This is a genomic window from Streptomyces sp. cg40, assembly GCF_050320165.1.
In the GTDB taxonomy this organism is placed as follows: Bacteria; Actinomycetota; Actinomycetes; order Streptomycetales; family Streptomycetaceae; genus Streptomyces; species Streptomyces hokutonensis.
In genome coordinates, this window is the sequence record NZ_CP190128.1 from 4,575,901 (window position 1) to 4,631,808 (window position 55,908).

Sequence of the window (55,908 nt, forward strand, 5' to 3'; positions counted from 1 at the left end):
ACGCCTCGCGGAGCAGGTCGCGGTACTCCGTCACGAACGCGTCCCGTGCCTCCGGATCGTCGGCGAGGGCGGTGAGGGCGGGACGCAGGCCGGTGCCCTTGACCCAGTCGAGGACGGGGTCGGGGCCGGGCAGGATGTGCTGGTACGTCGTCTGCCAGACGTCCGCCGCGCAGCCGAGGCGGGCCAGGCGGTCGAGGTAGACGTCGGGCGTGTGGACCGAGTCCTCGCGCCGGAGGACCTCCCCGAGCCGGCTCTTCCAGCGGGCGGTGGCGGCGAGTTCGCGCATCAGGGCGTGCAGGGGTGCGTCGATGTTGTCCGGGACCTGGAAAGCGAAGGTGCCACCGGGCACGAGCGCGGCAACCCAGTCACCGAAGCGGTCCAGATGCCCCGGCACCCACTGCAGCGCCGCGTTCGACACGATCAGGTCGTACGGCTCTGCCGGCGCCCAGGTCGTCGCGTCCCCGTGGGCGAAGTCGAGCCGGCCGCCACCCGCCGTGGGGCCGGCGTGGGCTGCGGCCTTCTCCAGCATCTCGGGCGAGTTGTCGTAGCCGGTGATGTGCGCGGTGGGCCAGCGGTCGGCGAGGACGGCGGTCACGTTGCCGGGGCCGCAGCCGAGGTCGGCGATGCGGGGTGGGGTGCCGGGGACGTCGGTGACGCGGGCGAGGAGGTCGGCGAACGGGCGGGCGCGGTGGCCGGCGTGCCGCAGGTACTGGGCAGGGTCCCAAGTCGTCGTCATAGCACCCACCTTCCCCCTTTAATTATCTCGATGTCAAGAGACTTTGAGACGAGTTAGTTGATGTCAAGAGACTTCATGTCGACACAACCACTACACTGATCGTCATGGAGGACGAGGTCGATCGGCTTGTCGCAGCGTGGCGCCGGGAGCGCCCGGACCTCGACGTGGAGCCGCTTGAGGTACTGAGCCGGGTGAGCAGGCTGGCCCGACACCTGGACCGGGCCCGCAGGCTGGCGTTCGCCGAGCACAGCCTGGAGCCCTGGGAGTTCGACGTGCTGACGGCGCTCAGGCGCGCGGGCAGCCCCTACCAGCTCTCCCCCGGCCAGCTGCTGACGCAGACCCTGGTCACGTCGGGCACGATGACGAACCGTATCGACCGGCTGGCGAAGAAGGGCCTGGTCGAACGGCTCCCCGACCCCAGCGACCGCCGGGGCGTGCTGGTCCGGCTCACCGAGGAGGGCCAGGACCGCGCGGACCAGGCCCTGGCCGGACTGCTGGCGCAGGAGCGCGCGATCCTCGCGGAACTCTCCCGCGCCCAGCGGGGCGAACTGGCGGGACTGCTACGCCAGTTGACCGCCCCGTTCGACAACATCCCCGGCTAGGTCGACGGGCCCGACCCCGGCGCGCCGGGCAAGAGCCACGGCCGCGAGAGTCGAGTGCACCCCCAACTTGCCGAGCACGTTTTGCATATGCGTCCGGACTGTGTGCGGGGAAAGGAACAGCCGCTCGGCGACGGCCTTCCGCCCCAGCCCCGCCACCATGCAGCGCAGCACCTCGCGCTCCCGCGGAGTCAGCGACTCCACCAGGCGCTCGCTCTCGGTGCGGTGCTTGCGCGCGGCCGTCAACTCGCGCAGGACCCCGGTCAGCAGGGCCGGCGGCAGATGCGTCTCGTCGCGCAGGACACCTCGGATGACGGTTAAAAGCCTGGACAGCGAACAGTCCTTGGCGACCCAGCCGGAGGCCCCGGCCTGAAGCGCCAGCGCGGCCCGGCGCGGGTCGTCCTTCTCCGCCAGGACGACCATCCGTACGCTCGGCTGGGCGGAACGGACCCCGGCGACCAGGGAGATCCCGTCCACCAGCCCGTCCTCGTTGCCCGCCTGCACGGGCACGGCGGGCCGGATGCCCTGCACATTGCCGCCCAGGTCTGCGTCGACCAGCAGGACGTCGAATCTGCGGCCCTCGGCGTTGGCGCGCTCCATGCTGCGCAGCGCGGCGGGACCACTGCCGGCCGCGGACACGTCGACATCGGGCTCGGCCGCCAGTGCCGCGGCGAGCGACTCGGCGAAGATGCGATGGTCGTCGACGACCAGGACTCGGATGCGAACCACGAAACCCCCTTCCCCAGGCTCCTGGTGGAGCAGGGGATACCTCATCGTCGGGAGACGAAGCGTTGGTTGCGGGTACGACGCCCGGGAGCGGCCGAAGCCGCACGGCCGCCGCCGTGCAGAAACTGCTACCCCCACATCGGGCGTCGTACCCGACTTGTCTCGCCCCCTGATCAGCACCGGCCCCCACCGGTGCTGTTCACAGGGTACGGCTGGGGCGCAGCAGCGGAAGCTAATTTGCAGAACTGACTGTCCGGCCCGTTTATGGTGAGCCGCATGTTTCGTATTGAGACGGAAGTCGACAGAGAGCGACGCGATCTGCTCCGCGCCCGCCTGCTCGAAACCAACACGGCCGCGTCCCCGGCCCTACGGGCCCTGCGCGGAACCCCTCGCGAACGTGAAGTTCCCCTTCAGGTCTGGGCGTTGGACGACACGGGCGACCTGGCGGGCGGAGCGGTCTGCCACACGTGGGCGGACTGGCTCCACGTGACCTATCTGTGGGTGGACGCCCGACACCGGGGGACGGGGCTCGGCTCCCGTCTGCTCGCGCGGGCGGAGCGCATCGCCCGCGAGGAGCGCGGCTGTGTGGCGGCCCGCCTGGAGACGTGGGACTTCCAGGCACCGGACTTCTACAAGAAGCAGGGGTACGAGGTGGTGTGCGTGATCCCGGACTATCCGCCGGGGGTTACGGAGTACACGTTGACGAAGCGGTTGGGGTGAGCGAACGGCTGCCGTGCCGTGTGGCCGTCCTCGGCCTGCTCGGTGACTCGCCTCAACCCGTACGCTCCGTCACCAGGTGCCTGTTGTCGTGCTCTTGGGAAGAATCCGGTGCAGGATGCATACCGATGGCCCCCACGCCACGCGTCTCCCCGCCCGCATCCGAGAAGACCAAGCGGAATGCCTTCAGGCTGCGGGACAGACTTCCACGGGACGGGTGTGGTTGGGGATATCGTTCCCCGGTCTGTCCCAGTCCTTCAGAGCCCGCTGTCTGCCACCGGTGCAGAACGTCGCGCACCTTGGCCCGGCTGGGAAGATCCCGCAGGCCAAGAGGCTGCGCGCCGGCTTGGAGTGCGTGCCACACCGCCGCCTCAGCCTTGTACAGGAGGCCGTCCCACAAACGTTTCCGCTGCGAGCCCTGCCGCAGTGATCGCGCGGCTCTTATGACATCGGGAAAGACCGACTGGGCCCGTTCGAAGGCAAGGTAGTACGGCAGATCCTTTTCCATACCCTTGACCGCGGCCGGCGCGGTCGACTCCATGGCTTCGGCCCATGAGTCGATCACGTCTTTGTGCTGCTTTTCCGGGTAACGCATGCGGACCAGGTGCGTTGCCAGGTCGTAGAGAGGGTCGCCGTACGTGGCAAGCTCCCAGTCGACAGCGATTACACGGGAGTCGGTCGTGAGGACAATGTTGTCGCGATGCAAGTCCCCGTGAAGCAAGCCGCAGGGACGGGGGGCCATGACCGGTACCTTCTGGGCCATTTGGGCCAGCACGTCCTCCGGAACTCCCAGCTGGCTGAACAGGCCGCCGTACACCGACCAGCTGGGTCGGCGGATCTGACGGTCGGCCAACTGCGTAAGAGCGGCCAGGTAACCCCGACTGTCCGAACCGTAACGAGGCCAGTCGTCAGGCAGCGCCGGTAGCTCTTTCCGGCCTAGCGCAGCTGTCTGGGCGAGGATTTCGACCATGGCCGAGATCCACGACTGCTTCACGCGCTTCCCGTCCGGGCACACAGCGGACAGTGGCTCGCCCTCCACGTAGCTGAGCACAGTCGCCGTGGCTGTACTGGCCAGGCATTGTGGAACGTTGGGCAGCACGCCTCTGAGCGAGCGCAGCAGCTGCGCTTCGGACCACGTTCTGATCACTACCGGGACGGCCTCCGGCCTCGGAACGCGCACGAGCACGTGAGTGCCGGGTTCGCCCCCACAGAGTCGGGCCATGGCTTCGGTGAGGGGCAGCACATAGTTGCGATTGTGGTGGCCGCGGCTCTCGGTGCCAATGTTCTGGGCCAGTTGCACGAACTCGTCGCTGGCATCGACTTCGATGGACACTTCACTCCTGGGAGACACCTGAAGCCGGGGTGCTCCCGCAGGCTGCTCGAGGGTTGGAAAACCTCTGGAGCATAGTGTGAAGCAGGCGTTCGTGAGTGCATTTCAGCCACTCGCGATGCCCATGGGTGTCACGTGGCGAGGTACTCCCACAGCGAATCGAACCAGTCCTGCTGGTTCTTCACCCAGGCAGCCTGCGCGTCGTCCACTTCGTCGCCTTTGTCGAAGTAGGTACCGGTGGCGCCGACGCTGAGGATGTCGATCGCGTCCACCTCTTCCATCCCGCCCAGCAGGATGCGCCGCCGGGCCAGCTTGTACATGGCTTGGAAGGACTCCGTCTCGTTGAGCAGGAACAACTTGAACATGGGTGCCACGGGAACGCGCCTGACCTCGAAGTCGATCTCCTGGACCGGGCCATACGCCCGGAGATTCTGCAGGGTGTCCTCCAGAGACGACAGACAGCGGTCGGAGATTCCCAACAGACGCTCCACCACCCTCTTGTCATCTGGTGCAGCGATGTTGCGCGGGACGGGCAGCGACATGTCCCTGGCCGGAAGCATCATCCGCAATCTGATCTTTTCCGGCGCGGCGACCGAACCATCCCGAACACGTTCCGTCTGGAGGCGGAGATAAAGGTCGAGCGATTCGGACGTCAAGCAGTAGACGTCGAGCCGCACCTCTTCCTGAGCAAAGACCCGCTCAACGAACCAGCCCATCTCCGCCTTCCGCATCCGGGCGGCGCCGTCCGCTGCGAAAGGGGTCTGCGAGGCCTTGATGACGCGCGAACCGCTGCCCTGACGGGACTTGATCCATCCCTCCGCACTCAGCTCCCGCAGGGCGCGCTGCACGGTGTCCCGGGAGACACCGAACGAGGTGGCCAGTTCTCGCTGTGACGGCAGCATGCCGCCCTCCGGGTACTCCTGGGCCAGGATGCGGCGACGCAGCTCCATAAGCACTCTCTCGACCGCTCCGCCGACCTCGTCGCGTCCGTCGTCACTCACACAACGACCGTACCTCGCAAGGGCGGTGGAGAAAACCAGTTTCAGTCAGGTTGGCAGACCAGTTGGACTGATGGTTACGGGATCAAGCAGCCCGGGGATACCAATCGTGAGCCAGTTTGGTCCAATTGGCCGACTTCACTGAATCGGACGGGGGTCCTGCATGGTCGCCAGGAATGTTGCGTGGTTCATAGTCCGGCTCGTTGTCGAGCAACAGCTCCGGACACCGTATGGAGTCCTAGGTGCAGCATTCCTGGGCCTGGTCTCCCTTCTCGTGATCGCCTCGCCCGAGGCAACGAAGAAGGAGGAGCCTCCCAAAGAGGCGAAGGGCAAGGGGCTTCCCAGGGGCTGGTGGGTGCTTGTGCTGCTCTGCCTGCTGCTGGCTCATGCTCAGCTCACTTGAGCACGTCCCAAACCTCCTCCAGGGAACGCACGATCCGCGACGGTTCCACCCCCGCTCGCAGGAATGCCCGAACCCTGGGGAGGTTGTGCGCGTATCCCAGAAAGGGGACGTCGGCGGCCTGTGCCGCGTCGTAGTCCGTTGTCGCGTCACCGAGCATCAGCGCCTCCGACGGGTCGGCACCCATCGCCCGGAGCGCCAGCATCAGGGAGTAGGGGTGCGGCTTCATCAAATGGAGGTCACGCGTACGCCCGTAAACGTGCGGGAAGAAGCCGTCGAGCCCCTCGGCAGCAAGATAAGCGGCGGCCGCCCGGGCCGAGTTGTTGGTGCTGATGGCCAACCGGACACCTGAGTCGGCCCACGCCTGGATCACGTCCCCGGCATGGGGGGTCGCAACGGCGGAGTCGACGGCTTTCAGTTCCTCTCGGGTCAGCCACTCCTCCAGTTTCACTATCTGGTCGGAGTCCGGATGCCGCTGACTGATGGCGACCAGCATGCCGTGCGGGTCCTTGCTTAAACGTTCCTCCGTGGGCAGCACCTTGAACTGCTCGTGCGGTCCGAGTGAGTCGACCAACTCCTTGGCTATTTTGGCTGCGGAGTGCCCTGCGAACAGCTGGCAGATGGGACCGTCGAGGTCCCATAAGACGTATCGAACCGAGGACATCAGCTTCCGGAGATCTTCAGCCGAGGCTGTGTCCGGCTCAGTCGTGGGTGCATCAGGGGTCATCAGGAGAGTGTCAGGTTCGCGGCGACGCTTTCCCAGAGGGCAGGGACCGGGGTCTACCCGAGTTCCCCCGCCCTCCACCGAACGAGGAGACGACGAACCCCGGATCAGCCCACCCGCCGAGCCCCCGCCGAAGGCACCGCCAAAAACACCCGAGGCGCCGTATAACCGGCCCCCGCGAACGCCTCCTCCACCGCCTTCGTGACCGTCTCCGCGTCCGCGGCCTCCACCAGCACAACCGCCGAGCCGCCGAAGCCGCCGCCCGTCATGCGGGCGCCGAGGGCGCCGGCGCCGACCGCCGTGTCGACCACGAGGTCCAACTCGGGGCAGGAGATGCGGAGATCGTCGCGGAGGGAGGCGTGGCCCTCGGTGAGGACCGGGCCGATCGCCCGTACGTCTCCCGCGTCCAGCAGGGTGATGACCTGGTCGACCCGGTGGTCGTCGGAGACGACGTGGCGGACGTAGCGGCGAATCCGTTCGTCCGACAGGCGGGCCAGGGACGACTCCAGGTCTTCGTACGCCACGTCCCGCAGGAAGGGGACGCCGAGTTGGCGGGCGCCCTCCTCGCAGCCCTCTCGGCGTTCCGCGTACGCGCCGTCGCCGAGGGCGTGCTTGACCCTGGAGTCCACGACCAACAAGGACAGGCCCTCCGACGCCAGGTCGAACGGGATCTGACGGATCGACAGGTCCCGGCAGTCGAGGTGGAGCGCGTGGCCCTCCTCGGCGCAGGCCGAGGCCGTCTGGTCCATGATGCCGCAGGGGACGCCGACGAAGTCGTTCTCCGCGCGCTGCGAGATGCGGGCCAACTCCGGTCCGGAGAGGCCGAGTTCGAAGAGGTCGTTCAGGGCCAGGGCCGTGACCACCTCCAGCGCCGCCGAGGACGACAGGCCCGCGCCCGTCGGGACCGTGGACGACAAGTGGATGTCCGCGCCCGTGACTTGGTGGCCCGCCTCGCGCAACACCCAGACCACGCCCGCCGGATACGCGGCCCAGCTCGTGTTCGTGCGCGGGGCGAGGTCCGCCACGTGCAGTTCCACCACCGGGCCCTCGATGTCCGCCGAGTGGAGGCGCAGGACCCCGTCCGTGCGGCGCGACACCGCCGCCACCGCCGTGTGCGGCAGGGCGAGCGGCATCACGAAGCCCTCGTTGAAGTCGGTGTACTCGCCGATCAGGTTGACCCGGCCCGGCGCGGCCCAGACGCCCTCGGGAGCGGTGCCGTACAGCTCCTCGAAGCCCTCAAGTACACCCACGTGTTCTCTCCTAACCCTTCGATACGTTCTGCGCGAACGCCCACGCGTCCGCGACGATGCCCGCGAGGTCCGCGCGGGTCGGGTTCCAGCCGAGGCGCTCCTTGGCGCGGGTCGCCGAGGCGACCAGGGAGGCCGGGTCGCCGCCGCGGCGCGGGGCGACGACCTCGGGGATCGGGTGCCCGGTGACCTGGCGGACGGTCTCGATGACCTGGCGGACGGAGAAGCCCTCGCCGTTGCCGAGGTTGCAGATCAGGTGCTCGCCCGGTGTGGCCGCCTTCAGCGCCAGCAGGTGCGCGTCGGCCAGGTCCGCCACGTGGATGTAGTCACGGACGCAGGTGCCGTCCGGCGTCGGGTAGTCGTCGCCGTAGACGGAGATCGCGTCCCGCTTGCCCTGCGCTACCTGGAGGACCAGGGGGATGAGGTGCGACTCCGGGTCGTGGCGCTCGCCGCAACTGCCGTACGCGCCCGCCACGTTGAAGTAGCGCAGGGAGACCGCGCCCAGCCCGTGGGCCGCCGCCTCGCTCGTGATCATGAAGTCGACCGACAGCTTCGAGGCGCCGTAGGGGTTGGTCGGGGAGGTGCGGGCGGTCTCGACGATCGGGACCTCCTCCGGCTCGCCGTACGTGGCCGCCGTAGAGGAGAAGACGAGCTTGCGGACTCCCGCCTCGCGCATCGCGGCCAGCAGGGCCATCGAGCCGCCGACGTTGTTCTCCCAGTACTTCTCAGGCTTGACGACGGACTCGCCGACCTGGGAGAACGCGGCGAAGTGGAGGACGGCGTCGTAGGAGGAGTCGAGCCACTTGGCCGCGTCGCGGATGTCGCCCTCGATGAAGGTGGCACCCGCCGGGACGCCCTCCCTGAAACCCGTGGAGAGGTTGTCCAGGACGGTGACCTCGTGGCCCGCCTCCAGCAGGTGCTGGGCGACCACGCTGCCGACGTAACCCGCCCCGCCCGTGACCAGGTACTTACCGCTCATCAACTCGCTACCTCTCGCAGTCGCTGTGCCGCGAACTCCGGCGGCACGTCGTTGATGAACACGCTCATGCCGGACTCGGAACCCGCGAGGAACTTCAGCTTGCCGGACGTACGGCGAATGGTGAAAAGCTCGAGGTGGAGCGCGAAGTCGTCCCTGCTCACACCCTCGAACTCCTCCAGGGTGCCGAACGGCGCCTGGTGCCAGGCGGCGATGTACGGCGTCGGAGGCTCGCCCTCACCGAAGATCCGGTCGAAGCGCCTCAAGAGTTCCAGATAGACCTTGGGGAACTCTGTGCGCGCCGCCTCGTCAAGACCGAGCAGATCGGGCACGCGGCGCTTCGGGTACAGGTGGACCTCGTAGGGCCAGTGCGCCGCGTACGGCACGAAGGCCGCCCAGTGTTCACCCTCAAGGACGACCCGCTCACCGGCGAGTTCACGCTCCAGAACGGCGTCGAAGAGGTTCTCCCCGCCGGTCGCCTCCTTGTGCGCCGCGAGTGAACGCAGCATCAGGGCGGTGCGGGGCGTGGTGAAGGGGTACGCGTAGATCTGGCCGTGGGGATGACCGAGGGTCACCCCGATCTCCTCGCCGCGGTTCTCGAAACAGAAGACCTGCTCGACGGAGGGAAGATGCGACAACTCGGAGGTCCGGTCGGTCCACGCCTCCAGGACGAGGGCCGCCTGCTCCTCCGTCAGCGAGGCGAAGGACGCGTCGTGGTCGGAGGTGAAGCAGACCACCTCGCAGCGCCCGGAGTCCCCGGCCAGCGAGGGGAAACGGTTCTCGAACACGACGACGTCGTACGAGGAGTCCGGGATCTCGCTGAGCCGGTCGCCCGTCGTCGGGCAGAGCGGGCACTGGTCGGCCGGCGGGTGGTAGGTGCGGCCCTGGCGGTGCGAGGCGATCGCCACCGAGTCGCCGAGCAGCACGTCCCGCCGTACCTCCGAAGTGGTGACCGTGCGCTCCAGCGGGCGGCGGTCCACCGCGTCGCGCACGGTGTCGTCCCGCAGGTCGTAGTAGATGAGCTCACGACCGTCGGCCAACCGGGTCGAGGTCTTCTTCACGCCGGGCTCTCCATCCGTACGTACATCCACGCCACCATCCACGCCACCATCGACGCCACATCCGGGCTTCACACAGAACTAAACACATCAAACCACCGATCCCCCCAGTCGTCACCATCAAAATCAAACAAAGAACACCAAACGCAGAACACACACAAGGTGAGCGCTTGATGCAGAATCTGCAGCCCCCCACCTCCCTCGCCGCCGAGCTCCGGCTCCCCACCGACGGGCTCGACTACACGATCCTGGCGATCTACTTCGTCGTCGTCCTCGGCATCGGTCTGGCCGCCCGCAGATCGGTGAAGACGAGCCTCGACTTCTTCCTCTCCGGACGCTCCCTGCCCGCGTGGATCACGGGACTCGCCTTCATCTCGGCCAACCTGGCCGCCACCGAGATCCTGGGCATGGCCGCGAACAGCGCGCAGTACGGCGCGTACACCGTGCACTGGTACTGGATCGGCGCCATCCCGGCCATGGTCTTCCTGGGCCTGGTGATGATGCCCTTCTACTACGGCTCGAAGGTGCGCTCGGTCCCGGAGTTCCTCCTCCTGCGCTTCGACAAGTGGGCACACCTGCTGAGTTCGATCCTGTTCGCCTTCGCAGCGATCCTGATCGCCGGTGTGAACCTGTACGCCCTGGCGATCGTCGTCGAGGCGCTGCTGGGCTGGCCGCAGTGGGTGGCGATCGTCGTCGCCGGTGCCTTCGTGCTCGCGTACATCACCCTCGGCGGACTGTCGTCGGCGATCTACAACGAGGTCCTCCAGTTCTTCGTGATCCTCGCGGCCCTCATCCCCATCTCCTACCTCGGCCTGAAGAAGGTCGGCGGCTGGGACGGCCTGACCGACAAGCTGGACGCGACCCACGGCCACAACTTCACCACCGCGTGGGGCGGCACCGGCATCGGCAGCGTCAACCCGCTGGGTGCGAACTGGCTGACCATCGTGCTGGGCCTGGGCTTCGTGCTGTCGTTCGGCTACTGGACGACGAACTTCGCCGAGGTGCAGCGGGCCCTCTCCGCGAAGAACCTCTCCGCCGCCCAGCGCACCCCGCTGATCGCCGCGTACCCGAAGGTCTTCATCGTGTTCCTGGTGATGATCCCGGGCCTGGTGGCGGCGGCGCTGGTCCCGAAGATCGGCACGAGCGGCTCGGACCTCCAGTACAACGACGCGATCCCGTACCTGATGGAACAACTGCTGCCCAACGGCGTCCTCGGCATCGCGGTGACGGGGCTGCTGGCGGCGTTCATGGCCGGCATGGCGGCCAACGTCTCGTCCTTCAACACGGTCTTCACGAACGACATCTGGGCGAAGTACGTCGTGAGGGACCGCGAGGACGAGTACTACGTCCGCTTCGGCCGCCTGATCACGGTGATCGGTGTGGCGGCGTCGGTGGGCACGGCGTTCCTCGCTTCGTCCTTCTCGAACATCATGAGCTACCTCCAGACCCTGTTCTCCTTCTTCAACGTGCCGATGTTCGTGGTCTTCATCGTCGGCATGTTCTGGAAGCGCGCCACCCCGAAGTCCGGCTTCTGGGGCCTGCTCGCGGGCACGGTGACGGCGATGGTCAACTACTTCGTGATGTACAAGAAGGACATCATCAGCATCCCCTCCGACCAGGGCGCCAACTTCGTCTCCGCGATCGCCGGGTTCGTCGCGGGTGCGGTGGTCATGTTCGCGGTCTCCCTGTTCACGCAACCGAAGCCGGCTGCGGAACTCCAGGGCCTGGTCTACGGCACGACGTCCCCCGGCATGACCGAGGCACCCGCCGCGGGCGACGACGCGTGGTACCGCCGGCCGGCCCTGCTCGGCTGGGGCGCGGTGGTCCTGGCCGCCCTCTGCTACATCCCGTTCTCGTTCTAGCCGCGGAGGATTGAGAGACCATGTCCGAACACTCCGAACACGATCTCCAGCGTGAAGTCAGCGAGTTGGAGGGTAAGTCGACGACCGCGTCCCGGCTGTTCGATCTACGGCTGATCATCGGCGGGTTGTTCGTCGTCTACGGCGTGATCGTCACGATCGCGGGGATCAACCCGTCGGATTCGTCGCTGGACAAGTCCGAGGGCGTCAACATCAACCTGTGGACCGGGATCGCGATGTTGTCGCTCGGGATCTTCTTCCTGGGGTGGCTGAAACTGCGGCCCACACCTCCGGTGGAAGTGACGGACGTCGCGGAGGAGGAAGAGAGGGCTTAGGACGACGGCTGCCGGGTGCGGGTGGGCTGTGGCTGGTCGCGCTATTCCCCCACGAAGAGTTCCGACGGGTCGGTGACGTGGTTCGCGCGGTCCAGCCAGGCGTTGAGTTCGTCCAGGTCCGTGGAGGCGAGGATGCGGTCGCGGACGGCCTCGGGGACGTCGATCCGGCGCCAACCGAAAACACGGAGAAGCATCTCCGCCGTCGCCTGTACGCGCCCCTCTTCGCGCCCTTCCTCCCGCACCTGCTCCGCCAGCGGGTGTCGCCAGAAGTACTGGATCGCCGTCATCAGGTCCCTCCACATCTGCTGCGCCTGGCGGTCCGCCAGGCATGAGTCGACGAACTGCACGAAGACCGCGGCGCTGTCCGGGTCGATGGTCCGCAGGGCGGTTGCCAGGTTTTCCAGTATGGCGGCGGCCTGCGGACCCTTGCCATGTGTCATCGCCGAAAGCACCGCGAGGGGTACGTCCCGTTCGGCCTCCCGCTCGTCCGCGATCACCGGCACGTTGTCCGGACCGAGGACGAAGGGTCGTACCGTCAGCGAGGGGCATCCGCGCACCCCGAGATGAATGGGCTCCGCCGCCCAGCGGGCCGTGGCGCTGCTCTGGGTGATGACGATGAGCACGGGCTCGCAGCGGTACTTCTCGTGCAGGTAGCTGAGGTAGTACGGCCAACTGCCGCGTTTCCTCTTGTCGATGTCGCTCTGCGACTCGACAACCAGGAGATAGACGCCCTCCTCGGTCTCCGCCCGCAGCAACGTGTCCACGCGTCTCTCGACCGGCTCGATCTCCGTGAGATCCACGTTCATGGCCGCGAACTCACGCGGCTCCGGCAGGGGAACACCCAACACGTCCTGAAGAGCACGGGTGAGCAGCGCGGGATCCTTCTGGAAGATCCGGTGCAGCGCCTCGTGCGACGAGCCGACCATCAGTTCTCCTTTCGGTACGACATGATCAACGAGCTAGGCCGCGGCGAGGTCACACCACACGTACTTGCCGCGCCGGCCGTTTCTCGACAGCGGCTGCCAGCCCCAGACATCGGCGCAGGCCTGGACGAGGGCGAGGCCGCGTCCCTCCTCGGCGTCGAGCAGATTCGCCAACTGGCCCGGCGACTCCGGTGGTTCGGGGTCCGCGTCCCATGCCCCGACCCGCAGCACCCCCGCCGACCACCGCACCCCGAGCATCGCCGGCCCCTTGGTGTGCAGTACCGCGTTGGCCACCAGCTCCGCCGCGAGGAGTTCGGCGGTGTCCGCGACGCCGATGAGTCCGTGCACGGTGAGGACCAGGCGGAGGGTGCGGCGACAGACGGTGACGGCACGGCGGTCGTTCGGGACGGAGAGGGAGTACTCCCAGGGTTCGGACTCGGTTTCGGGCATACGTGAACTCCGTTGATGGTGTGGGGAGTTGATGCGGTTCACGGGCGGTGGCCTGTCACGCCGTCATGGCAGGACGGGGTGGTGCGCTTCCGGGGTCCCGGGTTTCGCAGCGTGTGCGTCGCGTCACCGACGGTACGGGTAAAATTTGGAACAGTGCAAGTCGTTGTCGTAATCTGCCCCCCGAACGAGTCACCGCCCCACGGCAGTTGGGCCGAGAGAGGAAGCCATGCCACGCAGACGGCAAGTCACCGCGCGCCAGGAACGCCTGGGCATTGAACTGCGGAAGCTGCGTGAGACAGCAGGCCTCAAAGCACGGGAAGCCGCCACGCTGGTCGGGTCCGACTCCGCCCAGATGAGTCAGATGGAGTCCGGAATCGCTGGAGTGGGCGAGGAACGCGTACGCAGCCTCGCCGCCAATTACTCCTGCGAGGACGAGGAGTTGATCGATGCGCTGATCGCCATGGCCACGGATCGGACACGCGGTTGGTGGGAGGAGTACCGGGGGCTGCTGCCCACGTCGTTCCTGGACCTGTCCGAGCTGGAGCACCACGCCACCTACCGCTGGGACGTGGATTTCCTCCATGTCCCCGGCCTGCTCCAGACGAAGGACTACGCTCGCGCGGTCTTCTCGCACAGAGTGCCAGCACTTCCCCCGAGAGACCTCGAACTGCGGGCGGAACACCGGATGAAGCGACACCGCATCATCGAGGGTGCCCAACCGACTCCGTACGAAGCCGTAGTGCACGAGGGGGCCCTGCGCATCCGGGTCGGCGACCGTCCCGCGTCACGAGCTCAGCTCACCCGCATCCTGGAACTCTCGGAAGCGGACCACGTCACCGTACGTGTCATCCCGTTCGACCTGGATGGATTCATCGACGCCGGAAGCGCCATGGTGTACGCGGGTGGCACTGTGCCCAAGCTGGACACGGTCGTGCGGGACGCACCCCACGGTTCCTCCTTCGTCGACTCCGAGGCTCAACTCAGCAGCTTTCGAACGCTTTTCCGTAGAGTGAAGGGTGTGTCACTCGACCCCGAACGCTCGCGTGACTTCATCCACAGGCTGACGAAGGAACTGTGAGGCGCACCATGACACCCCCGGCCAACTGGCAGAAGTCGTCCTTCTCCGGCGGCGGCGACGGCAACGCCTGCCTCGAACTCGCCACCACCCCCACCACCCTCCACCTCCGCGAAAGCGACACCCCCGCCACCTTCCTCACCACCACCCCCACGGCCCTCGCCGCTCTCCTCCACGGCATACGCGCCGGTCGTCACGACTGACCCGTGTCCACGCCCGTCGACTCCAGGAACGGCAGATACGCCGCCTCGACCCTCCGGGCGTCGCGGCGGACGTACGTGCGGGCGTCGTTCGGCGCGGTGCCGTCGTAGATGTCCGTAAGGAAAGCAGTGGGCCTGACAGCCAGGAAGGCGTCCCGCCAGGGGTAGCGCCTGCGGGCACCGGGCGGGCCGATGACGGCCCAGGCCCAGTGCAGCGCCAGCAGTGCGGTGGCAGGGTCCTTCGTCGCCTCGCCCTTGCGGACGGCAGCCGCGTGTTCGCTCCTGCTCATGGCCTCCCACGCGACGCGGGACTCCTCCCGCACCCACCTCTGATCCATTACGCGTCCGGCCCCGCCGAATTGTTCAGGGGGCCTGCACGGTCCAGCAGTCCCGTCCTCGCTGCCAGTGCCGCCGCCTCCAGGCGCGACCCCACGCCCAGCTTCATCAGCACCCGCTGCACATGCGTACGCGCCGTCGACGGGGCTATGCCCATGCCCGCCGCGATCAGGCGGGTGTCCTCGCCGTCTGCCACCCGGACCAGGACTTCCACCTCCCTCGGCGTCAGCATCTGCAAGAGCCGTTGGCCCTCGTCGTCGGGCTGGGCCGCCGGGTTGAGCAACTCGCTGAAGGCTCCCTGGAGCAACTGCGGTGCTACGGCCGCCTCGCCCGCCCTGGCCTTCATGATGGCGCGCTCCACGCCCTCTATGCGCTCGTCGTGGCGGACGTAGCCCGAGGCGCCGGCCGCGAAGGCCGCGGCGATGCCTCGGGGGCTCGGGACCGGGCCGAGGACCAGGACCGCGACCTGCGGGCGTTCGCGTTTGATCTTCACCACCGGGTCGAAGATGCCCGGCTCGGCCGGTGTCGCCGTGCCCAGCAGGCACACCTCGGGTGCGCGGGTGATCACCAGTTCCGCCGCGCCCGCCGCGGGCGCCGCCGCGGCCAGCACCCGGTGTCCCCGCAGCTTCAGTGCCGAGGCCAGTGCCTCGGCGAGCAATCGGTGGTCGTCGACCACCATCAGCCGCACTCCCATCGAGCAACCCCCCAGTCCCCCCAATGGATGCCCACTATGGATGCCCACTGGTCCTCAAGAACAGAGGGCCCCCAGCACCCCCGTCCTTCATGCCCCCGGAAGCTACACGCTTGTTCGACGTTGCGCTGCCCCTACTGGAGAGAAGTGCCCCGGATCGACTGACTTTTTCGCATTCCGGGGCATTCACGGGTGATGAGGGTGGTGAGAGAGAGGTGTGAAGGGAGGGGTGGTTCAGCTCGCCGTGCCGAAGGCGATCGCCAGGTCCTTGTCGTCGGTGGAGGACGACGAGGGCTTGTCCGCGTAGACACCCGACATGTACAGGTGACCCTGGGAGTAGAGGATCTCCGAGTAGTCCGGCAGGAAGCTGGTCTCCGTGTCCCGTACCGTCTCGGTGCTCGGGTTCTCCAGGAGCGTCGTCTCCTTGAAGGAGTTGCCGTCGATGCTGACGACCTGGCCGCCCTTGTCGTAGGGCGGGGACTTGTAGGCGAGCAGGTTGCTGCCGTCCATGCGCAACGGGGTGATGGTGTAGCCGTCGCCCGCATCGGCGCGCTGGCCGGTCTGCTTGCCGGTGGCGAGGTCGAAGGCGACGATCTCGTTGGTACGGCTGTAGGAGTCGCCGGAGCCGTCGTGCTCCTCGGTGGGGACGTACAACCGGTCGTTCCCTACGGCGAGTTCGGTGCAGTACTCGACGCGGGTGATGCCGTCGCAGCGGCCCGCGTACTGCTTGCCCGGTGCCGGGATGTGGGCGCGCAGCGCGCCGGTCTTGTTGTCGATGGAGAAGAAGTCGGAGATGCCGCTGCCGTCGCCCGCGCTGTCGCCGACGTCGGCCGCGACGACCAGCGGGTCGGTCGACACGACGCTCGCGTACTCGATGCCCTGGGCCATCTTGTAGTCCGAGAGCACCTTCCCGGAGGTCGGGTCGATGGTCTGGATGTGGAGCTGGGGCGAGTCGTACGTGCCGCACCTGCGCACCGCGACCAGTTTGGCGCCGCCGCCGTAGCCGGCGTCGTAGCAGTCGGCGACCTTGGGGCTCCACAGGACCTTGCCGGTGGCGATGTCGAAGGCGGCGCCGCCGTCGGTGGAGCCGACGGCGACCGTGTTGGCGCTGACGGTGACGTTCTCGAAACTGATCGGCTGGTCACCGGAGTCGGCGGTCTTCGTCCACAGCTTGGTGCCCGCGTTCAGGTCGATCGCGGCGATCTGGCTGCACCCGTTGGAGGGCTTGGCCTTGGTCGGCATGGCGGGCTCGTAGATGATCGCCGTTCTGCCGTCGGTCGTGGTGTTCTTGGTGGCCTGGCAGACCGGGCCGGGGAGCTTGATCGTCCACAGCTTGGCGCCGGAGTCGCGGTCGTAGCCGTCGACCTCGGCGGCCCCGCTCTTGGCGTACACCTTGTCGGTGAGCCAGGAGCCGGAGGTCACCATCGTGTCGCTGACCTTGGGCATCGGGACCTGGAAGAGGACCTTGGACGCGGTGTCGGCGGGCACCTTCTCCTTGCCGCCCGACGTGGTGCCACCCGTACCGCCCTTGCTGTCGGAGGGAGTTGAGTCGGCACTCGTCTTCTTGTCGTCGGCCTTGTCGTCCTTCCCGGACGAGGACGAGTACCAGATCCCGCCGCCGACGATCAGCGCGATCACCACGACCGCCGCGGTGATGATCACCGCGGACGCCCCGAACTTCCGTCCGCCGCCGCCCGGCCCGCCCGGCTGCGGGTGCAACGGCATGGTCGGCTGACCCGGCTGGCCAGGCCCCGGGTAGCCGTAACCGGGCTGCTGGCCATAGGGGTTGGGCTGCTGCCCGTACGGCTGCTGCGGGGGCTGCGCGTACGGGTTGGGCTGCTGGCCGGGGTAGCCGTAGCCCGGCTGCTGGGGCGGAGGGGGCGGGGGCGGTGCCTGCGGGTAGCCGTAGCCCGGCGGGGGCGGGGGCTGCTGCGGGGGCTGGTCCTGGGGCGGGCCGAAGCCGCCCGGCTGCGGGGGCTGGTTCGGCGGGGGCGGGGGCGGCTGGGTCATGACGGGTACCTCGGGGACGGTCGACGGAAGCGGAACGGAAGCGAACAGGACGGCGGGAGGCGTCACTTGCCGTACGCGAGCATCAGCTTCTCCTTCGTGTCGTCATTGCCGTTCAGCCGGGTCGAGGAGATGTAGAAGCGCCCGTCGACGTAGTCGACGTCCCGGGAGAAGAAGCTCGACTCGATCTTCGCGGTACCGGCAGGCAGCTGGAGCAGCTTCGTCGTGGTGTGCGAGGAGCCGGCCGTCGGGACGGACACGACCTGGCCGCCCGCGTCGTAGGCGGCCTCCACGTAGGCGATGAGCTTGCCGCCCTCGACCTTGACCGGCAGCATCGACTCGTCCGCCGGGGACCTGACGCGCCACTTCTCCTTGCCGGTGGCCAGGTCGATCGCGACGATCTGGTTGGGGCCGGTCGTCGAGTCGGTCGGCAGGTAGAGGGTGTTCGCGTCGGCCGCGACGGCCTCGCAGCCCTGGAGATCGTCGTTGAAGGTGCCGCAGCCGGGTGCGAAGGACGCCTTGGAGTCGACCTGCGAGCGCACGGAACCGTCGCTCTTCAGCGTCGAGATGTTCCAGTGCTTGTCGTCCGCGTCGGTCATGTAGAGGACGACCGGGTTCACCGAGTACACGTGGGAGACCGTCCAGCCCTTGGGGATCGCCTTCGTCCACTTGACGCCGCCGGTCGCCGGGTCCAGTTCCTGCACCTCGTCGTGCTCAGTGTCGGAGCCCGCCCCGCAGGACGAGACCACGAGCAGCTTGTCGCCGCCCGCGAACCCGGACGGGAAGCAGGCCGCGCCGTACTTCTTCTTCTCGTAGAGCTGCTTGCCAGTGGCGAGGTCGTAGGCCACGCCCGACTGCGAGCGGCCCACCATGAGGGTCTTGCCGGTGATGGTCAGCCCGATGCTGAGCGCGCTGTCGAACAGGTCGCCGTCCGCGACGGTCGCGGTCCAGCCCTTCGCCCCGGTGTTCAGGTCGAGCTGCTGGAGGTGGTTGCACTTGGCGTTGTCGCTGACACCGCTCATGTAGGCCACCACGACCTTGTCGTCGGCGGACTTCTCCGGGGTCACGGCGCAGATCTTCTGCGGGAAGGTGATCGTGGCCCAAGCCGGGTTGCCGTTGCCCACGTTGTAGGCGACGACCTCCTTGTACGCGGCCTTCACCGCCGTCCTGCCGGTGATCCACATTCCGGGGGCGTCGGCGCCGGAACCGGGCGCGTCCGGCGCCTCCTTGTACCAGAGCACCTTGGCCTCGCCGGACTTGCGGCCCTCGTTGAGGTTCTCGGGGTCCTTGCCCCCGTCGCCGCTGCCGTCACCGGGGTTGGCCGGGTCGTCGGTGGTGCCGGACGCGCTGGGGCTGCCGCTCTTCTGCGCGACCGGCTTCTTGTCCCCGCCGCCGGTGACCGCCCACACCGTGCCGCCGACGACCAGCAGACCGGCGACCGCCGCCGCGATCAGGAGCGCGGGCCTGCCCTTGAAGGGGCCGCGGCCGGAGGGGGGTTGGGGCGGGGCGAACTGCGGTGGCGGGGGCGGGGGGTAGCCGTAGCCGCCGTAGGGGCCGGGCTGTTGGGGCTGCTGACCGTAGGAGCCGGGCTGCTGCGGCTGCTGGGCGTACGGACCGGGCTGCTGCGGCTGGCCGTAGGGACCGGAGTTGTACGGACCCGGCTGCTGCGGGTAGCCGTAGCCGGGCGCCGGAGGAACCGGAGCGCCGAAGCCGCCGGACGGTGGCTGTGGCGGTTGGTTCGGCGGCGCTCCGTAACCGCCGGACGGCGGCTGTTCGGGCGGCTGAGTCATCAGCGGCTCCCCCTCGTTCACTGATTTTTAGCCACGCCCCGAGATTCGCGAGGACCCGGAGGCGCGTTCAAGCAGGTCTCAGACGGCCCTTTCTATCACTCGGCTGTCCATGGACAACGGGCCGGTTCACCCCTGTACCCAAGGGAGAACCGGCCCGTGACAGCCCCGTTATGCGCCTTCACGCACCTTTCACGCGTCCTCGGCGAGTTCCAGCCACCTCAGCTCCAGCTCCTCGCGCTCGCCGCCCAAGTCCCGGAGCTGCGCGTCCAGTTCGGCCACCTTGGCGAAGTCCGTGGCGTTGTCGGCGATCTGCGCGTGCAGCTTGGCCTCCTTCTCGGAGACCTTGTCCAACTGCCGCTCGATCTTCTGGAGTTCCTTCTTCGCGGCCCGCTGGTCGGCGGCGCTCACGGCGGGCGCGGCCTTCTCCACGACGGGGGCGGCAGCGGCGGCGGCCTCCTCCATACGGTGGCGCCGCTCCAGGTACTCGTCGATGCCGCGCGGCAGCATCCGCAGGGTCGCGTCGCCGAGGAGGGCGTACACCTTGTCGGTGGTGCGCTCGACGAAGAACCGGTCGTGGGAGATCACGATCATCGAACCGGGCCAGCCGTCGAGGACGTCCTCCAGCTGGGTCAGTGTCTCGATGTCGAGGTCGTTGGTGGGCTCGTCGAGGAAGAGGACGTTGGGCTCGTCCATGAGGAGCCGCAGGAGCTGGAGCCTGCGCCGCTCACCGCCGGACAGGTCGCCGACCGGCGTCCACTGCTTCTCCTTGTTGAAGCCGAACGTCTCGCACAGCTGCCCGGCGGTCATCTCCCGCCCCTTGCCGAGATCGACCCGCTCCCGCACCTGCTGCACGGCCTCCAACACCCGCAGCGTGGGCTTGAGTTCGGCGACCTCCTGCGAGAGATACGCGAGCTTGACCGTCTTTCCCACGACGACCTTGCCGGCCGCGGGCTGGGTCTCGCCGTCGCTGCGGGCGGCGTCCGCGAGGGCCCGCAGCAGGGAGGTCTTCCCGGCGCCGTTGACCCCGACCAGGCCGATACGGTCGCCGGGGCCGAGGTGCCAGGTGATGTGCTTCAGCAGCACCTTGGGACCGGCCTGGACGGTCACGTCCTCCAGGTCGAAGACGGTCCGGCCAAGGCGCGTGGAGGCGAACTTCATCAGCTCGCTGGTGTCGCGCGGCGGGGGCACGTCCGCGATCAGTTCGTTGGCGGCCTCGACGCGGAAGCGCGGCTTCGACGTACGGGCCGGGGCGCCCCGGCGCAGCCACGCGAGCTCCTTGCGGACCAGGTTCTGCCGCTTGGTCTCCTCGGTGGCGGCGATGCGTTCGCGCTCGGCGCGGGCGAAGACGTAGTCCGAGTAGCCGCCCTCGTACTCGTAGACGTCGCCCTTCTGCACGTCCCACATGCGGGTGCAGACCTGGTCCAGGAACCAGCGGTCGTGGGTCACGCAGACGAGCGCGGAGCGGCGCTCGCGCAGGTGCTGGGCGAGCCAGGCGATGCCCTCGACGTCGAGGTGGTTCGTGGGCTCGTCGAGGACGACCAGGTCCTGGTCCTCGATGAGCAGCTTGGCGAGCGCGATACGGCGGCGCTCGCCGCCGGAGAGCGGGCCGATCACGGTGTCGAGGCCCTGCGGGAAGCCCGGCAGGTCGAGCCCGCCGAACAGTCCCGTCAGGACGTCGCGGATCTTGGCGTTGCCCGCCCACTCGTGGTCGGCCATGTCCCGGATGACCTCGTGGCGTACGGTCGCCTCGGGGTCGAGCGAGTCGTGCTGGGTGAGGACGCCGAGGCGGAGTCCGCCGGAGTGGGTGACGCGGCCGGTGTCGGACTCCTCCAGCTTGGCGAGCATCCGGATGAGGGTGGTCTTGCCGTCTCCGTTGCGGCCCACGACCCCGATCCGGTCCCCTTCGGAGACACCGAGCGAGACACCGTCGAGCAGGGCACGGGTGCCGTACACCTTGCTGACGTTCTCGACATTGACCAGGTTGACGGCCATTTCTCTCCTGACAGGGGGGACGGTCAGCCTCCCAGAGTAATGCGCGGCGGGAGGCTGACGATCCGCGCAGGTCAGCGAGCTGCCGCTGCCCTGACCTCGCTCAGCAGGTCGTACATCGTCTGGCCCGGGCAGTCCGTCTGGAGCCAGTCCCGGTGGCCGCTGACCGTCTCGTTGTCCTTCTTCACGCCGTTCACCGGGTTGGTGTAGGTGATCTTCGCCTGGGGGTCGAGGCCCTTGAAGCGGGCGATGACCTTGATGAGGCGGATCAGCGACGCCTTCGCCGCGTCGGTCGGGGGCTGGGACACCAGGGTGCCGATGAGGGCGATGCCGAGGTTGCCCGAGTTGAAGCCGGCCGTGTGGAAGGCGGTGACCAGGTTGCCGTCGGAGTTGAAGGCCGGGACGGGATCGTCGCCGGAGTAGCGGCCCTCGTAGACGACACCCGCCTCGTCGATGAGGAAGTGGTAGCCGATGTCGCCCCAGTCGAGGGTGACCGCGTGGTACTCGTAGATGCCCCGGACGGTCGCGGCCGGGTCCGGGTCGGCGTTCGGGGTGTCCGTGTGGTGGACCGTGATCGACTGCAACGGGTAGTACGCCTCGGGGGTGTTGACCTTCCCGTCCTTGTACCGCTTGGACTCGTCGGCGCCCCAGGCCGGGCGGGAGAGGTAGCGGACACCGCGGACGCGGGTCGGCTCGGACGGTACGTGGAAGGTGCGGCCGGGGCCCCGGGTGCAGTCGATCGCGACCGTGTGTACGTCCGTCGCGCCTGCCGGTGCCTTCACCTCGTAGCTCGTGGCCTCGTCGGCCGCGATCAGGGCCGTGCCGCCGCCGTCGACGGTCGCGCAGCCGGTGCCGGTGGGCTGCCAGGGGCCGTCCGCGAGGCGGATGCCGGCGCCGTCCTGGTCGCCGGTCCAGCGGAGGCCGACGTAGGACGCGGCGAAGGCCGTGGTGGCGGGGGCGGTGCCGGTGGCGGTCGCGGTGCGGGTGGCCGGGAAGGTCTCCGGCTCGGTGCCCGAAGGGGCGCTGTTGGTGCTCGTGTCGGAGTCGGTGGCCGCGAACACCACCGGGGTGAGGGCGGCCCCGGCGGCGACCGCTCCGGCGGCCCCTATCGCGCCGCGACGCGAGAGGGACCTCTTCCTGCGGTGGGACGGGGTGGGGGACGACGAGGTGGGGGTGTCGGACACTGAAGTGAGCCTTCCAGCAAGTGCACTTGAAGTATCAAACGAACCTATCCGTCCCATCCGCCCCACCTGTACTGCGATTGCGGTACATCTGTGTGGAGATGGTGGGGAGGGACCCGGCGGTGCCTCAGGCTCCCGCACCGCGCAGTCGCTGCTGCGGGACGAGGGCCGAGGCCGGTGCCAACCCCCGTCCGCCGGTGGCCTGTTGCTGTTCGCCCACGGGCATGTCGTCGCGCATCAGGCCTTCGGGGATGAGTACGGCGGCCGTGACGCCGCCGCTGCGCGAGTGCCGTATCTCGACGCGCAGGCCCTGGCGTTCGCGCAGCCGGTTGACCACGAAGAGGCCGATCTGCTTGGCGTCGAGGAGGTCGACCTTCTCGGACTGGATCTTGCGGTTGGCGTCGGCCAGCGCGTCGTCCTTCATGCCGAAGCCGCTGTCCTCGATCTCGATGAGGACGCCCTCCTTCAACCGGGCCGCGCGCAGCTGCACCTGGGTGCTGGGCGGGGAGAACGCGGTGGCGTTCTCGACCAGTTCGGCGAGCAGGTGGATCACGTCGGCGACCGAGCCGCCGGTCAGTGACACCTTCGGTACGGCCCAGATCTGCACGCGGGAGGAGTTCTCGATCTCGGCGACGGCCGCGCGCAGGATGTCGGTCAGCGGGATCGGGTCGCGCCAGCCGCGGCCGGGTGCGATGCCGGAGAGGATCAGCAGGCTCTCGGAGTGGCGGCGCATGCGGGTGGCGAGGTAGTCGACGCGGTACAGCTCCTGGAGTTCGGACGGGTCGCGCTGGCGGCGCACCATCGCGTCGAGCAGGTCGAGTTGGCGGTGCAGGAGGACCTGGCTGCGGCGCGCGAGGCTGACGTAGACGCCGGAGATGCCGCTGAGGAGTTCGGCGCGTTCGGAGGCGGCCCTGAGGGCGGCGCGCTGGACGGCGGTCAACGCGGTGCCGACCTGGGCGAGTTCGTCACCGGCGAGGCGGCGCATGGGGGCCTCGGCGTCGATGTCGACGCCCTGTCCGGCGTGCAGTCGGCGCATGGCCCGCGGGAGGCTGCGGCCGGCCACTTCGAGGGCGGAGTTGCGCAGGTCGAGGAGTTCGACGATGAGGCCGCGGCCGACGAGCACGGAGACCAGCAGCGACAGCAGCACGCCGACCAGGCCGAGGACGACGGCGATCCCGGAGGCGCCGAGCGTGTCCCAGCCGAAGGGGTCGGCGGCGGCCGTGGCTCCCGTACCGGCCTTGGTCTCGGCCGCGTCGAGCCCGGTGAGCACTCCGCTCGCGGCGGAGTCCCAGCCGCGCAGCAGTCCGCCGGAGACGGCGGAGGTGCCGGGGCCCGCGCTGCGCACCCGGTTCTCGACGGCCTGGAACTGGGCGTAGCCGGTGCCGTCCAGGATCTTGCGGTACGCCTTGCGGTGCTCGGCCTTGAGGTCGGCGACCGCGGGTTCGAGCAGCTCGCGCTGCGTGGCGACGGCGCCGACGAACAGCGCGTACTGGTCCTGCGTCAGCTCGCCCCCGGCGCGGGCGGCGCCCAGCAGCGCCTGTTCCTGGGCAACCGCCTCGCGGGCCCGGGAGAGTTCGAGCACCACGCGTGCCTCGGAGGCGTCGGCGGCGGTCTTGTCGCCGGTGAGGGCACCGGTGACGGAGAAGCCGTGCTCGACGATCGCCGAGTAACTGGCGTACGTGGCGGTCGACTTGGCGCTCTTGGCGGTGGCGCTCAGACGCAGCGCCGCGAGGCCGTCGGCGTCGGCCTCCAGTTTGTCGATGCGGCCCGGCAGCGAGGAGTCGATGAGTGCCGCGTCCGAGCTGGAGTCGTTGACGCCGTAGCGCAGTGCGGCGGCGGCCGTGTCGGTGACCTTGGTGGCGGCCTTGAAGGCGGCCGGGGCGGCAGTGCGGCGCAGGGCGGCGGTCCGCTCGCCCTGCACGGCGGTGATGAACTCCGCCACGGGGGTGAGGAGTTCGGAGTTGACGTCCTTGGCGGTCTCGGTGTCGGCGATGCTCGACGCGGTCGTCACCGCGGCGAAGCCCCACAGGGCCATCAGGGACACGACGGGCAGCATCAGCAGGGCGACGATCTTCGCGCGGACGGATCTGGGGCGCAGTCGGGCCGGTGCGCGCAGCACACGCATGGGGGACCTCGTTCGGGAGGGGAAGTGCGGGTGGTTCGAACGGCGCTGTCCGCCGGGGGAGTTGGCGGGCCGGTGCCGTGAGGAGAGCCGAAGCGGGCTCAGACCGTGGCGAGTTGGATCTCGCGCAGCGATTCGGGGGCGGGGCCCCGGGGCGGGGGCCGGTGCCGCGAGGAGCCGAAGTCGGCTCGGGCCGGGGCGTGTTCGACGCCGATCGGCGGCCGGCAGCGGCGCCCCGGAGAGCGGGGGCCGATGCCGTGGGGGCGGTTGAAGTCGGGTCGGTCCATGACGTGTTCGGCATATCGATCGACGACCGGCGCCCGAGGGAGCGGGGAGCCGTTGCCGTAGGGCTGGTGGAAGTCGGGGCGGGCCGCGGTCGGTTCGGAGCTCACGCGGCGACCCGTGCCGTGGCGGCCGAAGTGGGTTCAGACCGTGGCGAGTTCGGCCTCGCGCAGCAGCTCGGCCGCGAAGGCCGACTCGTGGCGCTTGCCGGTCGGGGAGAGGGCGACGTAGGCGGAGGCCAGGAAGAGGAAGGAGCCGAGGACGACGGCGAGCGGGAAGATGAACTCCGTCGCGGTGGCGCCGGAGAGGGTCGCGCCGCTGGGGGCGAGGGTGACGCCCACGGCGTACATGCCGGTGTAGTGCATGGTGCTGACCGCGAGTCCCATGACGAGGGCGGCGAGCGTGGCGAGGACCGGGCCCCGGACGATCAGGGTGAGGGTGAGGGCGGCGGTCGCGGCGACGACGGCGATCACGATGGAGGCGATGACCAGCCAGGGGTCGTAGGAGATCTGGCCGTGCAGGTCGAGCGCGGCCATGCCGGTGTAGTGCATGGCGGCGACGCCGAGGCCGGTGCCGAGTCCGCCGAAGGCGACCGAGGTGACGCGGGAGCGGCCGTATCCGGCGGTGAAGACACCGGCGGCGACCACGCCGATCGACATCAGCAGGCTGAGGACGGTGAGCGGAACGTCGTAGCGGATGGGGGTGCCTTCGACGCTGAAGCCGAGCATGGCCACGAAGTGCATGGTCCAGATGCCGGAGCCGATGGCGACGGAGGCGAGGGTCAGCCAGTTCCGTTTGGAGGCGCCGTCCGCCTCAAGTGCCCTTACGGTGCAGCGCAGTCCGAGCGCGGCGCCGACGCAGGCCATCGCGTAGGACAGGACCGGGGTGACCCAGCCGGCGCTGAAGTGGTCCATGTGGCCCATGGGGAGGTTCCTCTCGGGCGTGGCGCGGCGAGACCGCGCGCGCAGGGAGTACCGCCGGTAACGAGGACCGGGGTCGGCTGATCATGCCAGCCGTACCCTGTAGGACATACGCCGTGAAAGGGATCATGGGGTTGATTGGCGAACATTAAATCAATGTGGTTTCGATAACACCGCACACGCGCGTTTTCGCAGTTCAGGCGGGGTTTTCGTGTGTCTCGTGTGAAGGTCGGGCGATCACGGTCGCGCCGGCCGCCGGACCCGCCGCCGTACGTACCGTCCGGCATGTTCCCGACGCCGTCAGCGCCTCGGCCACCTTCGCAGCCGCCCCGGGGTCGCGGGCGAGGAACGCCGTCGTCGGGCCCGAGCCGGAGACCAGCGCGGCGAGCGCGCCCGCCGCGCGGCCCGCGGCGAGGGTGTCCGCGAGTTCCGGGAAGAGCGAAAGGGCCGCCGGCTGAAGGTCGTTGGAGACGGCGGCGGCCAGCGCGTCCGGGTCGCCCTTCGCGAGCGCGTCGAGGAGTGGCTGCGAGGCGACGGGTTCGGGGATGTCGACGCCTTCCGCCAAGCGGTCGAACTCCCGGAAGACCGCCGGGGTGGACAGCCCGCGGTCGGCCATCGCGAACACCCAGTGGAAGGTGCCGCCGGTCTCCAGTGCGGTGAGCTGCTCCCCGCGCCCGACGCCCAGCGCCGCCCCGCCCACCAGGCTGAACGGCACATCGCTGCCCAACTCGGCGCAGATGTCCAGCAGTTCGGCCCGCGAGGCACCGGTGCCCCACAGCGCGTCGCACGCCACCAGCGCGCCCGCGCCGTCCGCGCTGCCGCCCGCCATCCCGCCGGCGACGGGGATGTCCTTGGCGATGTGGATGTGCACGGCGGGGTCGTGGCCGTACCGCTCGGCGAGTGCTACGGCCGCCCGGGCCGCCAAGTTCGTGCGGTCCAGGGGGACTTGGGCCGCGTCCGGGCCCGAGCAGGTGACGCGGAGTTCGTCGGCCGGGGTCACGGTGACCTCGTCGTACAGGCCGACCGCGAGGAAGACGTTGGCCAGGTCGTGAAAGCCGTCGGGGCGCGCCGCGCCGACCGCGAGTTGGACGTTGACCTTGGCGGGGACGCGGACCGTCACGCTCACTTACTCGGACTCCTTGGGTTCGGCCTTGTGTTCCGCGATGCGGGCGAACTCCTCGACCGTCAGGGACTCGCCGCGTGCCTGCGGGGACACCCCGGCCGCGACGAGCGCGGTCTCGGCCGCCGCCGCCGAGCCCGCCCAGCCGGCGAGCGCGGCCCGCAGCGTCTTGCGGCGCTGGGCGAAGGCCGCGTCGACCACGGCGAAGACCTCGCGGCGGTCGGCGGTGGTCTTCAGGGGCTCCGTCCTGCGGGTGAGCGACACGAGCCCGCTGTCCACGTTCGGCGCGGGCCAGAAGACGGTACGGCCGATGGAGCCGGCCCGCTTGACCTCGGCGTACCAGTTCGCCTTCACGGACGGGACGCCGTACACCTTCGAACCGGGCGGCGCGGCCAGCCGGTCGGCGACCTCGGCCTGGACCATCACCAGGGTGCGCTCGATGGTCGGGAAGTGCTCCAGCATGTGGAGCAGGACCGGTACGGCCACGTTGTAGGGGAGGTTGGCGACCAGGGCGGTGGGGGGCGGGCCCGGGAGTTCGGTCACCTGCATCGCGTCGGAGTGGACGAGCGCGAAGCGGTCCGCCCGCTCGGACATGCGGGCGGTGACCGTCGCCGGCAGTGCGCTTGCCAGGGTGTCGTCGATCTCCACCGCCGTGACGCGGTCGGCGACTTCCAGCAGGGCGAGGGTGAGTGAGCCGAGGCCCGGGCCTACCTCCACGACCACGTCGTCCGGGCGGACATCCGCGGTGCGGACGATGCGGCGGACCGTGTTCGCGTCGATCACGAAGTTCTGGCCGCGTTGCTTGGTGGGGCGTACGCCCAAGGCTGCCGCCAGCTCGCGGATGTCGGCTGGGCCCAGGAGGGCGTCGGGGTTGCTGCTCACGTACCTAGGTTACGGGGCCGTCTGATGGGTGCGGCGCCGTCCTGGCTGGTCGCGCAGTTCCCCGCGCCCCTATGGGGGGCGAGCCCCCCAAACCCCCCATCTCAGCCGTGCAGTCTCGTTCCGCAGTGCGGCCATGGGCTCGCGCCTCTCCGCACGTACAGCTTCTTCGCCCGGAACGTCTGCTCCTCCGCGCTCGCATCCTGCGGGCGGCCCGACCCTCCCAGGCTGTGCCAGGTGTGGGTGTCGAACTGGTAGAGGCCGCCGTAGGTGCCGGAGGGGTCCACCGCGCCGGGGCGGCCGCCGGACTCGCAGGTGGCGAGGCCGTGCCAGTTGAGCTGGTCGGCGCCCTGGACCGAGGTGGGCATCGGTTTGGTGCCGACCCTCACCAGCTGGGAGCGGGGTTCCTGGACCAGTTCCTCGTCGATGCGGCGGGGCTTCTCCTTGACGCCGTTGACCGTGCGGAGGGAGTACGTGGCGCGGCGCAGGCCGGGGCGGCCGGCGCGTTCGACGACCTCCGTGCCCTTGAAGAGGGTGGGGTCGTCGGTGCGTTCCACCTTGAAGGGGATCGCCTCCTCGCGGACCTCGCGGGTGCCGGTGATCCGCAGGACGGTGATGGTCTGGCCGTCGCGCGGGAAGCTCTCGGGCGGGACCGAGGTGGTGTCCTCGCCGTGCAGGCCGATGCCGGCCTCGCCGACCGCCTCGCCGACCGTCGCCGCGTTGGTGCGGATCGTACGGGCGCGGCCGTCGGCCATGATCGTGACGGTGCGTTCGGTGCGCACGTCGAGGGCGAGTCCGGCGCGGCCGATGGGCTGGGAGCGCGAGGTCGAGAGGTACGCACCCTCCGCGCGGACGCCGAGCTGTTCGAGGGCGCCGTCGACCGTCTGTGCCGTGGTCCACACCTCGCGCCGGTGCCCGTCGATGGTGAGCCGCACGGGGCGGCCGTAGCGGACCGCGACCTCGTCGCCGCTGGCGAGGTCCGCGTCCGGGCCGGGGGCCACCACGTCGTGCTCGCCGACCTCGACGCCCTGCTCGGCGAGGAGTTCGGTGACGTCGTCGGCGAAGGTGTGCAGCTTGCGCGGGTGGCCGTCGACGCTCAGCTCGATGGCCTTGTCCTTGGCGACGAACGCAGTGGTGCCGCCGGCGAGGAAGGCAACGACCAGCGCCTGCGGGACCAGCCGCCGCATGGTGGAGCCCGAGGAGGCCGTACGGTCGGCTCTTCGTCTGCGGTCCGCGCGGCCCGGCGCCGCGGTCACCGCCTGCCGCGGGAACACGGGCTCCGGCGCCTCGTAGGCGGGCCGGTACGTGTCCTCGTACACCTGGGTCGCGTCGGTGTACTCGTCGGTGTACACATCGGCGCGCACACCGCGGTCGTACGTCTCGTAGGTCTCGTAGTTGCTCACGCCGACACGCTCCAGAAGGCCAGAAGGGTCCGGATCGGGCCAACAGAACCTAGCGGAGTGACCGTCACTCTCCAAAGCGGCACGGCTACTCAGGGTTGTGTTCGAAAGGGGCGCCGAGTGTTTGTGGGGCCTCAGTAGCCAAAGGCGCGGGCCGTGTTGGCGGCCAGTGCCGTCGACAGGGCGTCCTCGTCGATGCCCCGGACGGCCGCCATCGCACGGACCGTGACCGGAATGAGATAGGGCGCGTTCGGCCGTCCGCGGTAGGGGGCCGGGGTCAGGAAGGGGGCGTCGGTCTCCACGAGGACCAGCTCCAGGGGCGCCACTGCGAGCGCGTCCCGCAGGTTCTGGGCGTTCTTGAAGGTGACGGTGCCGGCGAACGACATGAAGTACCCGGCGCTCGCGCAGAGTTCGGCCATCTCGGCGTCGCCGGAGTAGCAGTGGAAGACGGTCCGCTCGGGGGCGCCCTCCTCCTTGAGGACGCGCAGCACGTCGGCGTGGGCGTCACGGTCGTGGATGACCAGGGCCTTGCCGTGCCGCTTGGCGATCTCGATGTGGGCGCGGAAGGAGAGTTCCTGCGCCGCCTTGCCCTCGGGTCCGGTGCGGAAGTGGTCGAGGCCGGTCTCGCCGACGCCCTTGACGTGCGGCAGTCCGGCCAGGCGGTCGATCTCCGCGAGGGCCTCGTCGAGGGCGGCATCGCCACCGGGGACCCTGGCGCCCTGCCGCGACCACCCGTCGGGGTCGCCGTGCACGATGCGCGGGGCCTCGTTCGGATGGAGGGCGACCGTCGCGTGGATCGCGTCGTGGCGGGCGGCCGTCTCGGCGGCCCAGCGCGAGCCCTTCACGTCGCAGCCGACCTGCACGAGCGTCGTGACACCGACCGAGGCCGCCTTGGCGAGCGCCTCCTCCACCGTGCCGGACTGCATGTCGAGGTGGGTGTGGGAGTCGGCGACGGGCACGCGGAGGGGTTCCGGGAGCGGAGGCGCCGCGTTCTTGTCGCCGGAGGCGGAGGTGGAGGCGGAGGTGGAGGCAGGCATGCCCCGATCCTACGAAAGGGACATGCCCGCCCGGTCGCCGGAGGCGGTCAGCTCGCCTTGCGGTGGAACGGGTGCAGAAGATCCGACAGGTGCCAGTGGTGTTCCCGGGGCTCCGGCAGCGGAGTCACGGAGTCGTCCGTCTCCTCCGCCGCTGCCGCCGCCCGGGGCCGGGGCGCCTGGTACTGCCGCTGCGCCGCGTCCTGTACCGACGACACCTGGCCCGCCCGCATGATGCGCACGACATGCCCGTCGCAGTTGTGGCACGCGGGGCGGCTCAGGGGCGACGGCACGACCTGGCCGTCCGCCACGTACATCACGAACTGGTGGCCGTCGGTGTCGACGTGGTGCTCTATCTCGTATGCCTGCTCCCAGCCGTGCCCGCACCGCATGCAGGCGAAGGAGTACGACTCGTTCACCACGGCGGTGGCAGCGCCCCGGAGGCCGGTCTGCCCTGCGATCTCACTCATGCCAGCTCCTGCTTGCTTTCCGCTGGACAAGCGCCCCCGCGAGGGGATTCCCCCCGGAATCCCGATGGAGGCGAGGGACGGGTGCGTCCCTCATACCAGTGGACGCCTCCGGCAGGGCGAACGCACCAGACCTGTCGTCTGTTGGAGGCGATTTGGACTTTCCTTGTCGAATCGCCCTTCCGACCCGGTCGGGACTTTGCATTCGGCGACCGCGCTTTGCCCCGCCATGGGGCGCCCGCTCATGGGAGGAGCGCCCTGCTCAGAGGGGACTGCGCCCCAGCTCAGAGGGGATTTACGGGCGGGCTCGGCGGGGCTTTCGCGCAGGCTTCAGAGGGACTTTTGCGCGGTCTTGGCGGCCACCACCGCATCGAACACCTCGCGCTTGGGAACGCCCGCTTCGACCGCGACCGCGGCGATCGCCTCCTTCCGCCGCTCCCCCGCCTCCTCGCGCACCCGCACCCGCCGCACCAGCTCCTCCGCGCCGAGCTCCTCGGCCTGCTCCGGCGCCCCCTCCACCACGACGGTGATCTCGCCGCGCACACCCTCCGCCGCCCACGCGGCCAGCTCGCCGACCGGGCCGCGCTTGATCTCCTCGTACGTCTTGGTCAGCTCCCGGCACACGGCGGCCCGCCGCTCCGCGCCGAACGCCTCCGCCATCGCGGCGAGGGTGTCGTCGAGCCGGTGCGGTGCCTCGAAGTAGACGAGGGTGCGCCGCTCACCGGCCACCTCGCGCAGCCGCGACAGCCGCTCGCCCGCCTTCCGCGGCAGGAACCCCTCGAAGCAGAACCGGTCCACCGGCAGCCCCGACAGCGCGAGCGCGGTGAGCACCGCGGACGGCCCCGGTACGGCGGTCACCTTGATGTCCTTCTCCACGGCGGCGGCGACCAGCCGGTACCCCGGGTCGGACACCGACGGCATCCCCGCGTCGGTCACCAGCAGCACCCGCGCGCCGCCCACCAGGGCCTCGACCAGTTCCGGGGTGCGCGCGGACTCGTTGCCCTCGAAGTACGACACGACCCGCCCCTTGGGCTGCACGCCGAGCGCCTGGGTCAGCCGGCGCAGCCGCCGGGTGTCCTCGGCGGCGACCACGTCGGCCCCGGCCAGCTCCGCCGCGAGCCGGGGAGGGGCGTCCTGAATGTCGCCGATGGGGGTGCCCGCCAAAACAAGGGTTCCAGTCACGTTCCCATCCTCGCAGGGCCGACAGATCCGGACGCATCCGGACCGAGACCGCCCATGCACGGGACTCACACAGCGCTGTTCCCTACGATGGCGCGGTGACCAGTACCGCGTCCTCCACGGACACCCGGCAGGGCCAGGCCCCACAAGAGCAGCGGCCGTCGTGGCAGCAGCGGCTGCGCCGTTTCGGCTACACGGCGGGGCCCAGAAGCGACGTACGGGACCGGCTGGCGCCGCCGTACGCGGAGCCCAGCCCCCGGCTGTGGGCGGCGCTCGGCTTCTCGCCGGGGCTCGTCGACCGCCTCACCCGCTGGTCGGGCTGGGGCGGCCCGCTGCTGGTCACGCTGATGGCCGGCGTGATGCGCTTCTACCACCTGGGCAGTCCGAAGGCGGTGATATTCGACGAGACGTACTACGCCAAGGACGCGTGGGCGCTGGTCCACCGGGGCTTCGAGGTCAACTGGGACAAGAACGCCAACGACCTCATCCTCAAGACCGGCGGACACGTCTCGATCCCCACGGACGCGGCCTACGTCGTACACCCGCCGGTCGGCAAGTACGTCATCGGCATCGGCGAGCTGATCTTCGGCTTCAACCCGTTCGGCTGGCGCTTCATGACGGCGCTGCTCGGCACGCTGACCGTCCTGATGATCTGCCGCATCGGCCGCCGCCTCTTCCGCTCCACGTTCCTGGGCTGTGTCGCGGGCGTCCTGATGTCGCTGGACGGCCTGGCCTTCGTGATGGCCCGCACCTCGCTGCTCGACGGCGTGCTGATGTTCTTCGTGGTGGCCGCGTTCGGCTGCCTGCTGATCGACCGCGACAGGGCCCGGGAGAAACTCGCGGCGGCGCTGCCCGCCGACGCCTACGGCCTGGTACGCCCCGACGCGCGCACCGGCGACACCCTCTCCCTGGGCTGGCGCCCCTGGCGCTGGACGGCGGGCCTGCTGCTCGGCCTCGCGATCGGCACCAAGTGGAACGGCCTCTACATCACGGCCGCCTTCGTCGTGATGATGCTGCTGTGGGACGTCGGCTCCCGCAAGGTCGCGGGCGCCCGCAACGCGTACGTGGCGGTCCTGAAGCACGACCTGGGGCTGGGCTTCCTGGCCACGATCCCCGTCGCCGTCGCCGTCTACCTGACCTCCTGGATCGGCTGGATCCTCTCCCCCGCGAACGGCACCGGCGGCTACTTCCGCAACTGGGCCGCGACCGACGGCAAGGGCGGCACCTGGAGCCACGTCCTGCCGGACTGGCTGCGCAGCCTGTGGCACTACGAGCACGAGGTCTACGAGTTCAACGTCGGCCTGCACTCGCCGCACACGTACATGTCCAACCCCTGGAGCTGGCTGGTCGACGGCCGCCCGGTCTCCTACTTCTACGAGTCCCCGTCCCCCGGCGCGGACGGCTGCCCGGTCAACGCCGGCGACAAGTGCGCCCGCGAGGTCCTCGCCATCGGCACCCCGATGCTGTGGTGGGCCGCCTGCTTCGCGATCCTCTACGTCCTGTGGCGCTGGGCCTTCCGCCGCGACTGGCGAGCGGGCGCGATCGCCTGCGGCGTCGCGGCCGGCTACCTCCCCTGGTTCCTCTACCAGGACCGCACGATCTTCTTCTTCTACTCGATCGTCTTCCTGCCGTTCCTGTGCCTGGCGGTCGCGATGCTGATCGGCGCGATCATCGGCCCACCGGGCTCCAGCGACACCCGCCGGGTCACGGGGGCGGTCGGCGCGGGTGTACTGGTGTTGCTGATCACGTGGAACTTCATCTACTTCTGGCCGCTGTACACGGGGACATCGATTCCGATCGACCAGTGGCGGTCGCGGATGTGGCTGGATACGTGGGTGTAGCTGGGCGGACGTAGCGAGGGGGCGCGGCAATGTGCCGCGCCCCCTTGGGCGTTGCTGGCCCTCAGAGGTCATCTCGCGTGGCAGGTTCCGCGAGCTTCTTGAGCAACTCGGGGCGGTGGCGCGCAGCCCATGGCAGGCTCATGGCACATGATCGATGAATTCGCGAAGATCAGCCTGCACGGGAGACTGCGGCGGGACCGTGAGGCGCTGCTCTGGAAGCTCGACGGCCTGTCCGAGTACGACGCCCGGCGGCCTTTGACGGTGACCGGGACCAACCTCCTCGGCCTGGTCAAACACGTGGCCAGCGTCGAGGCCAGGTACTTCGGCGAGGTCTTCGACCGGCCGTCCCCGGAACCGCTGCCCCGGTGGCAGGACCACGACGGCAGCGATCTGTGGGCGGCCGAGGACGAGACCCGCGACCAGATCGTCGAGTCCTACCGGCGCACGTGGGACCACTCCGACGCGACGATCGACGCGCTTCCCCTCGATGCCCCCGGCCACGTGCCGTGGTGGCCGGAGCCTTACACCGACACGAACCTGTTCGCCGTCCTGGTCCACGTCCTCGGCGAGACCAACCGGCATGCCGGGCACGCCGACATCCTGCGCGAAGGCGTCGACGGCCGAACCGGGATGCGTCCCGAACACGAGCTGCGGATCGACGAGGACGCCCGCACGGCCTACTGCGCGAAGATCGAACAGGCCGCCAGATCGGCCGCATCGCTCAAGGCATAGAAGGCTGTCGTCATTGGTCCTGCTGCCGCTGCCTGCGACGCATCCTCGTCGCACTGACGACGGCGACGAAGAAACTGCCGCCCACTGTCATCGGGAGTTCAGAGGCGAAGGGCCTCAGAGGCGGGTTTTCAAAGAATGTTCGAGCGCATGCGATTCCGATCAGGCCGCCAGTCAGGATGATCGCCCACAGGATCGGTACGAGCAGCCATGTGCTCCGGGTGCTCAGCCAAGACTTCACGGGATCAGGCACTCCTCAATCGACGTCGCCGGCTCGACGAGCCCTGGTGAACAATCCGGCCCGGATCTGAAGCACCACGCCGAGCACGACGAGTCCCAGGGCAAGAGCGGCAACAACCAGCCCCACTCCGGATGAGACGCCGAGAAGCCTGGCTCCGCCGTCCAGAACGAAGCCGCCGCCCATCGCTGTCCGACCCCAACCGGATGTACGCGACTGCGCGTGCGGTGCGACTCCCCGGCCGATCAAGGCCAACACGCCCACGACTACGACGAAGCAGCCCGCACCCAATGTGATCCACCCAGACATGGCACCCCCCGCGGGAAGGCTACTGGACGGCCGCGACAGCCGCCGCAGTCATCTGCCGTGCCGTCGTCACGAGCGCCGCGACCGCCTCGTCGGGAGACAGGTCGCAGAGGTCCAGCAGTGCGAAGAGTGACTCCGCGCTGATGACCAGGGCGAGGCCGCGGACCAGTTGGTCCACGGTCTCGCGGTGCTCGGGGCCGCAACTGGCCGCCCAGGGGGCGAGGGCGTGTTCGATGAGGCCGAAGCGGTGGGCGGGGCGGTCCTTGGACGTCGACGGCTTCGCGATGGTCGCGGCGACGACCGCCCGCACCGCGCCCTGTCTGCGGAGCACCGCCCGGGCGAGGACCTCCGCGGCCTGGCCGATCCGCTCGACCGGGTCGTCGCTGTCCGTGCGCGAGCGCAGGACCTCGACCAGGTCCTGTGTCATCACGGCGGCACGCAGGAGGGTGACGAGGTCGGGGAAGTAGCGATAGGCGGTCGCTTCGGAGACCCGTGCGTGGGCCGCGACCGTCGGCATCGTGATCTCCGCCCCGGTGTCGGCGAGGTCGCGGGCGGCCGTGACGATCGCCGTCCTGGTGCGTTCCATCGTGTTGCTGAGCCCGTTCGGGCGGCTCCGCTCGACCATGATCATCCCTTCGTGCCGAGCGTAAGCATAGCGGGCGCAGCCCCTGAATTGCAGTCAACTCTTTTTTTAAGAGTCCACTTGCACGCGTGCCCGAACCACCCCTAGGGTCCTGGCTGTTGGCAACCCCGCGACCCCAAAACCCCACCACTCAGGGAGACTTCATGACCAAGGTGTCGATCACCCGTCCCGGCGAAGGCGAGCTCATCGTCAACGGCCCGGCGACGATCCGGATCCTCGAGGACGGCAGCAACACCGAACACCGCCTGGGAATGGGTGAGATCACCGTCCCCGCACACACCGCAGGACCGCCGCAGCACCGCCACTCCCAGCACGACGAGGGGTTCTACGTCCTCTCGGGCAGCGTGCGGTTCACCGTCGGCGAGGACGACTACGACGCCGGAGCCGGCACGTGGGTCATGGTCCCGCCGGGCGCCCCGCACACGTTCGCCAACGTGACCGACGAGACGGCGGTCATGCTCAACACCTTCACCCCGGACCTGTACGTGCAGTACTTCCGCGACCTCAAGGCCATGGTCGAGTCCGGGCAGCCGTTGTCGCGCGAGGCCGTCGCGGAGGTCTGGACGCGCTACGGCACCGAACCGTCCACCGAGTACGCGTCGTGAACGTCCTCCTGGGCGCCAACGCCGTCGGCGCGGTCGCGAGCATCGCCTTCGCACTGGCGGGAGGGATACGCCCGGCCGCCCTGAGCGAGAGCGGTACGCCGAGTGCCGGCGAGCGGTTCTACGGCTGGATGTACGCGACCAGAGGAGTGCCCCTGGGGGTGGCCGCTCTCGTCGCGCCTCTCGCCTGGCCCGGTCCCGCCGCCGCGCTCGTGCTCTGCGCAGCCGCCGCGGCCCAGGTGGGCGACGCCGTCATCGGAGTATCCACCCGGAAGACGACGATGATCGCGGGCGCCTCGTTCCTGACCGCGCTCCACGTCGCGACGGCCGTCGCCACCGCCTGAGCGCGGCGCGGCGCGGCTCACCCGCGACCGGCGGACGGTGTCCGGGGCCTACAACGTCGTGTCCGCGCTCAACGGTAGTAACGGGTGTGGGCGGTTGTGCATGTGGACAGCGACGGCGCGGCGGGCCTCCGTGCCGTCGCCGGTGCGCGTTGGCCCGTGGGCGCCGGCCGCGCTCGTCCGATCCGGAGACCGCCCGGCACGGGCGCCCACGCCACCGCCGAGGGGCGCCGCGGACCTCCTTGGTGAACTCTCCGGCTGCGTCCGGCGGCAGCCTAAAGGGCGGGGAAAGCTGGGAACGTGCAGGTGGGTACCGTGCCGCTGCCGGTGACCGACGAGGTGGTCACGCCGGTGCCGGTGGGCTTGAGGGTGGAGTTGGACAGGCCGATGCCCGCGTACTCGGCGGTGACGGTGTTGGTGTCGAGGGAGACGTTCAGCAGGGTCAGGCCGATCGGGTGGGCGGCGTCGTAGCCGCTGATCACGTTCTTGGCGCCGGAGACCGAGCTGGTGGCCCTGACGCCGTTGACGACGATTCCGGTGAAGGTCGGGGTGCTGCCGCTGCCGGTGGCGTAGTGGGTGTCGAAGACGAGCGGCATCCTGACCTGGGTGATGCAGGTGCCGGTGTAGGTGACCTGGGTGACCGGGCCGCCGTTGACGCCGCTGCTCTTGATGCGCAGGCCGACGCTGCTGCCGCTGGCGGTGCCGTTCGCGTCCGTACCGGTGACGGTGTCGCCGGTGACCAGGATGTTGCTGACGCCGGCGGCGGTCTCGGAGCCGATGGAGATGCCGTGGGTGCCGTAGAAGTGGCTGTTCTTGATGGTGATGTTCTTCGACGCCGCGCTGCCGCCCTTGATGGCGATGCCGTCGTCGCCGTCCATGATGTACGAGTCGGCGATGGTGACGTCGGTGGCGCCGCTGGGGTCGATGCCGTCGGTGTTGCGGGCGGAGGCCGGGGTCTTGATACGGACGCCCCAGGCGGTGAAGCCGGTGGCGTTCTGGTAGGAGACGTGGAAGTTGGGGGCGTTGACCAGGTCGATGTCGTAGAGGGTGAAGTTGTCCGACTTCACGGCCTGGATCATGCGGGGGTTGTTCTGGATGCCGCCGTTGTTCTTGGACTGGGTCGCGAGGTCCCACCAGGTGGTGGCGGTGCCGTACAGGGGCAGGTCGCCGCGGCCGTCGACGCGGCCCTGGGTGCCGTTCGCGGCGCGCACGCCCTCGATGCCGGTGTTCGCACCGGAGACGGTGATCAGCGGCTTGCAGCCGCCGGAGGCGGTGGCGACGGTGCCGCAGGTCGGCTTGGAGCTGATCTGGTAGTCGGCCGCCTTGAGCGACCCGTAGAGGGTGACCGGGCTGTCGATGAGCAGCACCACGCCCTGGGGGACGGTGAGCGGACCGGTGAGGAAGGCCGCGTGGCTGCCGCTCGCGACGAGCTTGACGGCGACCTGGCCGCTGCCGCTCTGCTTGCAGGCGTCCAGGGCCTGCTGGATCCGGGTGGTGTCCGGCGCGGCCCCTTCCTGGGTGCTGCCGGACCTGCGGCCGGCCATGGTCAGCCCGGCGGCCAGTGTGCGGCAGACGGTGGCGGGGACGTGCGGCTCGCTCACGTTCCGGCTGTCACCGGTGGCCAGGGCCGGTACGGATGACGTGGTGGTGGAGGCGTTGGCGTAGGCGATCACCCCGCCCGCCGTCGCGGCGGCCAGCGCCGCGCTCAGCGCGATCCGCGCCCCGGTGAACTTCCCTCTGCGGTGCCGCTGCGGCGCGTCGGCCGTGGTGCCCTTGTGCTGCATGGATCTGGTTCCTGTCGGACCGGGGACGACATCACCGGGCAGACCGCGAGGGGCGAACCGGTGATCTTTTTCTCCAGTGGTCCCAGGAACGCGGCGGGTTGCCGTCCCGCCCCATCATTTGCCGGCCATTTACCCGGCAACCTTTCCCACCCCGGAGGCGACTTGAGGGCACCGAGCGCAGAGCTGGAAGAGATGGAACGGAGCAGTTCAGCATGAGCACCACGAGCCACCCCCGTCACCGCAGACGCCGTACGGTCCTCACTCTCGGCCTGCCGTTGGCCGTCGCCTCCGCCGCCGGTCTCGGGTACGGCCTCTTCGGCAACGGTGCCCAGCCGAAGGCGTCCGCCGCCACCGTCACCACCCTGACCGTCGCGAAGGACGGCACCGGGACCTACACCACCGTGCAGGCCGCCGTGAACGCCGTACCCGTGAACAACGCGTCCCGGGTCGTGATCTCCGTGAAGCCGGGGACGTACCGCGAGATCGTGCAGATCCCGGCGAGCAAGCCGCACGTCACCATCCAGGGCACCGGAAGCAGCCGCAAGGACACGGTGATCGTCTACAACAACGCCTCCTCGACGGCGAAGCCCGACGGTTCGGGGACCTACGGGACCGGCGGCAGCGCCACCGTCGGCGTCGACGCCGACGACGTCCAGCTGCGCAACCTGACCGTCGCCAACGACTTCGACGAAGCCACCCACCAGACCGTGGCGCAGCAGGCCGTCGCCCTGCGCACCGACGCGGACAAGGTGTTCCTGGACGGCATCATCGTGAGCGGGGACCAGGACACGCTGCTGCTGGACGGCGCGTACTCGGGGAAGCTCAGCCGTGTCTACATGGCCAACTCGTACGTGGTGGGCAACGTCGACTTCATCTTCGGCGGGGCCACCGCGGTGATCAACAAGTCGGTCATCACCCTGAAGAAGCGGTACGACGGGTCCTCGGCCGGATACGTCACGGCCCCCTCGACGGCCGCCGGCCGGCACGGCTTCCTCATCACCAACTCGTCGGTGGGCGGGGCGGTCTCGGACCGTTCCTTCTACCTCGGACGCCCCTGGCACGCGGGCAACAACGCGGCGCTCGTCCCGCAGACGACCTTCAGGAACACCACGCTCGGCGCGGCGGTCAGGACCACCCCGTGGACGGACATGAGCGGCTTCTCGTGGAAGGACGCCCGGTTCGCCGAGTACAAGAACGGCGGTGCCGGTGCGGGAGCGGCGAGTTCCGACCGCCCGCAGCTGACCGACGCGCAGGCGGCGCAGCAGGACATCGCCGACTGGCTCGGCGACTGGACACCGACAGCCTCCTGAACCGACAGCGGCTCCACAGGCCGGGGCACGTTCCGGCTCGACGGCGACTGGTTGACCGTCCCGGCCGCGTCCCCGGCCACGTCCCCGGCCACGGCACGGCCACGACGGCCGTAGCGACCCCCGGTACCGCACCCCCTTCGGTACCGAGCTCGTCCTCCTCGTCCCAGGGCCCGGAACGACCACCCGGCTCCGGAGACGAACAAGCACCCCTGCACCACGCGTGCACCCCCCGCACCACGCGCACGCACACCCCCAAGTCCGAGAAAGGTCCACCCCGTGACCGACCCACAGTCCCACCGCGCCTCCCCCTCCACCCGTCGGCGCTTCCTCAAGCTGACCGTCGTCGGTGCGGGCGCGGCGGGCCTCGCGGGCGCCGGCGCCCTGGCCGCCGCGAACCAGGCCGGAGCCGTCACCTCCGGCCTGGCCGCCCTGACTCACCCCGGTGTCCTGCACAGCCGCGCCGACCTCGACCGCATGCGCGCCAAGGTCGCGGCGGGCGCGGCCCCCTGGGCCGCCGGCTACAAGGTCTTCGCCGCCGACTTCTTCTCCTCGTCGTCCTACGTCGTCGCAGGCGGCCGGGCCACCGTCACCCGCGGCAGCGGAACCGAGGACGGCAACATGGACCTCTGGTACGACTGCAACGCGGCCTACCAGAACGCCCTCATGTGGTACATCACCCAGGACACCGCGCACGCCCGCAAGTCCCTGGAGATCATCAAGTCCTGGACCAACGCACTCCGGACCATCAACGGCGCGGACGCCGAACTCGCCGCCGGAATCTACGGCGCCAAGCTGGCCGCAGCCGTCGAGATCATGCACTACACCGGCCCGGCGGGCAGCTGGACACAGTCCGAACTCGACGCCACCGTCGCGATGTTCAAGAACATCTTCGTGCCGCTCATCAACATCTACGGCGACGGCGGCTACGGCCTGATGGGCCTCAAGGGCATGCTCCAGATCGCGGTCGCCTGCAACGACCTCACCCTCTTCAACAGCGCCTACAACGCCTTCTACACGAACAGCTGTTGCGGCCTGACCAAGCTCATCCGGTCCGGCACCGGCCAGTGCTGCGAGTCCGGCCGCGACCAGGCCCACACCCAGCTGATCCTGGGTTCCCTCGCGGAGATCTGCCAGACCGGCTGGATCCAGGGCCTCGACATGTTCGGCGCCTCCAACTCACTGCTCCTGAGCGGCTACGAGTACACGGCCAAGTACAACCTCGGCGGCACCGTCCCGTACGACGCCACTTTCGGCCGCTGCAACTGGCACTGGTCGTCACTCTCCGCCCGGGACAGCTTCCGGACCATCTACGAGATCGCCTACAACCACTACACGAAGCGGGCCGGCAAGTCCGCCCCGTACACCGCGCAGGTGGCGAGCCGACTCCGCCCGGAGGGCGCCCCCTTCCAGAGCGACCACCCCGGCTTCGGCACGCTGCTCTTCTCCCTCTGACCCCAGGAAACCCGAGGTACCCGGAAACCTCACTCCCGCACCTCGCACCACACCACCTTCCCGGACACCCCCTGCTCCACCCCCCACCGCAACGCCACCGCGTCCAGCAGCATCAGCCCACGCCCCGACTCCGCGCCGAGGCCGGTGTCGGTGGTGGCGTCCAGGAGAACGGGGAGGGCGCGCGGGTCGGGGTCGGTCACCTCGACCCGGATCCGGTCGTCGCCCGGACCGACCTGACCGACCCGGGCGACCCATACCCGTACCGGCGTGCCCTCCCCCACGTGCCGGATGACGTTGCTCACCAACTCGCTGACACACAGCTCCACTTCGGGGTGCGGGCCGCCGCCACCCAGGTACGCGCGCACCGCGTGCCGTAGTTCGGGAACCGCCTTCGGTACGGCGAGCAGGGCGGCCTCGAAGTGTGTCGCGTTCACCGTTCCGCCGCCTCTCGGAGTACGACGGCCAGGCGGCGGGCCGTGTCGAGGTTGCAGTTGCCCAGCGCGACCAGTCCCCCGGAGCCGCCGGACGCCCCCGCGAGGCTGGGCAGGTCCGCGCGGAGCGACGGGAGCGTGATGCCGTGGACGGCGAGTGCGTCGCGGAGTTCCTCCGCGCAGAGGACCGTGTCGTAGGGGCCGGAGGTGGATTGTGGGGGCATCTCTACGTGCGCCTTTCCGTGCTCTCTGTGATGAATCACTCACACAGTGACGTGACAGGCCCTACCGTGAAAGGAGTTCGAGTTACGCCTGTCAACGAGCAAATGGCGGTGGTGAGTTGTGCCCCCTCGCAAGGACACCGACGCGTCGGCGAACGTCCCCTCCTTCTACGGCGCGGAGTTGCGCTTCAAGAGGGAACTCGCGGGTCTGACGCTGGAGCAGTTGGCGGAAGGGAGTTATCGGGGGGTGCCGTTCCTGAGCCAGATCGAGCACGGGGAGCGGCGGATGCCGCTGGATCTGGCCCGGCACGTGGACAAGGTCCTCGGGACGGACGGGTTTTTCGAGCGCCGCTGTGAAGACGCGAGGAAGGCGAAGCAGTCGGGGCACGCGGAGTACTTCGCGGATGTGGCGGAGATGGAGCAGCACGCGGACAGCATTGAGGACTGGGCGCCGATGCTGGTGCCAGGGCTGCTCCAGACATCGGCGTACGCGAACGCCGTCGTGCGCACCTCGCTCCCGTGGCTGCGCCCTGAGACCGTCAAGAAGCAGGTCGACGCCCGGCTGGACCGCGCCAAGCTCTGGAAGCGCGAGGACCCTCCATCGTTCTGGGTGGTTCTGCACGAGCAGTTGATCCGCAAGCCGTTGCTGCCGCCGGAAGAGATGACCGAGCAGCTGCACCACATGGCGCACGTGATCCGGTCGACGCAGAGTGTTCTGCAGATCCTTCCGGAAACGACGACGGCCCACCCGATGATGATGGGCATGATCCGCGTCATGACGTTCCCGGACGCGCCACCCGTGGTGTACACGGAGGGTCTCCACAGCGGCCAACTGATCGACTATCCAGCCCTCGTGAAGGACTACCGCAGGTCGTACGATCTGCTCAGGGCCACGGCGTTGTCCCCGGAAGCGTCTCTGGCCATGATCGATCAAGCGGCGAAGGACCATCGAAATGGCAAGCACCGAACGTGACTTGAGTACCGCCCGCTGGCGCAAGAGCAGCTACAGCAACGGCAGCGGCGGCGATTGCGTCGAGGTCGCCGAAACCTTCCCCGGTGCCGCCCGCTGGCGTAAAAGCACCTACAGCAACGGCAGCGGCGGTGAATGCCTGGAGGTCGCCGACGGAGTCACCGGCCTCGTCCCCGTCCGGGACTCCAAGGTCCCGGACGGCCCCGTGCTGCTGCTCCCCGCGTCCGCCTGGTCCTCGTTCGTCGCAGGTCTCCGTTAGGACAACAACCGGACGCGTCCCTGACGATGATCGACCAAGCGGCGGAGGACCACCGAAATGGCAAGCACAGAGCTTGATTTGAGCTCCGCGAGCTGGCGCAAGAGCAGCTACAGCAACGGCACGGGCGGTGATTGCGTCGAGGTAGCCGACGGAGTCACCGGCCTCGCCCCCGTCCGGGACTCCAAGGTCCCGGACGGCCCCGTACTCCTCCTCCCCGCCTCCGTCTGGTCCCCCTTCGTCGCCGGTCTCCGTTAGGACAACAAAAGGCAACACCCCTCACAGCTTTCCCCCACGCCCCATACAGTCGAGGGACTGTTAACGGGGAGGGGAACGACCCATGCGCAAGGGGGTAAAAGCCACCGTCATCGGCAGTGTGTTCGCCGTAATGGTGGGAGGGGCCGGATACGGGGCCTACAACGTCGTGTCCGCGCTGGGTGGGAGTTCGGGTCTGGGGGGTTCCAGCGGACCCGCGCCCGTGAAGACCGGGCCGCCGAGCGCGTCGGAGGTCAAGGCGACCACGGCGAAGTTCTTCGCGGCCTGGGAGAAGGGGCAGGCGGTGACCGCCGCGTCGTACACGAACAACGATGCCGCCGCCGACCCCGTGCTGGAGTCCTACAGCGGGGCCGGACACATCACCGGCGTGAAGATCACCCCCGGTGCGGCGACCGGGGCGACCGTGCCGTTCACGGTGAAGGCAACGGTGTCGTACGACGGGAAGTCGAAGCCGCTCGACTACAAGAGCCAACTGACCGTCGTACGCGGCGAGACCACCGGGCGGGCGCTCGTCGACTGGCAACCGGCGGTCGTCCACCCGGAGTTGAAGACCGGCGACACATTCGTCACCGGTGAGTCCGCGAGCCCGGCGATCGAGGCCGTGGACCGGAACGGGACCGTGCTGACCAAGGAGAAGTATCCGTCGCTGGGGCCGATACTCGACGAGCTGCGCTCCAAGTACGGTGACAAGGCGGGCGGTTCGCCGAACATCGAGCTGTCGATCAAGCACCAGGCCGAGGAGTCGGCGGACACCACGCTGGTGACCCTGGAGAAGGGCAAGGCCGGCAAGGTGCGGACGACGCTCAGCGCGAGCGCGCAGGCCGCCGCCGAGAAGGCCGTGACGAAGTACTCGGAGTCGTCGATCGTGGCGCTCCAGCCGAGCACCGGGCAGGTGCTGGCGATCGCCAACAACCGCAACGACGGCTTCAACGCCGCGTTCCTGGGGCAGTTGGCGCCCGGCTCGACGATGAAGATCATCAGTGCCGCCACGCTCATCGACAACGGGCTGACGACGATGAACGGCCCGGCGCCCTGCCCGCCCTCCGCGGTGTGGCAGGAGCAGACCTTCAAGAACCTGACCGGACTCACGCCGAACGAGAACGCCACGCTCGCCGAGAGCTTCGCCCGCTCCTGCAACACGGCGTTCGTGAAGTTCGCCGACTCGGTCAAGGTGGACTCCCTGACCAAGGAGGCGGAGGACCGCTTCGGGCTCGGCCGGGACAACTGGAAGACCGGTATCCCGTCCTTCGACGGCTCGGTGCCCGCCTCCGGCGGCCCGGACACCGCGGCGAACCTGATCGGCCAGGGCCAGGTGCAGATGAGCCCGCTGAACATGGCGTCGGTCACCGCGACCGCGAAGACGGGCACGTTCCGCCAGCCGGTGCTGGTCGCGCAGAGCCTCGACGACCGCCAACTGGCCACCGCGCAGGGCCTGTCGGCGAGTACGTCGGCGCAGCTGCGGGCGATGATGTACCGCACCGCGACCAGCGGCACGGCCGCCGGGATCATGGCCGGGCTCGGCCCGAACATCGGGGCCAAGACGGGGTCCGCCGAGGTGGACGGGCAGTCGAAGTCCAACAGCTGGTTCACCGGTTACCGGGGCGATGTCGCCGCGGCGGCCATGACGCAGGACGGCGGCCACGGAATCGACGCGGCCGGCCCGATCGTCCGGGCGGTACTGGCGGCGAGTGGCTGAACTCACTCCGCGTGGAAAGTGAACTCACCCGCACAGGACGGGACTCTAGGGTGGGCGTGGTCGTTGGGGTGTGTGAGGGCTGAGGGCGACGGGGGCCCAAGGGGATTCGCGGAGGATCGGGAACTGTGGGCACGAGGGGCAAGAAGAAGGTCGCCGCCGAGCGGCGCAAGGCGAGACCCGCCATGGTCGGCGGGGTCATCGCCGTGGCCGTCGTCGGCGCGGGCGTCGGCGCCTACGCGCTGTACGACGGCGGCGCGTCCGCCGAGGCGCGCACGTCGAACACCGCGGACCACAAGGCCGTCAAGACGGGCCCGTTGACGGCGGCCGAGGTCCAGACGACCGCGAAGCGGTACCTGGCCGACTGGCAGCAGGGCAAGGTCGCCCAGGCCGCCGCCGCGACCGACAAGTCCACGGCCGCCGCAGCGCTGCTCACCGGCTACACCAAGAACGCCCACATGACGGGCATCACCGTCACCGAGGGCACCCCCACCGGCGCCAAGGTCCCCTTCTCCGTGAAGTGCACGGTGTCGTACAAGGGCCTCACCAAGCCGATGACGTACGCCACTTCGCTCACCGTCGTGCGCAGCGCGAAGGACGGCAAGCCGTACGTGCAGTGGCACGCCTCCGTCGTCCACCCGGATCTCGCGGACGGCGACACCCTGGTGACGGGCGAGTCCGGCACCCCGCCGATCAAGGCCTACGACCGGGACGGCGGCGAGCTGACGACCGCCAAGTACCCGTCCCTGGGGCCGGTGTTGGACGGGCTGCGGGAGAAGTTCGGCAAGAAGGCGGGCGGCAAGGCGGGCATCGAGCTGCGGGTGGTCCGCGGCAAGAAGTCCAAGGAGTCCGACAAGACGCTCGCCGAGCTGAGCAAGGGCACGCCCGGCAAGGTGAAGACGACGCTCAGCCCGACGCTCCAGGCGGCGGCCGAGACGCAGGTGAGCAAGCAGAAGAACTCCTCGGTCGTGATGATGCGCGCGTCGACCGGCGAGATCCTGGCCGTGGCGAACGCCTCGCACGGCTTCAACGTGGCCTTCCAGGGCTCCCTCGCGCCCGGCTCCACGATGAAGATCGTCACGTCGACGATGCTCTTCGAGAAGAACCTCATCACCCCGGACGCGTCCCACCCCTGCCCCAAGACGTACAAGCTGGCGGGCTGGACCTTCCACAACGACGACGACTCCGAGATCAAGCAGGGCACGTTCAAGATGGCCTTCGGGGCCTCCTGCAACAACGCCTTCATCAACTTCGCGCCCAAGCTGTCCAACAGCGACCTGACGACGGAGGCCCAGCAGGTCTACGGCCTCGGCATGAACAACTGGGCCATCGGCGTCCCCACCTTCGACGGCGCGATCCCGGTGCAGAGCGGCGCGCAGATGGGCGCCTCGCTGATCGGCCAGGGCGGGGTCCGCATGAACCCGCTGAACATGGCGTCGGTCTCGGCCACGGTCGACACGGGCACCTTCCACCAGCCGTACCTGGTCTCCCCGACGGTCGACAACCGCACGATCGCGAAGGCCTCGCGCACGATGTCGTCGACGACGCAGGCCGAGCTGAAGGAGGTCATGAAGTACACGGCCGACTACGGCACGGCGGCGAAGGCGATGGCCGGGCTCGGTTCGGACTACGGCGCGAAGACCGGCTCGGCGGAGGTCGACGGCCAGAAGAAGCCCAACGGCTGGTTCACCGCGTACAAGGGCGACCTCGTGGCCGCCGGCGTGGTCCAGGCGGGCGGCCACGGCGGCGACACGGCGGGTCCGATCGTGGCGGCCCTGCTCAAGCTGGGCAGCAGTCTCGGAGGCTGAGGCTTCAAGCCGGGCGCCGGCCTCGGCGGCTGAGCCTCAGGTGCCGACGGGTGCGGTGGCCGTGTAGGTCCGCCGCAGGAAGCGCATGATCGTCTTCGTCTCGAACTGGACGACGGAGACGCCCTGTTCGGAGTGGAACTCGACCACGGCCTGCACCCGCCCGCACGGCCACACGCGCACCTCGCCGCTGCCGGCGGGGGCGCGCAGCCCCTCCTCCAGCAACTCCCGGTCGAAGGTCCAGGCATGTGCTCCGGGCAGGTCGATACGGACGGCTCGCGGATCGGATTCGGGGTCGTACCGCAGGACGACGGGCACGGCGGCGGGGTCCAGCCGGTCCACGTCCTCGTCGGTGACGATATGGGCTCGCGCGTACTGTTCGACTACGGACATCGGGCGGCCCCTTACGCTGAGTGACCTGTGTGAAGGCTATGCATCCGCTTCCACTACCCCAATGTCGCATATTTTCTCGGGAGCGCCCTTCGGGGCGACAGATCTCACATAACGAATGGGGATCTTCTCGCTCTTGCAAAGGACTCGCAACAACCATCTAAAATCAACCCGTGCATGTCCCTGACGGATTCATAGACGCCCCCGTGTCCGCCGCGACCGGAGTGGTCGCCGCCGGCGCCATCGCCGTGAGCCTGCGCGGCGCCCGCCGCGAACTCGACGAGCGGACCGCGCCGCTGGCCGGCCTGGTCGCCGCCTTCATCTTCGCCGTCCAGATGCTCAACTTCCCCGTCGCGGCCGGCACCAGCGGCCACCTCCTGGGCGGCGCCCTGGCCGCGATCCTCGTCGGCCCCTACACCGGCGTCCTCTGCGTCTCGGTCGTCCTGCTCATGCAGGGCATCCTCTTCGCGGACGGCGGGCTGACCGCGCTCGGCGTAAACATCACCGACATGGCGATCACCACGACCGTCGTCGCCTACGCCGTCTTCCGCGGCCTGGTCAAGATCCTCCCGCGCACCCGCCGCTCGATCACCGCCGCGTCCTTCACCGCGGCCCTCCTCTCCGTCCCCGCCGCCGCCCTCGTCTTCACCCTCCTCTACGCCCTCGGCGGCACCACCGACGTCTCTCTCGGCAAGGTCGCCGGCGCGATGATCGGCGTCCACGTCCTCATCGGCGTCGGCGAGGCCGCGATCACCGCACTGACGGTCGGCGCGGTGATCGCCGTACGCCCGGATCTCGTCTACGGCGCGCGCGGCCTGGAGCAGCGGCTGAAGCTGCGGGTGAACGGTGAACTCGTGGACGCCGCCCCGCAGTTGGCTCCCGTGCGCAGCAGCACTTCGCACCGCAAGGTGTGGATCACGGGCCTCGCCGCCTCCCTCCTCCTCGCCGGTTTCGTCAGCTTCTACGCCTCCTCGAACCCCGACGGCCTGGAGAAGGTCGCCGCCGACCAGGGCATCGACCGGACGGCGAAGGAGCACGCCTCGGCCGACTCCCCCCTCGCCGACTACGGCGTGCGCGACGTCGAGGACACCCGGCTCTCCGGCGGCCTCGCGGGCGTGATCGGGGTCGGTGTCACGGTCGTGGCGGGCACGGGCGTCTTCTGGGCGGTCCGCAGGCGCCGTACCGCTTCCTCCCAGGCGGCCTGAGATGGGCGCGGGCCACGCACACCGCCTCTACCGGCACGGCCACTCCCCCGTCCACGCGCTGCCGCCGCACACCAAGCTGGCCGCCGTGTTCGCGTTCGTGGTGGTCGTGGTGTCGACCCCGCGCGAGGCGATGTGGGCGTTCGGGCTGTACGCCGTGCTGCTCGCGTGCGTCGCGTACGCGGCCCGCGTGCCCGCCGCCTTCCTGCTCCGCCGGCTGCTGATCGAGGTGCCCTTCGTCGCCTTCGCGGTCCTCATGCCCTTCGTGGCGGAGGGCGAGCAAGTGACCTTCCTGGGCCTTGAGTTGAGCGTGAACGGCCTCTGGGGCGCCTGGAACGTCCTCGCCAAGGGCACGTTGGGCGTCGCCGCCTCCGTCCTCCTCGCCGCCACCACCGAACTCCGCGAACTCCTCCTGGGCCTCCAGCGGTTGAGGCTCCCGCCGCTCCTCGTCCAGATCGCGTCCTTCATGATCCGCTACGGCGATGTCATCACGGACGAGATGCGGCGGATGCGGATCGCCCGCGAGTCACGGGGATTCGAGGCCCGGGGCATCCGCCACTGGGGCGTGCTCGCGAAGTCGGCGGGCGCGCTGTTCATCCGCTCCTACGAACGCGGGGAGCGGGTCCATCTGGCCATGGTGAGCCGGGGTTACGCGGGTTCCATGCCGGTGATCGACGAGGTGACCGCCGACCTGGCGCAGTGGTCGTACGCCCTCGCACTGCCCTGTGCCGCCCTTGTCGTATGTCTGTTGGGATGGACTCTGTGACCTCTTCCCTTGAAGTGTCCGGGCTGGCCTTCGCCTACCCGGACGGCCATCAGGCCCTGTTCGGCGTCGACTTCACCGTCGCGCGCGGCGAACGGGTCGCCCTGCTCGGCCCGAACGGTGCCGGCAAGACCACCCTCGTGCTGCACCTCAACGGCATCCTCACGGGCGGCGCGGGCACGGTCACGGTGGCCGGACTCCCGGTCGGCAAGCGGCACATGGCGGAGATCAGGCGCCGGGTCGGCATCGTCTTCCAGGACCCCGACGACCAGCTCTTCATGCCGACGGTCCGCGAGGACGTGGCGTTCGGTCCGGCGGCGGCCGGGATGAAGGGCGCCGAGCTGGAGCAACGGGTGTGCACGGCACTGGAGTCGGTGGGGATGGCGGACTTCGCGGACCGCCCCCCGCACCATCTGTCGTTCGGGCAGCGGCGCCGGGCCGCGGTCGCGACGGTGCTGGCGATGGAACCGGAGATCCTCGTCCTCGACGAGCCCTCCTCCAACCTCGACCCCGCCTCCCGGCGCGAACTGGCCGACATCCTGCGGTCGTTGGACGTGACCGTCCTCATGGTCACGCACGACCTGCCGTACGCGCTGGAGTTGTGCCCGCGCTCGCTGATCCTGAGCGAGGGCGTGATCGCGGCGGACGGGAAGACCGGCGAACTCCTCTCCGACGAGGCCCTGATGCGGGCCCATCGTCTGGAGTTGCCCTTCGGGTTCGACCCGCGGTCCGTGACAATGGGCGCGTGACGAACGAGGACCATACGGTTGCCGCCGGTGCTGCCGGGTCGCTGCACCTCGACGAGCAGCTGTGCTTCGCGCTGTACGCGGCCCAGCGCGCGCTGACGGCCGCATACCGCCCGCTCCTTGAGGAGCTGGAGCTGACCTACCCGCAGTACCTCGCCCTCCTCGTCCTGTGGGAGCGCGGCGAGAGCACGGTCAAGGACCTCTCGACCGCCCTGCGCCTCGACTACGGCACGCTGTCGCCGCTCCTGAAGCGCCTGGAGGCGGCCGGGCTCGTCCACCGCGAGAGGGCCGCGCACGACGAGCGCTCGGTGCTGGTCGCCTGCACGGAACGCGGCGCGGCCCTGAGGGAGCGCGCGGCCCGCGTGCCCGGCGCGCTGCTCGCGGCGACGGAGCTGGAGATGCCGGAGGTCGTACGGCTGCGCGCGGAGCTGTGGCGGCTCGCGGAGCGCGCGGAGGCCGCGGCGGAACGGGCTCGCTGACCTCGGGTTACCGGCGGTTGCCACCCCCTGCTGGCCACGTGTCACCTACCGGTCAGTATCTTGTGCACGATGTAGTTGCCCACTCCTGTCTTTCCACCCTGTGTTTCCGTTCTGGGGGAGGTCCCGCCATGACCGACGACGCCGCTGCCACCGCCGTCGACACCCGCCCGACGAAGATCATGTACGTCGCCGAGGCCACCGCCCACGGCGGCCGGGACGGCTTCGTCAGCAGCCAGGACGGCCAGCTCGCCCTCCAGGTCGCGATGCCCCCGGCCCTGGGCGGCAACGGCAACGGCACCAACCCCGAGCAGCTCTTCGCGGCCGGCTACAGCTCCTGCTTCCACAACGCGCTGGTCCTGGTCGGCCGTAGGGCCGGCTTCGACCTGACCGGCTCGACCGTCGCCGCGAAGGTCGGCATCGGCCCCAACAAGCAGCGCGGCTACGGCCTCGCGGTCGCCCTGAGCGTCTCGCTCCCGATCCTCGACCCGGACATCGCGGCGAAGCTGGTCGACGCGGCCCACGAGGTGTGCCCGTACTCGAACGCGACGCGCGGGAACATCGACGTCACGATCCTGCTTGGTTGAGGTAGGACAGCGGATCGGCGGGACCGGGAGTGCGGGCGTGGACGTGGGCGTGAACGGCGTGGTGGCCGAGGGCTTCGAGCCGGTCAGGGAGGCGTTCGCGGCCAACTTCGAGGTACGCGGAGACCTGGGCGCGGCCGTGACGGTGTACCGGGACGGACACCGGGTCGTGGACCTGTGGGCCGGTACGAAGGGCGTCGACGGCACCGCGCCCTGGCAGCGGGACACCGCCCAGATCGTCCGCTCGGCGACGAAGGGCGTGGCCGCGGCCGTACTGCTGCTGCTCGCGCAGCGCGGGGAACTGGACCTGGACGCTCCGGTCGGCGAGTACTGGCCGGAGTACAAGACGGCCGGCAAGGAACACACCCTCGTGTGGCACCTGCTCGCGCACCGCGCGGGCGTGCCGGTGCTGGACCGCCCGCTGACCCCGGCACAGGCCGCGGACCCCGCACAGGGCGCCGCGGCGGTGGCGGCGCAGGCACCGGTGTGGGAGCCGGGCACCGATCACGGCTATCACGCGCAGACGTACAGCTGGCTGACCGGTGAGCTGGTGCGGCGGGTGACGGGCCGGTCGATCGGCGAGTGGATCGCCGAGGAGATCGCGGGGCCGGTCGGGGCGGACCTGTGGGTGGGGCTCCCGTCCGGTGAGGCGGGGCGGGTCGGCCGGGTCGCGCAGGTCGAGGCGGCCCCGGCGGAGGCGCACGGACCCCGCCTGCGCCCCAAGCGGTCGGTCTCCGAGGCGTACGCGAACCCCGACTCCCTCACCCGGCGCGCGTTCGGGGCGATCACGCCGATGCCGGACGAGAACGACCCGGCGTACCGGGCCGCCGTACTCCCCGCGTCGAACGGCATCGCGACGGCGGACGGCCTGGCCCGCGTCTACGCCTCCCTGATCGGCGAACTCGACGGCGGGGCACGGCTGTTCACACCGGAGACGGTCGAGCTGGCCCGTACGGAACGCTCGGCGGGACCCGACCGCGTGCTGGTGGTGGGCACCCGTTTCGGCCTGGGCTACATGCTGCACGGCAGCGCGTCCCCGCTGCTGTCGGAGGGCTCCTTCGGGCACCCGGGCCGGGGCGGCGCCCTGGGCTTCGCGGACCCGGATTCGGGCATCGCGTTCGGGTATGTGACGAATTCGTTCCGGAAGAGTGTGACGGCTGATCCACGGGCGCAGGCCCTGGTCAGGGCGGTGCGCACCGCCCTGTCGTAGCGCACTGGTACGGCTCCGGCCGTCGGCACCACGGCCGGCGTTCACGGCTCTGGGGCAACAATGGGGTATGCGCTGCTGTTTCTCGGCTCCCCGCGCGGCCCTCGCCGCGCTCCCCACTCCGTACGACGTCCTGCGCTCCGGCACGCTCCTCGCCCCGGCGCTCCTGCGTGCCGCCCACGGCGGTTCCCCGCGCGGCAAATACCGCCAACTGGCCGCCGTACACCTGGAGTTGGTCACCCTCACCGAGGACAGCGCCATCATCACCTGGCACACCCGGATACCCGGCACCGACGACGGCTTCGGCCACCCGCTCCCCGCGCTCACCGAGGGCGAGGTCGTCTACGGCACCCACCCGGCCCGGCTCAACCGCGTCGCGGCCGAGGAGCGGCCCACCGCGCACCACCAGGTGGAGCTGACCGGCCTGGAGCCCGGGCAGACGTACTACTACCGGGCACGCTCCGGGGGCGTGACCGCCGTACCGACGCCGTTGCAGCACGTGCGCGGGAACGCCGTCGGCACCTCGCGGCACGGCCTCGGCTCCCTGACCGGCACGTACTCCTTCACCACGCCGCAGCCGCCGCCCGGCCGGCACCTGCTGTCCATCGCCCTCTGCAACGACCTGCACCTCGGCGAGACCACCGCGGGCCGCATGGCGGGCTTCCCGCTGCTGCGCGGGGTGTCGCAGGCGGCGGGCCTCGCCGCCTATCCGGAGATCATGACCCGGGCCCTGGTCGAGGAGGCCAAGCGGCGCGGGGCGGACGTCCTGCTCGCCGCCGGGGACATCTCGGCGGGCGGGTCCCCGCAGGACCTGGCCGAGGCCAGACGCATCCTGGACGGCTTCGGCACACTGGGGCGGGACTATCTCGTCGTACGCGGCAACCACGACCGGGCGGGGAACTACGGCGACACGTTCCGGGAGGGGTTCGGTGACGGCTTCGGCGGCGGGCCCGGGTACTTCGCGCATGATCTCGGCGGGCTGCGGATCATCGGGCTCGACACATATGCCAAGGCCGGCAACGGGGGTGACGCGGGTGGGCTCGGTGAGGAGCAGCTGTCCTGGTTCCGGGCGCGGCTCAGGGCGGAGCCGGACCGGCCGACCGTCGTCTTCGGCCACCATCCGCTGACCGTACGGGACTCCGTGTTTCCGGTGACCCGGGGGCAGCAGCTGGACCGGCGGCAGGCGCGCGCGATCGTGGACGCGTATGCCTCGGCGCCGGGGGTGTTCCTTCATCACGCGGGGCACACCCACCGGAACAAGCGGACGCCGCTGGTGCGGGCGCCGCACGTCGTGCAGCAGGAGGTGACCGCCGCGAAGGACTATCCCGGCGGGTTCCTGCTGCTGCGCGTGCACTCAGGGGGGTACGCCCTCAACCACTACAAGGCTGGTGGTCTTGAGGCACGGGAGTGGGGGGAACGGTCTCGGCGGGTGGCTGGGGGGTTGTGGCCGCATCATGCGCTGGGGCGGGCGGCGACGGACCGTAACAGTGTTCGGGCCCATGACCTGTCCGGTGTTGGGTCGCTCGGGGTGTCTGTGGCCTGAGTCTGTTGGGTGCTGCGCCGTTGGGGCTGGGCGCGCAGTTCCCCGCGCCCCTAAAGGCTGGCCCTGCGGGCCGCCTTTAGGGGCGTCGTTTGTCAGCCGTCGTTTTCCGGAGACGGGAGGTATGCGCCGGGGACCTCGTCCGGGGTGTAGAGCTTCTTGTCGCCGGGGTAGGGCTTGGTCCAGTTGTGGGTCTGGTACCAGGTGTAGCGGTTCATCTGGGTGGGGTTGGCGTAGTCGGGGACCGCGTGGGGGCCTGTGAGGCGCTGGTGGGAGGCCCAGGTTTTCCACTGTGCTGCGAGCGTCTTCTCGGCCGTCGGTACGGAGACGGTCGTCGGCGCACCCGCCGGTGTGTCCGAGCCGCAGGACGGCTGGGGGCTCACGCCGAGGGTGAGGGAGGTGCGGTTGGGGACCGCCGTGAACGGGGTGGTGTCGGGCTTGTTCGTGAAGGCGCCGTACATCGGGGTGGCCGCGCTGTCGAGCTGGTTCATCGGGTGGATGCCGAGGATCTGCTCGATCGTGCGGACCATGGTGATCTGCGAGTAGTAGTGGTCGTCGACCGTGTTGTGGTTGGCGTAGGGGCTGATCACCTGGACGGGGGCGCGGTGGCCGTCGACGTGGTCGAGGCCTGCCTGGGAGTCGTCCTCCACGACGAAGATCGCAGAGTCCTTCCAGTACTTGCTGTGGGTGATCTTGTCGACCATCCTGCCGACCGCGAGGTCGTTGTCGGCGACCTCGGCGGCGGCGTTGGCCGGGCCGCCGGTGTGATCGTTGGAGAACCAGAACATGTTCAGGTTCGCCGGGCCGTTCTTGTCGAAGTCCTGCTGCCAGATCTGCTCTTTGTAGATGTCCGGGACGGTGAGGTCGAACAGAGGGAAGCCCTGTACCGACACGTCGTTGAGGGAGGGGATCGCCGAGCCCGTCTGGATGGGGTAGGCGGTCTGGGCTCCGGTGGCGGCCATGTTCTTGCTGTCGCAGTACAGGTTCTGCCAGGTCGCGCCGGAGGGTTTCGTTTCCAGCGACTGGAACTCGCCGAAGTCCTTGACCGACTTGCCCGCCGCCTGCGCGCCGGTCCAGATGAAGCCGGACTTCTGGTGGCCGAGGACGTCGTTCTCGGTGTCGTAGCTGCGCGTGTACTCGCCGGCCGAGGACTCGGTGTACTCCGGGTTGTCCGACTGCATCAGCCAGTTGTGGCCCTCGGCGGAGTTGGTGCCGATGTCGTAGAAGTTGTCGTAGAGCCCGAACTGCTGGGCCAGCGCATGCTGGTTGGGGGTCACGTTCTCGCCGAACTGGGTGAGCGAGGCGTTGCCGTTGCCCTGCGGGAGGTCGCCGAAGACCTGGTCGTAGGTGCGGTTCTCCTTGACGAGCAGGAAGACGTGCTTGATCGTCGAGGGGTCGCCGAGCCGGGCGGGGACCGGGATCGCCTTCGCGCGGCTCTTGCCCTTGGTTGTGGTGACCGAGCCGGGCGTCCAGCCGTTCTGCTTGAAGACCTTGGCCGTCTGGGACCTGACGGTCAGGTCGCCGGGCAGCGTGAACTGTGTGACGCTCGACGTCGTGTCGTGCGTGTTGTGGCCGGCCGCGTCGGGGCGGAGGGCGTCCACGCCACGGGTGTTGGCGACGACGATCTGCTTGCCGTTGGCCGTGATGCCCGAGGGGAAGTAGTCGGTGGGGAGCAGGCCGACGTAGCGGGCGGGCTGCTGCGGGGAGCTGTAGCGGTAGACGGCGACCGCGTTGGCGCGGCCGAGCGTGACCAGCAGCCGGCCGTCGTCGGTGAGCGTCACCGCGTTCGGCTCGTAGCCGACGGACGCCTCGGGCCACGGCTGGGTGGCGATCGTCTGGACGACCCTGTCCTTGCGGGTGTCGATGACCGAGACGCTGTTGTCGGCGGTGTTGGTGACGAACACCGCGCCCTTCTTGGCGTACACGGCGGTCGGGTGCAGTCCTACGGCGATGGTGCCGACGGCGGCGGACGGGTCGGCGGTGTCGATGACGCTGACCGTGCCGGTGGTGCTGGCGCCCGTCTTGGGGTTCGCGGGCACGTCGGTGCCGTAGGAGTTGATGGTGGTGTCGCCGGCCTTCGCCGGGCGCCCGCCCTCGTTGCTTACGTACAACTTGCCGCCGACCAGGGCGATTCCGCGCGGCGCGGTGCCAACTGTCCAGGTCTGGTTGATGGTTCCGGTCGCCGCGTCGATGGCGACCACCTTGTTCTGGCCGTTGACCGCGGAGTAGGCGGTGGAGCCGTCGGGGGAGAAGACGGCCGCGCCCACGAGGGCCTGCTTGGTGCCGTCGGCCGGGATCGGGACGGCGGTGGGGGCGGCGAGGGTGCCGTCGGCGTTGACGGTGAACTTGGTG

The 55,908-nt window shown here is 69.6% G+C and carries 55 protein-coding genes and 1 pseudogene (2 of these 56 cut by a window edge); 25 read left to right on the plus strand and 31 right to left on the minus strand.

Annotated elements, in window-relative coordinates:
* On the minus strand, positions 1-736 hold the 5' portion of the coding sequence (locus ACQHII_RS20120) for a trans-aconitate 2-methyltransferase (RefSeq protein ID WP_427920596.1). It extends 71 nt beyond the left edge of the window; 736 of the gene's 807 nt are visible here — the first part of the coding sequence; the start codon lies at positions 734-736; its stop codon lies off the left edge, out of view.
* Positions 737-840: 104 nt separating this feature from the next.
* Here ACQHII_RS20120 and tamR point away from each other — a divergent pair, with 104 nt between their 5' ends.
* Positions 841-1,338, plus strand: coding sequence for a MarR family transcriptional regulator TamR (gene tamR / locus ACQHII_RS20125; protein ID WP_019066624.1), 498 nt, complete (start codon positions 841-843; stop codon positions 1,336-1,338).
* On the opposite strand, the gene ACQHII_RS20130 is transcribed toward tamR, so the two are convergent.
* Positions 1,297-2,064, minus strand: coding sequence for a LuxR C-terminal-related transcriptional regulator (locus tag ACQHII_RS20130; RefSeq protein WP_019066623.1), 768 nt, complete (start codon positions 2,062-2,064; stop codon positions 1,297-1,299). The two genes, tamR and ACQHII_RS20130, sit on opposite strands and share 42 nt — an antisense overlap.
* Before the next feature lie 261 nt (positions 2,065-2,325).
* On the opposite strand from ACQHII_RS20130, the gene ACQHII_RS20135 reads away from it, so the two are divergent.
* Positions 2,326-2,781, plus strand: a complete 456-nt coding sequence (locus ACQHII_RS20135) for a GNAT family N-acetyltransferase (protein ID WP_427920597.1) — start codon at positions 2,326-2,328, stop codon at positions 2,779-2,781.
* Between the two features lie 52 nt (positions 2,782-2,833).
* Here ACQHII_RS20135 and ACQHII_RS20140 read toward each other — a convergent pair whose 3' ends face one another.
* On the minus strand, positions 2,834-4,111 hold the full coding sequence (locus ACQHII_RS20140; RefSeq protein ID WP_427920598.1) for an aminoglycoside phosphotransferase family protein: 1,278 nt from the start codon (positions 4,109-4,111) through the stop codon (positions 2,834-2,836).
* A 128-nt stretch (positions 4,112-4,239) separates the two neighbouring features.
* Complete coding sequence (locus tag ACQHII_RS20145) at positions 4,240-5,109, minus strand: winged helix-turn-helix domain-containing protein (RefSeq protein ID WP_427920599.1); 870 nt, start codon at positions 5,107-5,109, stop codon at positions 4,240-4,242.
* A 160-nt stretch (positions 5,110-5,269) separates the two neighbouring features.
* Between ACQHII_RS20145 and ACQHII_RS20150 the strand changes: the two genes are divergently transcribed.
* A complete protein-coding gene (locus tag ACQHII_RS20150) occupies positions 5,270-5,509 on the plus strand; it encodes a hypothetical protein (protein ID WP_427920600.1) in 240 nt (79 codons plus the stop codon).
* Here the strand turns inward: ACQHII_RS20150 and ACQHII_RS20155 are convergent.
* From ACQHII_RS20155 to galT, 4 genes are all read right to left on the minus strand, one after another.
* Complete coding sequence (locus tag ACQHII_RS20155) at positions 5,502-6,233, minus strand: HAD family hydrolase (RefSeq protein ID WP_427920601.1); 732 nt, start codon at positions 6,231-6,233, stop codon at positions 5,502-5,504. The genes ACQHII_RS20150 and ACQHII_RS20155 overlap by 8 nt on opposite strands.
* 104 nt (positions 6,234-6,337) lie before the next feature.
* Complete coding sequence (galK, locus tag ACQHII_RS20160; protein WP_427920602.1) at positions 6,338-7,480, minus strand: galactokinase; 1,143 nt, start codon at positions 7,478-7,480, stop codon at positions 6,338-6,340.
* A 10-nt stretch (positions 7,481-7,490) separates the two neighbouring features.
* Entirely contained in the window at positions 7,491-8,456 is a 966-nt protein-coding gene (gene galE / locus ACQHII_RS20165) for a UDP-glucose 4-epimerase GalE (RefSeq protein WP_427920603.1), read from the minus strand.
* On the minus strand, positions 8,456-9,514 hold the full coding sequence (gene galT, locus ACQHII_RS20170; RefSeq protein ID WP_427920604.1) for a galactose-1-phosphate uridylyltransferase: 1,059 nt from the start codon (positions 9,512-9,514) through the stop codon (positions 8,456-8,458). The genes galE and galT overlap by 1 nt, the downstream gene beginning before the upstream one ends.
* A 170-nt stretch (positions 9,515-9,684) precedes the next feature.
* On the opposite strand from galT, the gene ACQHII_RS20175 reads away from it, so the two are divergent.
* Positions 9,685-11,373, plus strand: a complete 1,689-nt coding sequence (locus ACQHII_RS20175) for a sodium:solute symporter family protein (protein ID WP_427920605.1) — start codon at positions 9,685-9,687, stop codon at positions 11,371-11,373.
* Between the two features lie 20 nt (positions 11,374-11,393).
* On the plus strand, positions 11,394-11,705 hold the full coding sequence (locus ACQHII_RS20180; RefSeq protein WP_427920606.1) for a hypothetical protein: 312 nt from the start codon (positions 11,394-11,396) through the stop codon (positions 11,703-11,705).
* Positions 11,706-11,746: 41 nt separating this feature from the next.
* On the opposite strand, the gene ACQHII_RS20185 is transcribed toward ACQHII_RS20180, so the two are convergent.
* Together ACQHII_RS20185 and ACQHII_RS20190 are read right to left on the minus strand one after the other, a co-directional pair.
* Entirely contained in the window at positions 11,747-12,631 is an 885-nt protein-coding gene (locus tag ACQHII_RS20185) for a hypothetical protein (RefSeq protein WP_427920607.1), read from the minus strand.
* Positions 12,632-12,664: 33 nt separating this feature from the next.
* The gene (locus ACQHII_RS20190) at positions 12,665-13,078 is read right to left on the minus strand and encodes an ATP-binding protein (RefSeq protein ID WP_427920608.1); all 414 of its coding nucleotides are present in this window, start codon (positions 13,076-13,078) and stop codon (positions 12,665-12,667) included.
* A 226-nt stretch (positions 13,079-13,304) separates the two neighbouring features.
* Between ACQHII_RS20190 and ACQHII_RS20195 the strand changes: the two genes are divergently transcribed.
* The gene (locus tag ACQHII_RS20195; RefSeq protein ID WP_427920609.1) at positions 13,305-14,156 is read left to right on the plus strand and encodes a helix-turn-helix domain-containing protein; all 852 of its coding nucleotides are present in this window, start codon (positions 13,305-13,307) and stop codon (positions 14,154-14,156) included.
* A gap of 8 nt (positions 14,157-14,164) precedes the next feature.
* Positions 14,165-14,356, plus strand: coding sequence for a DUF397 domain-containing protein (locus ACQHII_RS20200; protein WP_427920610.1), 192 nt, complete (start codon positions 14,165-14,167; stop codon positions 14,354-14,356).
* On the opposite strand, the gene ACQHII_RS20205 is transcribed toward ACQHII_RS20200, so the two are convergent.
* From ACQHII_RS20205 to rsmI, 15 genes are all read right to left on the minus strand, one after another.
* Positions 14,347-14,643, minus strand: coding sequence for a hypothetical protein (locus ACQHII_RS20205; RefSeq protein ID WP_427920611.1), 297 nt, complete (start codon positions 14,641-14,643; stop codon positions 14,347-14,349). The genes ACQHII_RS20200 and ACQHII_RS20205 overlap by 10 nt on opposite strands.
* Before the next feature lie 47 nt (positions 14,644-14,690).
* Entirely contained in the window at positions 14,691-15,383 is a 693-nt protein-coding gene (locus tag ACQHII_RS20210) for a helix-turn-helix transcriptional regulator (RefSeq protein ID WP_026178205.1), read from the minus strand.
* A 231-nt stretch (positions 15,384-15,614) separates the two neighbouring features.
* Positions 15,615-17,390: a PQQ-binding-like beta-propeller repeat protein gene (locus ACQHII_RS20215; protein ID WP_427920612.1), complete on the minus strand. Its 1,776-nt coding sequence runs from the start codon at positions 17,388-17,390 to the stop codon at positions 15,615-15,617.
* Between the two features lie 62 nt (positions 17,391-17,452).
* On the minus strand, positions 17,453-19,177 hold the full coding sequence (locus tag ACQHII_RS20220; RefSeq protein WP_427920613.1) for a PQQ-binding-like beta-propeller repeat protein: 1,725 nt from the start codon (positions 19,175-19,177) through the stop codon (positions 17,453-17,455).
* Between the two features lie 189 nt (positions 19,178-19,366).
* The gene (locus ACQHII_RS20225; RefSeq protein ID WP_427920614.1) at positions 19,367-21,169 is read right to left on the minus strand and encodes an ABC-F family ATP-binding cassette domain-containing protein; all 1,803 of its coding nucleotides are present in this window, start codon (positions 21,167-21,169) and stop codon (positions 19,367-19,369) included.
* A 71-nt stretch (positions 21,170-21,240) separates the two neighbouring features.
* Positions 21,241-22,230 (minus strand): peptidoglycan recognition protein family protein, encoded by a 990-nt coding sequence (locus ACQHII_RS20230; protein WP_427925366.1) that lies wholly within the window; start codon positions 22,228-22,230, stop codon positions 21,241-21,243.
* A gap of 244 nt (positions 22,231-22,474) precedes the next feature.
* On the minus strand, positions 22,475-24,472 hold the full coding sequence (locus ACQHII_RS20235) for a sensor histidine kinase (RefSeq protein ID WP_427920615.1): 1,998 nt from the start codon (positions 24,470-24,472) through the stop codon (positions 22,475-22,477).
* A gap of 98 nt (positions 24,473-24,570) precedes the next feature.
* Positions 24,571-24,861, minus strand: a complete 291-nt coding sequence (locus ACQHII_RS20240; RefSeq protein WP_427920616.1) for a hypothetical protein — start codon at positions 24,859-24,861, stop codon at positions 24,571-24,573.
* A 33-nt stretch (positions 24,862-24,894) separates the two neighbouring features.
* Positions 24,895-25,674, minus strand: a complete 780-nt coding sequence (locus tag ACQHII_RS20245) for an MHYT domain-containing protein (RefSeq protein WP_427920617.1) — start codon at positions 25,672-25,674, stop codon at positions 24,895-24,897.
* A gap of 193 nt (positions 25,675-25,867) precedes the next feature.
* Positions 25,868-26,797 carry a 4-(cytidine 5'-diphospho)-2-C-methyl-D-erythritol kinase gene (locus tag ACQHII_RS20250; protein WP_427920618.1) on the minus strand — a complete coding sequence of 310 codons (930 nt, stop codon included), beginning with the start codon at positions 26,795-26,797 and terminating at the stop codon, positions 25,868-25,870.
* Entirely contained in the window at positions 26,798-27,673 is an 876-nt protein-coding gene (gene rsmA / locus ACQHII_RS20255) for a 16S rRNA (adenine(1518)-N(6)/adenine(1519)-N(6))-dimethyltransferase RsmA (RefSeq protein ID WP_427920619.1), read from the minus strand. It abuts the gene before it with no gap.
* Positions 27,674-27,774: 101 nt separating this feature from the next.
* Complete coding sequence (locus tag ACQHII_RS20260; protein ID WP_427920620.1) at positions 27,775-29,073, minus strand: ubiquitin-like domain-containing protein; 1,299 nt, start codon at positions 29,071-29,073, stop codon at positions 27,775-27,777.
* 131 nt (positions 29,074-29,204) lie between these two features.
* Complete coding sequence (locus tag ACQHII_RS20265) at positions 29,205-30,107, minus strand: TatD family hydrolase (RefSeq protein ID WP_427920621.1); 903 nt, start codon at positions 30,105-30,107, stop codon at positions 29,205-29,207.
* Between the two features lie 47 nt (positions 30,108-30,154).
* Positions 30,155-30,574 (minus strand): hypothetical protein, encoded by a 420-nt coding sequence (locus ACQHII_RS20270; protein WP_427920622.1) that lies wholly within the window; start codon positions 30,572-30,574, stop codon positions 30,155-30,157.
* A gap of 327 nt (positions 30,575-30,901) precedes the next feature.
* Positions 30,902-31,753, minus strand: coding sequence for a 16S rRNA (cytidine(1402)-2'-O)-methyltransferase (gene rsmI, locus ACQHII_RS20275; RefSeq protein ID WP_427920623.1), 852 nt, complete (start codon positions 31,751-31,753; stop codon positions 30,902-30,904).
* A 95-nt stretch (positions 31,754-31,848) separates the two neighbouring features.
* Between rsmI and ACQHII_RS20280 the strand changes: the two genes are divergently transcribed.
* Together ACQHII_RS20280 and ACQHII_RS20285 are read left to right on the plus strand one after the other, a co-directional pair.
* Positions 31,849-33,591 carry a dolichyl-phosphate-mannose--protein mannosyltransferase gene (locus ACQHII_RS20280; RefSeq protein ID WP_427920624.1) on the plus strand — a complete coding sequence of 581 codons (1,743 nt, stop codon included), beginning with the start codon at positions 31,849-31,851 and terminating at the stop codon, positions 33,589-33,591.
* A 147-nt stretch (positions 33,592-33,738) separates the two neighbouring features.
* The gene (locus ACQHII_RS20285) at positions 33,739-34,323 is read left to right on the plus strand and encodes a DinB family protein (protein WP_427920625.1); all 585 of its coding nucleotides are present in this window, start codon (positions 33,739-33,741) and stop codon (positions 34,321-34,323) included.
* 563 nt (positions 34,324-34,886) lie between these two features.
* On the opposite strand, the gene ACQHII_RS20290 is transcribed toward ACQHII_RS20285, so the two are convergent.
* Entirely contained in the window at positions 34,887-35,489 is a 603-nt protein-coding gene (locus ACQHII_RS20290) for a TetR/AcrR family transcriptional regulator (protein WP_427920626.1), read from the minus strand.
* A gap of 161 nt (positions 35,490-35,650) precedes the next feature.
* Between ACQHII_RS20290 and ACQHII_RS20295 the strand changes: the two genes are divergently transcribed.
* Positions 35,651-36,112 carry a cupin domain-containing protein gene (locus ACQHII_RS20295; protein ID WP_427920627.1) on the plus strand — a complete coding sequence of 154 codons (462 nt, stop codon included), beginning with the start codon at positions 35,651-35,653 and terminating at the stop codon, positions 36,110-36,112.
* A complete protein-coding gene (locus ACQHII_RS20300) occupies positions 36,109-36,453 on the plus strand; it encodes a hypothetical protein (protein ID WP_427920628.1) in 345 nt (114 codons plus the stop codon). The genes ACQHII_RS20295 and ACQHII_RS20300 overlap by 4 nt, the downstream gene beginning before the upstream one ends.
* A 272-nt stretch (positions 36,454-36,725) precedes the next feature.
* Here ACQHII_RS20300 and ACQHII_RS20305 read toward each other — a convergent pair whose 3' ends face one another.
* Positions 36,726-38,234 (minus strand): glycoside hydrolase family 28 protein, encoded by a 1,509-nt coding sequence (locus ACQHII_RS20305; protein WP_427920629.1) that lies wholly within the window; start codon positions 38,232-38,234, stop codon positions 36,726-36,728.
* A gap of 338 nt (positions 38,235-38,572) precedes the next feature.
* Here ACQHII_RS20305 and ACQHII_RS20310 point away from each other — a divergent pair.
* Both ACQHII_RS20310 and ACQHII_RS20315 read left to right on the plus strand, forming a co-directional pair.
* Positions 38,573-39,544 (plus strand): annotated as a pseudogene (locus ACQHII_RS20310) (pectinesterase family protein); the annotation flags it as partial.
* Between the two features lie 276 nt (positions 39,545-39,820).
* Complete coding sequence (locus tag ACQHII_RS20315; protein ID WP_427920630.1) at positions 39,821-40,996, plus strand: alginate lyase family protein; 1,176 nt, start codon at positions 39,821-39,823, stop codon at positions 40,994-40,996.
* A gap of 29 nt (positions 40,997-41,025) precedes the next feature.
* Here the strand turns inward: ACQHII_RS20315 and ACQHII_RS20320 are convergent, their stop codons facing one another.
* Both ACQHII_RS20320 and ACQHII_RS20325 read right to left on the minus strand, forming a co-directional pair.
* A complete protein-coding gene (locus tag ACQHII_RS20320) occupies positions 41,026-41,430 on the minus strand; it encodes an ATP-binding protein (RefSeq protein ID WP_427920631.1) in 405 nt (134 codons plus the stop codon).
* Positions 41,427-41,651: a hypothetical protein gene (locus ACQHII_RS20325; RefSeq protein WP_427920632.1), complete on the minus strand. Its 225-nt coding sequence runs from the start codon at positions 41,649-41,651 to the stop codon at positions 41,427-41,429. Before ACQHII_RS20325 ends, ACQHII_RS20320 begins: the two co-directional genes overlap by 4 nt.
* Before the next feature lie 118 nt (positions 41,652-41,769).
* Between ACQHII_RS20325 and ACQHII_RS20330 the strand changes: the two genes are divergently transcribed.
* The 5 genes from ACQHII_RS20330 to ACQHII_RS20350 all read left to right on the plus strand — a co-directional run bounded on the left by ACQHII_RS20330 (position 41,770) and on the right by ACQHII_RS20350 (position 46,651).
* Positions 41,770-42,621 carry a helix-turn-helix domain-containing protein gene (locus ACQHII_RS20330; protein WP_427920633.1) on the plus strand — a complete coding sequence of 284 codons (852 nt, stop codon included), beginning with the start codon at positions 41,770-41,772 and terminating at the stop codon, positions 42,619-42,621.
* Complete coding sequence (locus ACQHII_RS20335) at positions 42,602-42,877, plus strand: DUF397 domain-containing protein (RefSeq protein WP_427920634.1); 276 nt, start codon at positions 42,602-42,604, stop codon at positions 42,875-42,877. Before ACQHII_RS20330 ends, ACQHII_RS20335 begins: the two co-directional genes overlap by 20 nt.
* Positions 42,878-42,934: 57 nt before the next feature.
* Positions 42,935-43,132: a DUF397 domain-containing protein gene (locus ACQHII_RS20340; RefSeq protein WP_427920635.1), complete on the plus strand. Its 198-nt coding sequence runs from the start codon at positions 42,935-42,937 to the stop codon at positions 43,130-43,132.
* Positions 43,133-43,214: 82 nt separating this feature from the next.
* The gene (locus tag ACQHII_RS20345; protein WP_427920636.1) at positions 43,215-44,846 is read left to right on the plus strand and encodes a penicillin-binding transpeptidase domain-containing protein; all 1,632 of its coding nucleotides are present in this window, start codon (positions 43,215-43,217) and stop codon (positions 44,844-44,846) included.
* 182 nt (positions 44,847-45,028) lie between these two features.
* The gene (locus ACQHII_RS20350) at positions 45,029-46,651 is read left to right on the plus strand and encodes a penicillin-binding transpeptidase domain-containing protein (protein ID WP_427925367.1); all 1,623 of its coding nucleotides are present in this window, start codon (positions 45,029-45,031) and stop codon (positions 46,649-46,651) included.
* A 36-nt stretch (positions 46,652-46,687) separates the two neighbouring features.
* On the opposite strand, the gene ACQHII_RS20355 is transcribed toward ACQHII_RS20350, so the two are convergent.
* Entirely contained in the window at positions 46,688-47,041 is a 354-nt protein-coding gene (locus ACQHII_RS20355; protein ID WP_427920637.1) for an SsgA family sporulation/cell division regulator, read from the minus strand.
* 170 nt (positions 47,042-47,211) lie between these two features.
* Here ACQHII_RS20355 and ACQHII_RS20360 point away from each other — a divergent pair, with 170 nt between their 5' ends.
* The 7 genes from ACQHII_RS20360 to ACQHII_RS20390 all read left to right on the plus strand — a co-directional run bounded on the left by ACQHII_RS20360 (position 47,212) and on the right by ACQHII_RS20390 (position 53,559).
* Positions 47,212-48,243 carry an energy-coupling factor ABC transporter permease gene (locus ACQHII_RS20360; protein WP_427920638.1) on the plus strand — a complete coding sequence of 344 codons (1,032 nt, stop codon included), beginning with the start codon at positions 47,212-47,214 and terminating at the stop codon, positions 48,241-48,243.
* Between the two features lies 1 nt (position 48,244).
* Positions 48,245-49,006, plus strand: a complete 762-nt coding sequence (cbiQ, locus tag ACQHII_RS20365) for a cobalt ECF transporter T component CbiQ (RefSeq protein ID WP_427920639.1) — start codon at positions 48,245-48,247, stop codon at positions 49,004-49,006.
* Positions 48,994-49,752, plus strand: a complete 759-nt coding sequence (locus tag ACQHII_RS20370) for an energy-coupling factor ABC transporter ATP-binding protein (RefSeq protein ID WP_427920640.1) — start codon at positions 48,994-48,996, stop codon at positions 49,750-49,752. The genes cbiQ and ACQHII_RS20370 overlap by 13 nt, the downstream gene beginning before the upstream one ends.
* Positions 49,749-50,228, plus strand: a complete 480-nt coding sequence (locus ACQHII_RS20375; RefSeq protein ID WP_427920641.1) for a MarR family winged helix-turn-helix transcriptional regulator — start codon at positions 49,749-49,751, stop codon at positions 50,226-50,228. The genes ACQHII_RS20370 and ACQHII_RS20375 overlap by 4 nt, the downstream gene beginning before the upstream one ends.
* A gap of 128 nt (positions 50,229-50,356) precedes the next feature.
* Positions 50,357-50,812, plus strand: a complete 456-nt coding sequence (locus ACQHII_RS20380) for an organic hydroperoxide resistance protein (protein ID WP_427920642.1) — start codon at positions 50,357-50,359, stop codon at positions 50,810-50,812.
* 43 nt (positions 50,813-50,855) lie between these two features.
* On the plus strand, positions 50,856-52,019 hold the full coding sequence (locus ACQHII_RS20385) for a serine hydrolase domain-containing protein (protein ID WP_427925368.1): 1,164 nt from the start codon (positions 50,856-50,858) through the stop codon (positions 52,017-52,019).
* Positions 52,020-52,086: 67 nt separating this feature from the next.
* Positions 52,087-53,559: a metallophosphoesterase gene (locus ACQHII_RS20390; RefSeq protein WP_427920643.1), complete on the plus strand. Its 1,473-nt coding sequence runs from the start codon at positions 52,087-52,089 to the stop codon at positions 53,557-53,559.
* Positions 53,560-53,651: 92 nt separating this feature from the next.
* Here the strand turns inward: ACQHII_RS20390 and ACQHII_RS20395 are convergent, their stop codons facing one another.
* Positions 53,652-55,908, minus strand: the 3' portion of a protein-coding gene (locus ACQHII_RS20395) for an alkaline phosphatase family protein (protein WP_427920644.1). The gene runs 476 nt beyond the window's last position; only the last 2,257 of its 2,733 coding nucleotides appear in the window; its start codon lies off the right edge, out of view; the stop codon is at positions 53,652-53,654.

Excerpts from the sequence above, each read along its gene's own strand:
- ACQHII_RS20185 (WP_427920607.1), bottom strand. The coding sequence starts at position 12,631 with ATGGTCGGCTCGTCGCACGAGGCGCTGCACCGGATCTTCCAGAAGGAT.
- ACQHII_RS20270 (WP_427920622.1), bottom strand. The coding sequence starts at position 30,574 with ATGAGTGAGATCGCAGGGCAGACCGGCCTCCGGGGCGCTGCCACCGCC.
- ACQHII_RS20390 (WP_427920643.1), top strand. The coding sequence starts at position 52,087 with ATGCGCTGCTGTTTCTCGGCTCCCCGCGCGGCCCTCGCCGCGCTCCCC.
- ACQHII_RS20265 (WP_427920621.1), bottom strand. The coding sequence starts at position 30,107 with ATGCCTGCCTCCACCTCCGCCTCCACCTCCGCCTCCGGCGACAAGAAC.
- ACQHII_RS20210 (WP_026178205.1), bottom strand. The coding sequence starts at position 15,383 with ATGGGAGTGCGGCTGATGGTGGTCGACGACCACCGATTGCTCGCCGAG.
- galE (WP_427920603.1), bottom strand. The coding sequence starts at position 8,456 with ATGAGCGGTAAGTACCTGGTCACGGGCGGGGCGGGTTACGTCGGCAGC.
- ACQHII_RS20190 (WP_427920608.1), bottom strand. The coding sequence starts at position 13,078 with ATGCCCGAAACCGAGTCCGAACCCTGGGAGTACTCCCTCTCCGTCCCG.
- ACQHII_RS20220 (WP_427920613.1), bottom strand. The coding sequence starts at position 19,177 with ATGACTCAGCCGCCCGAACAGCCGCCGTCCGGCGGTTACGGAGCGCCG.
- ACQHII_RS20205 (WP_427920611.1), bottom strand. The coding sequence starts at position 14,643 with ATGAGCAGGAGCGAACACGCGGCTGCCGTCCGCAAGGGCGAGGCGACG.
- ACQHII_RS20325 (WP_427920632.1), bottom strand. The coding sequence starts at position 41,651 with ATGCCCCCACAATCCACCTCCGGCCCCTACGACACGGTCCTCTGCGCG.
- cbiQ (WP_427920639.1), top strand. The coding sequence starts at position 48,245 with ATGGGCGCGGGCCACGCACACCGCCTCTACCGGCACGGCCACTCCCCC.
- ACQHII_RS20175 (WP_427920605.1), top strand. The coding sequence starts at position 9,685 with ATGCAGAATCTGCAGCCCCCCACCTCCCTCGCCGCCGAGCTCCGGCTC.
- ACQHII_RS20335 (WP_427920634.1), top strand. The coding sequence starts at position 42,602 with ATGGCAAGCACCGAACGTGACTTGAGTACCGCCCGCTGGCGCAAGAGC.
- ACQHII_RS20285 (WP_427920625.1), top strand. The coding sequence starts at position 33,739 with ATGATCGATGAATTCGCGAAGATCAGCCTGCACGGGAGACTGCGGCGG.
- ACQHII_RS20150 (WP_427920600.1), top strand. The coding sequence starts at position 5,270 with ATGGTCGCCAGGAATGTTGCGTGGTTCATAGTCCGGCTCGTTGTCGAG.
- ACQHII_RS20225 (WP_427920614.1), bottom strand. The coding sequence starts at position 21,169 with ATGGCCGTCAACCTGGTCAATGTCGAGAACGTCAGCAAGGTGTACGGC.
- ACQHII_RS20290 (WP_427920626.1), bottom strand. The coding sequence starts at position 35,489 with ATGGTCGAGCGGAGCCGCCCGAACGGGCTCAGCAACACGATGGAACGC.
- ACQHII_RS20305 (WP_427920629.1), bottom strand. The coding sequence starts at position 38,234 with ATGCAGCACAAGGGCACCACGGCCGACGCGCCGCAGCGGCACCGCAGA.
- ACQHII_RS20345 (WP_427920636.1), top strand. The coding sequence starts at position 43,215 with ATGCGCAAGGGGGTAAAAGCCACCGTCATCGGCAGTGTGTTCGCCGTA.
- ACQHII_RS20370 (WP_427920640.1), top strand. The coding sequence starts at position 48,994 with ATGGACTCTGTGACCTCTTCCCTTGAAGTGTCCGGGCTGGCCTTCGCC.
- ACQHII_RS20235 (WP_427920615.1), bottom strand. The coding sequence starts at position 24,472 with ATGCGTGTGCTGCGCGCACCGGCCCGACTGCGCCCCAGATCCGTCCGC.
- ACQHII_RS20200 (WP_427920610.1), top strand. The coding sequence starts at position 14,165 with ATGACACCCCCGGCCAACTGGCAGAAGTCGTCCTTCTCCGGCGGCGGC.
- tamR (WP_019066624.1), top strand. The coding sequence starts at position 841 with ATGGAGGACGAGGTCGATCGGCTTGTCGCAGCGTGGCGCCGGGAGCGC.
- ACQHII_RS20135 (WP_427920597.1), top strand. The coding sequence starts at position 2,326 with ATGGTGAGCCGCATGTTTCGTATTGAGACGGAAGTCGACAGAGAGCGA.
- ACQHII_RS20155 (WP_427920601.1), bottom strand. The coding sequence starts at position 6,233 with ATGACCCCTGATGCACCCACGACTGAGCCGGACACAGCCTCGGCTGAA.
- ACQHII_RS20195 (WP_427920609.1), top strand. The coding sequence starts at position 13,305 with ATGCCACGCAGACGGCAAGTCACCGCGCGCCAGGAACGCCTGGGCATT.
- ACQHII_RS20340 (WP_427920635.1), top strand. The coding sequence starts at position 42,935 with ATGGCAAGCACAGAGCTTGATTTGAGCTCCGCGAGCTGGCGCAAGAGC.
- ACQHII_RS20245 (WP_427920617.1), bottom strand. The coding sequence starts at position 25,674 with ATGGGCCACATGGACCACTTCAGCGCCGGCTGGGTCACCCCGGTCCTG.
- ACQHII_RS20350 (WP_427925367.1), top strand. The coding sequence starts at position 45,029 with ATGGTCGGCGGGGTCATCGCCGTGGCCGTCGTCGGCGCGGGCGTCGGC.
- ACQHII_RS20295 (WP_427920627.1), top strand. The coding sequence starts at position 35,651 with ATGACCAAGGTGTCGATCACCCGTCCCGGCGAAGGCGAGCTCATCGTC.
- ACQHII_RS20380 (WP_427920642.1), top strand. The coding sequence starts at position 50,357 with ATGACCGACGACGCCGCTGCCACCGCCGTCGACACCCGCCCGACGAAG.
- ACQHII_RS20355 (WP_427920637.1), bottom strand. The coding sequence starts at position 47,041 with ATGTCCGTAGTCGAACAGTACGCGCGAGCCCATATCGTCACCGACGAG.
- ACQHII_RS20180 (WP_427920606.1), top strand. The coding sequence starts at position 11,394 with ATGTCCGAACACTCCGAACACGATCTCCAGCGTGAAGTCAGCGAGTTG.
- ACQHII_RS20215 (WP_427920612.1), bottom strand. The coding sequence starts at position 17,390 with ATGACCCAGCCGCCCCCGCCCCCGCCGAACCAGCCCCCGCAGCCGGGC.